Source organism: Pantoea sp. R13S299, assembly GCF_048515925.1.
Lineage (GTDB): Bacteria > Pseudomonadota > Gammaproteobacteria > Enterobacterales > Enterobacteriaceae > Pantoea.
Genome location: NZ_JBLYEF010000007.1, coordinates 1 through 57,671, shown reverse-complemented (window position 1 = coordinate 57,671; position 57,671 = coordinate 1). Strand labels below are relative to the sequence as shown.

Annotated in this window: 54 protein-coding genes and 1 rRNA gene (1 of these 55 running past the window's edge); 33 read left to right on the top strand and 22 right to left on the bottom strand. The window is 54.1% G+C overall.

All coding sequences use genetic code 11. The features are described 5' to 3' along the window. Positions 1–463: the 5' end (the start) of a glycine C-acetyltransferase gene (locus ACN1CO_RS21895; RefSeq protein ID WP_419140701.1), read on the bottom strand. It extends 734 nt beyond the left edge of the window; 463 of the gene's 1,197 nt are visible here — the first part of the coding sequence; its start codon is at positions 461–463; the stop codon falls past the left edge of the window. 230 nt (positions 464–693) lie between these two features. Between ACN1CO_RS21895 and rfaD the strand changes: the two genes are divergently transcribed. The 11 genes from rfaD (at position 694) to coaD (ending at position 11,961) form a co-directional block, all read left to right on the top strand. Further along, positions 694–1,626 (top strand): ADP-glyceromanno-heptose 6-epimerase, encoded by a 933-nt coding sequence (gene rfaD, locus ACN1CO_RS21890; protein ID WP_419140664.1) that lies wholly within the window; start codon positions 694–696, stop codon positions 1,624–1,626. A 17-nt stretch (positions 1,627–1,643) separates the two neighbouring features. Then, complete coding sequence (rfaF, locus tag ACN1CO_RS21885) at positions 1,644–2,699, top strand: ADP-heptose--LPS heptosyltransferase RfaF (RefSeq protein ID WP_419140663.1); 1,056 nt, start codon at positions 1,644–1,646, stop codon at positions 2,697–2,699. Continuing rightward, positions 2,687–3,664, top strand: coding sequence for a lipopolysaccharide heptosyltransferase RfaC (rfaC, locus tag ACN1CO_RS21880; RefSeq protein ID WP_419140662.1), 978 nt, complete (start codon positions 2,687–2,689; stop codon positions 3,662–3,664). The genes rfaF and rfaC overlap by 13 nt, the downstream gene beginning before the upstream one ends. Further along, positions 3,661–4,737 carry a glycosyltransferase family 9 protein gene (locus ACN1CO_RS21875; protein ID WP_419140661.1) on the top strand — a complete coding sequence of 359 codons (1,077 nt, stop codon included), beginning with the start codon at positions 3,661–3,663 and terminating at the stop codon, positions 4,735–4,737. The genes rfaC and ACN1CO_RS21875 overlap by 4 nt, the downstream gene beginning before the upstream one ends. A 9-nt stretch (positions 4,738–4,746) precedes the next feature. Further along, positions 4,747–5,751 carry a glycosyltransferase family 8 protein gene (locus ACN1CO_RS21870; RefSeq protein ID WP_419140660.1) on the top strand — a complete coding sequence of 335 codons (1,005 nt, stop codon included), beginning with the start codon at positions 4,747–4,749 and terminating at the stop codon, positions 5,749–5,751. Positions 5,752–6,079: 328 nt separating this feature from the next. Further along, on the top strand, positions 6,080–7,066 hold the full coding sequence (locus ACN1CO_RS21865) for a glycosyltransferase (protein ID WP_419140659.1): 987 nt from the start codon (positions 6,080–6,082) through the stop codon (positions 7,064–7,066). A gap of 73 nt (positions 7,067–7,139) precedes the next feature. Continuing rightward, on the top strand, positions 7,140–8,216 hold the full coding sequence (gene rfaQ, locus ACN1CO_RS21860; protein WP_419140658.1) for a putative lipopolysaccharide heptosyltransferase III: 1,077 nt from the start codon (positions 7,140–7,142) through the stop codon (positions 8,214–8,216). Continuing rightward, positions 8,209–9,342: a glycosyltransferase family 4 protein gene (locus ACN1CO_RS21855; protein WP_419140657.1), complete on the top strand. Its 1,134-nt coding sequence runs from the start codon at positions 8,209–8,211 to the stop codon at positions 9,340–9,342. Before rfaQ ends, ACN1CO_RS21855 begins: the two co-directional genes overlap by 8 nt. A 92-nt stretch (positions 9,343–9,434) precedes the next feature. Beyond that, positions 9,435–10,709: a lipid IV(A) 3-deoxy-D-manno-octulosonic acid transferase gene (waaA, locus tag ACN1CO_RS21850; RefSeq protein ID WP_419140656.1), complete on the top strand. Its 1,275-nt coding sequence runs from the start codon at positions 9,435–9,437 to the stop codon at positions 10,707–10,709. After that, entirely contained in the window at positions 10,709–11,485 is a 777-nt protein-coding gene (locus tag ACN1CO_RS21845; protein WP_419140655.1) for a glycosyltransferase family 2 protein, read from the top strand. The genes waaA and ACN1CO_RS21845 overlap by 1 nt, the downstream gene beginning before the upstream one ends. After that, on the top strand, positions 11,482–11,961 hold the full coding sequence (coaD, locus tag ACN1CO_RS21840) for a pantetheine-phosphate adenylyltransferase (protein WP_419140654.1): 480 nt from the start codon (positions 11,482–11,484) through the stop codon (positions 11,959–11,961). Before ACN1CO_RS21845 ends, coaD begins: the two co-directional genes overlap by 4 nt. On the opposite strand, the gene mutM is transcribed toward coaD, so the two are convergent. The 4 genes from mutM to radC form a co-directional block, all read right to left on the bottom strand. Further along, positions 11,958–12,767 (bottom strand): bifunctional DNA-formamidopyrimidine glycosylase/DNA-(apurinic or apyrimidinic site) lyase, encoded by an 810-nt coding sequence (gene mutM / locus ACN1CO_RS21835; protein WP_419140653.1) that lies wholly within the window; start codon positions 12,765–12,767, stop codon positions 11,958–11,960. The two genes, coaD and mutM, sit on opposite strands and share 4 nt — an antisense overlap. A gap of 69 nt (positions 12,768–12,836) precedes the next feature. Further along, positions 12,837–13,004 carry a 50S ribosomal protein L33 gene (gene rpmG / locus ACN1CO_RS21830; protein ID WP_003024094.1) on the bottom strand — a complete coding sequence of 56 codons (168 nt, stop codon included), beginning with the start codon at positions 13,002–13,004 and terminating at the stop codon, positions 12,837–12,839. 19 nt (positions 13,005–13,023) lie between these two features. Further along, positions 13,024–13,260, bottom strand: coding sequence for a 50S ribosomal protein L28 (gene rpmB, locus ACN1CO_RS21825; protein ID WP_006121249.1), 237 nt, complete (start codon positions 13,258–13,260; stop codon positions 13,024–13,026). A gap of 241 nt (positions 13,261–13,501) precedes the next feature. Further along, positions 13,502–14,158, bottom strand: a complete 657-nt coding sequence (gene radC / locus ACN1CO_RS21820) for a RadC family protein (protein ID WP_419140652.1) — start codon at positions 14,156–14,158, stop codon at positions 13,502–13,504. A gap of 180 nt (positions 14,159–14,338) precedes the next feature. On the opposite strand from radC, the gene coaBC reads away from it, so the two are divergent. The 3 genes from coaBC (at position 14,339) to slmA (ending at position 16,710) form a co-directional block, all read left to right on the top strand. Next, on the top strand, positions 14,339–15,559 hold the full coding sequence (gene coaBC, locus ACN1CO_RS21815; RefSeq protein ID WP_419140651.1) for a bifunctional phosphopantothenoylcysteine decarboxylase/phosphopantothenate--cysteine ligase CoaBC: 1,221 nt from the start codon (positions 14,339–14,341) through the stop codon (positions 15,557–15,559). Beyond that, positions 15,537–15,995, top strand: coding sequence for a dUTP diphosphatase (gene dut / locus ACN1CO_RS21810; protein ID WP_419140650.1), 459 nt, complete (start codon positions 15,537–15,539; stop codon positions 15,993–15,995). Before coaBC ends, dut begins: the two co-directional genes overlap by 23 nt. Before the next feature lie 118 nt (positions 15,996–16,113). After that, positions 16,114–16,710, top strand: coding sequence for a nucleoid occlusion factor SlmA (slmA, locus tag ACN1CO_RS21805; protein WP_064703036.1), 597 nt, complete (start codon positions 16,114–16,116; stop codon positions 16,708–16,710). A gap of 35 nt (positions 16,711–16,745) precedes the next feature. Here slmA and pyrE read toward each other — a convergent pair whose 3' ends face one another. After that, positions 16,746–17,387 carry an orotate phosphoribosyltransferase gene (pyrE, locus tag ACN1CO_RS21800; RefSeq protein ID WP_419140649.1) on the bottom strand — a complete coding sequence of 214 codons (642 nt, stop codon included), beginning with the start codon at positions 17,385–17,387 and terminating at the stop codon, positions 16,746–16,748. A 49-nt stretch (positions 17,388–17,436) separates the two neighbouring features. Then, complete coding sequence (rph, locus tag ACN1CO_RS21795; protein ID WP_010258378.1) at positions 17,437–18,153, bottom strand: ribonuclease PH; 717 nt, start codon at positions 18,151–18,153, stop codon at positions 17,437–17,439. A 150-nt stretch (positions 18,154–18,303) separates the two neighbouring features. On the opposite strand from rph, the gene ACN1CO_RS21790 reads away from it, so the two are divergent. Beyond that, entirely contained in the window at positions 18,304–19,488 is a 1,185-nt protein-coding gene (locus tag ACN1CO_RS21790) for a NupC/NupG family nucleoside CNT transporter (RefSeq protein WP_419140648.1), read from the top strand. A gap of 38 nt (positions 19,489–19,526) precedes the next feature. Here the strand turns inward: ACN1CO_RS21790 and ACN1CO_RS21785 are convergent, their stop codons facing one another. After that, the gene (locus ACN1CO_RS21785) at positions 19,527–19,952 is read right to left on the bottom strand and encodes a DUF3574 domain-containing protein (protein ID WP_419140647.1); all 426 of its coding nucleotides are present in this window, start codon (positions 19,950–19,952) and stop codon (positions 19,527–19,529) included. A gap of 155 nt (positions 19,953–20,107) precedes the next feature. On the opposite strand from ACN1CO_RS21785, the gene ACN1CO_RS21780 reads away from it, so the two are divergent. The 6 genes from ACN1CO_RS21780 (at position 20,108) to ACN1CO_RS21755 (ending at position 26,548) form a co-directional block, all read left to right on the top strand. Continuing rightward, entirely contained in the window at positions 20,108–20,971 is an 864-nt protein-coding gene (locus ACN1CO_RS21780) for a YicC/YloC family endoribonuclease (RefSeq protein ID WP_010258384.1), read from the top strand. Between the two features lie 423 nt (positions 20,972–21,394). Next, positions 21,395–22,318, top strand: coding sequence for a kdo(2)-lipid IV(A) palmitoleoyltransferase (lpxP, locus tag ACN1CO_RS21775; protein WP_419140646.1), 924 nt, complete (start codon positions 21,395–21,397; stop codon positions 22,316–22,318). A gap of 216 nt (positions 22,319–22,534) precedes the next feature. Beyond that, positions 22,535–23,677 carry an alanine racemase gene (locus ACN1CO_RS21770; RefSeq protein ID WP_419140645.1) on the top strand — a complete coding sequence of 381 codons (1,143 nt, stop codon included), beginning with the start codon at positions 22,535–22,537 and terminating at the stop codon, positions 23,675–23,677. Positions 23,678–23,813: 136 nt separating this feature from the next. Next, positions 23,814–24,209 (top strand): polyketide cyclase, encoded by a 396-nt coding sequence (locus tag ACN1CO_RS21765; RefSeq protein ID WP_136196385.1) that lies wholly within the window; start codon positions 23,814–23,816, stop codon positions 24,207–24,209. Positions 24,210–24,990: 781 nt separating this feature from the next. Next, positions 24,991–25,635 (top strand): oligosaccharide flippase family protein, encoded by a 645-nt coding sequence (locus tag ACN1CO_RS21760; protein WP_283546724.1) that lies wholly within the window; start codon positions 24,991–24,993, stop codon positions 25,633–25,635. 295 nt (positions 25,636–25,930) lie between these two features. Further along, positions 25,931–26,548 (top strand): trimeric intracellular cation channel family protein, encoded by a 618-nt coding sequence (locus ACN1CO_RS21755; protein ID WP_283546723.1) that lies wholly within the window; start codon positions 25,931–25,933, stop codon positions 26,546–26,548. Here ACN1CO_RS21755 and ligB read toward each other — a convergent pair. Continuing rightward, positions 26,486–28,237 (bottom strand): NAD-dependent DNA ligase LigB, encoded by a 1,752-nt coding sequence (gene ligB, locus ACN1CO_RS21750; RefSeq protein WP_419140644.1) that lies wholly within the window; start codon positions 28,235–28,237, stop codon positions 26,486–26,488. The genes ACN1CO_RS21755 and ligB overlap by 63 nt on opposite strands. Positions 28,238–28,476: 239 nt before the next feature. On the opposite strand from ligB, the gene gmk reads away from it, so the two are divergent. From gmk to ACN1CO_RS21715, 7 genes are all read left to right on the top strand, one after another. Then, complete coding sequence (gene gmk, locus ACN1CO_RS21745) at positions 28,477–29,100, top strand: guanylate kinase (protein ID WP_033743562.1); 624 nt, start codon at positions 28,477–28,479, stop codon at positions 29,098–29,100. Positions 29,101–29,154: 54 nt separating this feature from the next. Then, the gene (gene rpoZ / locus ACN1CO_RS21740; RefSeq protein ID WP_090967229.1) at positions 29,155–29,430 is read left to right on the top strand and encodes a DNA-directed RNA polymerase subunit omega; all 276 of its coding nucleotides are present in this window, start codon (positions 29,155–29,157) and stop codon (positions 29,428–29,430) included. Positions 29,431–29,450: 20 nt separating this feature from the next. Continuing rightward, complete coding sequence (gene spoT, locus ACN1CO_RS21735; protein ID WP_089415153.1) at positions 29,451–31,559, top strand: bifunctional GTP diphosphokinase/guanosine-3',5'-bis pyrophosphate 3'-pyrophosphohydrolase; 2,109 nt, start codon at positions 29,451–29,453, stop codon at positions 31,557–31,559. A gap of 2 nt (positions 31,560–31,561) precedes the next feature. After that, positions 31,562–32,260, top strand: a complete 699-nt coding sequence (trmH, locus tag ACN1CO_RS21730) for a tRNA (guanosine(18)-2'-O)-methyltransferase TrmH (RefSeq protein ID WP_419140643.1) — start codon at positions 31,562–31,564, stop codon at positions 32,258–32,260. Then, positions 32,257–34,335: an ATP-dependent DNA helicase RecG gene (gene recG, locus ACN1CO_RS21725; protein WP_419140642.1), complete on the top strand. Its 2,079-nt coding sequence runs from the start codon at positions 32,257–32,259 to the stop codon at positions 34,333–34,335. Before trmH ends, recG begins: the two co-directional genes overlap by 4 nt. 105 nt (positions 34,336–34,440) lie before the next feature. Then, entirely contained in the window at positions 34,441–35,814 is a 1,374-nt protein-coding gene (locus ACN1CO_RS21720) for a nucleobase:cation symporter-2 family protein (RefSeq protein WP_419140641.1), read from the top strand. Positions 35,815–35,932: 118 nt separating this feature from the next. Beyond that, the gene (locus tag ACN1CO_RS21715) at positions 35,933–37,612 is read left to right on the top strand and encodes an AsmA family protein (protein ID WP_419140640.1); all 1,680 of its coding nucleotides are present in this window, start codon (positions 35,933–35,935) and stop codon (positions 37,610–37,612) included. Positions 37,613–37,645: 33 nt separating this feature from the next. Here ACN1CO_RS21715 and fabY read toward each other — a convergent pair whose 3' ends face one another. From fabY to typA, 5 genes are all read right to left on the bottom strand, one after another. After that, the gene (gene fabY, locus ACN1CO_RS21710) at positions 37,646–38,593 is read right to left on the bottom strand and encodes a fatty acid biosynthesis protein FabY (RefSeq protein WP_090967234.1); all 948 of its coding nucleotides are present in this window, start codon (positions 38,591–38,593) and stop codon (positions 37,646–37,648) included. 56 nt (positions 38,594–38,649) lie between these two features. After that, entirely contained in the window at positions 38,650–39,087 is a 438-nt protein-coding gene (gene dtd, locus ACN1CO_RS21705) for a D-aminoacyl-tRNA deacylase (protein ID WP_419140639.1), read from the bottom strand. After that, entirely contained in the window at positions 39,084–39,953 is an 870-nt protein-coding gene (locus tag ACN1CO_RS21700) for a virulence factor BrkB family protein (protein WP_419140638.1), read from the bottom strand. The genes dtd and ACN1CO_RS21700 overlap by 4 nt, the downstream gene beginning before the upstream one ends. Before the next feature lie 3 nt (positions 39,954–39,956). After that, complete coding sequence (yihX, locus tag ACN1CO_RS21695; protein ID WP_419140637.1) at positions 39,957–40,553, bottom strand: glucose-1-phosphatase; 597 nt, start codon at positions 40,551–40,553, stop codon at positions 39,957–39,959. Between the two features lie 209 nt (positions 40,554–40,762). Next, entirely contained in the window at positions 40,763–42,586 is a 1,824-nt protein-coding gene (typA, locus tag ACN1CO_RS21690; protein WP_419140636.1) for a ribosome-dependent GTPase TypA, read from the bottom strand. A 438-nt stretch (positions 42,587–43,024) separates the two neighbouring features. On the opposite strand from typA, the gene glnA reads away from it, so the two are divergent. From glnA to glnG, 3 genes are all read left to right on the top strand, one after another. After that, positions 43,025–44,434: a glutamate--ammonia ligase gene (gene glnA, locus ACN1CO_RS21685; RefSeq protein WP_013359533.1), complete on the top strand. Its 1,410-nt coding sequence runs from the start codon at positions 43,025–43,027 to the stop codon at positions 44,432–44,434. 138 nt (positions 44,435–44,572) lie between these two features. After that, positions 44,573–45,622 (top strand): nitrogen regulation protein NR(II), encoded by a 1,050-nt coding sequence (gene glnL / locus ACN1CO_RS21680; RefSeq protein ID WP_008926971.1) that lies wholly within the window; start codon positions 44,573–44,575, stop codon positions 45,620–45,622. A 7-nt stretch (positions 45,623–45,629) separates the two neighbouring features. Next, positions 45,630–47,039, top strand: coding sequence for a nitrogen regulation protein NR(I) (gene glnG, locus ACN1CO_RS21675; protein ID WP_010258440.1), 1,410 nt, complete (start codon positions 45,630–45,632; stop codon positions 47,037–47,039). A 41-nt stretch (positions 47,040–47,080) separates the two neighbouring features. Here the strand turns inward: glnG and hemN are convergent, their stop codons facing one another. Continuing rightward, the gene (gene hemN / locus ACN1CO_RS21670) at positions 47,081–48,454 is read right to left on the bottom strand and encodes an oxygen-independent coproporphyrinogen III oxidase (RefSeq protein WP_419140635.1); all 1,374 of its coding nucleotides are present in this window, start codon (positions 48,452–48,454) and stop codon (positions 47,081–47,083) included. Positions 48,455–48,687: 233 nt separating this feature from the next. After that, positions 48,688–49,212, bottom strand: a complete 525-nt coding sequence (yihI, locus tag ACN1CO_RS21665; protein WP_419140634.1) for a Der GTPase-activating protein YihI — start codon at positions 49,210–49,212, stop codon at positions 48,688–48,690. Between the two features lie 553 nt (positions 49,213–49,765). Here yihI and yihA point away from each other — a divergent pair. Beyond that, positions 49,766–50,401 (top strand): ribosome biogenesis GTP-binding protein YihA/YsxC, encoded by a 636-nt coding sequence (gene yihA / locus ACN1CO_RS21660; protein WP_090967241.1) that lies wholly within the window; start codon positions 49,766–49,768, stop codon positions 50,399–50,401. A 417-nt stretch (positions 50,402–50,818) separates the two neighbouring features. On the opposite strand, the gene polA is transcribed toward yihA, so the two are convergent. The 4 genes from polA to ACN1CO_RS21640 all read right to left on the bottom strand — a co-directional run bounded on the left by polA (position 50,819) and on the right by ACN1CO_RS21640 (position 55,946). Further along, positions 50,819–53,605, bottom strand: coding sequence for a DNA polymerase I (gene polA, locus ACN1CO_RS21655; protein WP_419140633.1), 2,787 nt, complete (start codon positions 53,603–53,605; stop codon positions 50,819–50,821). A 377-nt stretch (positions 53,606–53,982) separates the two neighbouring features. Beyond that, positions 53,983–54,612: a thiol:disulfide interchange protein DsbA gene (gene dsbA / locus ACN1CO_RS21650; RefSeq protein ID WP_003850731.1), complete on the bottom strand. Its 630-nt coding sequence runs from the start codon at positions 54,610–54,612 to the stop codon at positions 53,983–53,985. 26 nt (positions 54,613–54,638) lie between these two features. After that, positions 54,639–55,625 (bottom strand): serine/threonine protein kinase, encoded by a 987-nt coding sequence (locus ACN1CO_RS21645; RefSeq protein WP_419140700.1) that lies wholly within the window; start codon positions 55,623–55,625, stop codon positions 54,639–54,641. 45 nt (positions 55,626–55,670) lie between these two features. Then, a complete protein-coding gene (locus tag ACN1CO_RS21640) occupies positions 55,671–55,946 on the bottom strand; it encodes a YihD family protein (RefSeq protein WP_419140632.1) in 276 nt (91 codons plus the stop codon). A gap of 47 nt (positions 55,947–55,993) precedes the next feature. On the opposite strand from ACN1CO_RS21640, the gene mobA reads away from it, so the two are divergent. After that, entirely contained in the window at positions 55,994–56,569 is a 576-nt protein-coding gene (gene mobA, locus ACN1CO_RS21635) for a molybdenum cofactor guanylyltransferase MobA (RefSeq protein WP_419140631.1), read from the top strand. A 247-nt stretch (positions 56,570–56,816) separates the two neighbouring features. Here mobA and ACN1CO_RS21630 read toward each other — a convergent pair whose 3' ends face one another. Both ACN1CO_RS21630 and rrf read right to left on the bottom strand, forming a co-directional pair. Further along, entirely contained in the window at positions 56,817–57,131 is a 315-nt protein-coding gene (locus tag ACN1CO_RS21630; RefSeq protein ID WP_419140630.1) for a hypothetical protein, read from the bottom strand. 420 nt (positions 57,132–57,551) lie between these two features. After that, positions 57,552–57,667, bottom strand: a 5S ribosomal RNA gene (rrf, locus tag ACN1CO_RS21625). Positions 57,668–57,671 lie beyond the last annotated feature (4 nt).

Sequence of the window (57,671 nt, the reverse complement as noted above, 5' to 3'; positions counted from 1 at the left end):
TGGCATAGCGATAACGCTGCGCTTTGCACAGCCGGACACCATCGATAATGGAGGCGTGGTTCAGCGCATCGGAAATTATGGCATCCTGCGCATCGAGCAGGGTTTCAAACAGGCCGCCGTTGGCGTCGAAACAGGAGGAATAGAGAATGGCATCCTCCATGCCAAGGAACTCTGCCAGCCGCTTTTCCAGCTGCTTATGGCTATCCTGCGTGCCGCAGATAAAGCGCACGGAAGCCATGCCAAAACCATGCGAATCCATCCCCTCTTTCGCCGCCTGAATCAGCGCCGGATGGTTCGCCAGACCTAAATAGTTATTGGCGCAGAAGTTAATCACTGCCGGATCGCTGCCAACCGCGATCTCCGTCTGCTGGGCAGAAGTGATGATTCGCTCCTGTTTAAACAGTCCTTCCTGACGTGCATCATCAAGTTGCTGACGAAGTTGTTGATAAAATTGCGCAGGCATCATTGCTCTCCTCAGATGGCAAAAATCTGGCATATCTTACTGAACAGGCCGCTTCTTCACGATAAATCGCCCAACAGAATGTCATTTTTGCAGCATAGTTCACGCCGCGAGGGTGTACACACAAAGCGTTACAGAGTCATCTGGCTGTCTGCACCCTGATGAAATGTTATGATGTGAGGTATTCGTGTGTGAAACCTCCTGTTTCACCCCACAACGTTGAAGGTAACAACATGATTATCGTAACTGGCGGCGCAGGAATGATTGGCAGCAACATCGTCAAAGCGCTGAACGATCGCGGTCACACCGACATTCTGGTGGTGGATAATCTGAAAGATGGCACCAAGTTCGCCAATTTAGTCGACCTGGATATCGTCGATTACATGGACAAAGAAGAGTTCCTGATGAGCGTGATGGCGGGCGATGATTTAGGCCCGATCGACGCGGTGTTCCATCAGGGCGCCTGCTCTTCCACCACCGAGTGGGATGGCAAGTACATGATGGAGAACAACTATCAGTACTCCAAAGAGCTGCTGCACTTCTGTCTTGAGCGCGAGATCCCGTTCCTCTACGCCTCTTCTGCCGCGACCTACGGTGGACGCAACGAGAACTTCATCGAAGAGCGCCAGTATGAGCAGCCGCTGAATGTCTATGGCTACTCCAAAATGCTGTTCGATCACTACGTCCGTCAGATGCTGCCAGAAGCAAACTCGCCAGTGTGCGGCTTCCGCTATTTCAACGTCTATGGACCGCGCGAAGGCCACAAAGGCAGCATGGCCAGCGTTGCCTTCCATCTGAACACGCAGATCAGCAACGATGAAAATCCCAAACTGTTTGAAGGCAGCGACGGCTTTAAGCGTGATTTCATCCACGTGGATGATGTGGCAGAAGTGAACCTGTGGTGCTGGGAAAACGGCGTCTCCGGGATTTACAACTGTGGCACAGGCCGTGCCGAATCCTTCCAGGAAGTCGCGGATGCGGTACTGAAATTTCATCAGAAAGGTCAGATCGAGTACATCCCGTTCCCGGAGAAACTCAAAGGACGCTATCAGGCTTATACCCAGGCCGATCTCACTAAACTGCGTGCCGCTGGCTACGACAAACCATTTAAAACGGTGGCGCAGGGTGTCGCTGAATATATGGTCTGGCTGAACCGCAACGCATAAAGGAAGCTGCTCCGGCGATGAAAATTCTGGTAATCGGCCCGTCGTGGGTCGGCGATATGATGATGTCGCAAAGTCTCTATCGCACACTCAAGGCCGAACATCCGGATGCAGTGATCGACGTGATGGCACCTGCCTGGTGCCGTCCGTTGCTGTCACGCATGCCGGAGGTCAATCAGGCGCTGGCGATGCCACTCGGGCATGGCGCGCTGGAAATTGGTGAGCGTCGCCGTCTGGGAAAAGTGCTGCGTGCCAGTCATTACGACCGTGCTTACGTGCTGCCTAACTCCTTTAAGTCGGCGCTGGTTCCCTTCTTCGCCGGAATAAAACGCCGCGTAGGCTGGCGTGGTGAAATGCGTTATGGCCTGCTGAACGATTTGCGGGTGCTGGATAAAGCCGCGTTTCCGCTGATGGTCGAGCGCTACGTTGCACTGGGCTACGACACCCCGGTTGCCTCGGCAGCGCAGCTGCCACAGCCGCTGTTGTGGCCAAAGCTGCAGGTTGAAGAGCAGGAAAAGATTGAAACGGCCGCACAGTTTCAGCTCGCGGCAACCCGTCCGATCATCGGTTTTTGTCCGGGCGCTGAATTTGGTCCGGCCAAACGCTGGCCGCACTATCACTACGCCGCGCTGGCCCGACAATTGATTGCTGACGGCTTCCAGATCGTGCTGTTTGGTTCCGCCAAAGATCGCCCGACCGGCGAAGAGATTATCGCTGCGCTGCCCGAAGAGGCGCGTGGCCACTGCCGTAATCTGGCCGGTGAAACCCAGCTTGAACAGGCAGTGATTCTGCTGGCGCAATGCCGCGCCGTGGTCAGCAACGACTCTGGTCTGATGCATATCGCTGCAGCGCTGGATCGTCCTTTGGTAGCGCTCTATGGACCGAGCAGCCCTGATTTTACGCCGCCGCTCGCGCGTCAGGCGCGCATTATTCGCCTGATTACCGGCTATCACAAAGTTCGCAAAGGCGATGCCGAACAGGGTTATCACCAGAGCCTGATCGATATCCAGCCTGAACGCGTACATCAGACACTGAACGAACTGCTTGCGCCACAGGAGGTGCCATGCACGTCCTGATTGTTAAAACCTCTTCAATGGGCGATGTGCTGCATTCGCTCCCGGCACTGACCGATGCGATGCATGCCATTCCCGGCATCCGTTTCGACTGGGTGGTGGAAGAGAATTTTGCGCAGATCCCTGGCTGGCATCCCGCCGTCGACAAAGTGTTACCGGTTGCCATTCGCCGCTGGCGTAAACACTGGTTTGGCAGTCAGCAGCGTGAAGAGCGCGTGCTGTTTAAGCGCGAGTTACAGTCACGTGAGTACGATATCGTGATTGATGCGCAGGGGCTGATCAAAAGTGCCGCGCTGGTCACCCGTTTATCGAAAGGGGTGAAGCATGGACAGGACAGCCGCAGCGCGCGTGAGCCGTTTGCCAGCTGGTGGTATGACGTCCGCCATGAGGTCAGCAAGCGACAACACGCAGTTGAGCGAACGCGCGAACTGTTCGCCAAAAGCCTGGGCTATGAAAAGCCGCAAAACCAGGGTGACTACGCGATTGCCGGACACTTCCTGCATCATCTGCCCGCTGACGCACAGCATTACCTGGTCTTTCTGCATGCCACGACCCGTGACAACAAGCACTGGCCGGAGTCGCACTGGCGACAGCTGATTGAGCAGATGCAGCCCAGCGGTCTGCGGGTGAAATTGCCCTGGGGTGCTGAACATGAGCATCAACGCGCATTGCGCCTTGCTGAAGGCTTTGAGCATGTCGATGTGCTGCCTAAGCTGACGCTGGAAGCGATAGCGCAGCAGCTGGCGGGCGCGCGGGCGGTGGTCTCGGTAGATACCGGATTAAGCCATCTGACGGCGGCGCTGGATCGTCCCAACCTCACGCTGTATGGCCCGACCGATCCCGGCCTGATTGGCGGGTACGGGCAGAACCAACAGGCACTGAGCGCCCCGAATCATAATCTGGCGGAGCTGACTGCTGACACGGTGGCAGAAAAACTGCGGGCCGTAATTACGGAAAACACGCCATGAACTATGTGCTGATCTACCTGCTACTGCTGCCTTTCCGGGCGATAATGCGGCTGTTTTACCGGCCAACCGGACGCAGCTTAATCATCCAGACGGCGAAGATCGGTGATTTTATCAATATCACCCCGATGCTGCGCGCGCTGGGTCAGTCTGAACTGTTGATCAGCAAAGCGGTGGAGCCGCTGGCGCGTCATGATGACACGATCAGCCGCTATTTTCTGATTGAAGACGCAAAGCGCAGCTTTTTTGCCAAACTGAAGCTCGCGTTTACCCTGATGAACCGTTATGACAACGTCTATCTGGTGCAGCCAAATAGCGTAAACCTGTTTTTTGCCGCGCTATGCAACGCACCGAACAAGCAGTTTCTGCGCACTTATGTGCGTAAGTCCTACCATAAGACCTTCTATCGCAGCGCCAGCGGCATTGTCGACCACGCTAAGACAGATTTGACGCTCGACAGTTACCTGAAGCTGATTAACCGCGACTATCGCTACACCGATTTCCCTAAACACGCGACCTCGCCGCTCTGGCAGCCGCCCGTGCCGCCCGCCGCGCTACAGCATCCGTGCAGTGGCATTAAAATAGGCATCAGCATTTCTGCCGGTAATAAGGCCAAGACGATTCCTGCCAGCATCTGGCAGCAGCTGATGACATCGCTGGATGATATGCCCTGCACCTTTTATGTGTTTGGCCCACCCGCTGAGCAGCAGTATCTGGATGAGTTACTGAGCCTGACCGGCCCGAAAGAGAATATTGTCAGTCTGATTGGTGAGCTGAAACTGGAAGAGGTTCCTTGGGCCATTTCGCAGATGGATTTCTATATCGCCTCTGACTCTGGCAATGCCTATATTGCGGATGCGCAGCAGATCCCGGTGATCATGCTTTACGGGCCGTGTGAAGTCAGAGAACAGCGCCCGGTCAATAACGTGTTGTTCATCGGACCGGATAATATTGACGCATCAACGTTCGTTTTTGCCACCCGTTTTAAGTTTGATCAGCCTGCTGAAAAATTATTCGGGCTGGATCACGATAAACTGACTAGAATACAAACGTTTATTACTCATAATCTGGAATAGTGAAGCGTAATGGCAATTACCCCTCTTGCTGATGCCGTTCAGCAAAGTCAGCTGCTGGTTAACACGCTTGCTGACACGGATGACAATCCGGTTCACGTTGCGTTTGGCATCAACCACGCCTACGCGCGTGGCCTGGGCATTACGTTGTTTTCACTTCTCAGCCATCATCCCGATACGGCGTTCCACGCCCATATTTTCTCAGACTCGCTACGCGATGAGGATGTGGAAAAACTGCGTTCGCTGGCCTCAGGCCATCGTCTGGCTATCACGCTGCATATCTTTAACAGTGACTGGGTTGATCAGTTGCCTGCGGTCGGACGCTACCCTAAAAGCATCCACTACCGCTTCCTGATTCCCGGAACTGTGGCGAGCTATAGCGATCGGGTGATCTATATTGATGCGGATACCCTGGTCGTGGGCGATTACTCTCCCCTGTTTACCCTGGATATCACGGATTACACGCTGGCGGCCTGTAATGACACGCCGCGTGCGCGCCAGAATCAGTGCGCGAAGCTCGGGCTCAAGCATGATCACTATTTCAACTCCGGCTTTATGCTGATCAATATTCCCCTTTGGCTCGAAAGGCAGACCACCGCGCGCATTACCGACGTGCTGGTAACGCGGGGCGCAGAGTTTGGTTTTCCCGATCAGGATGCGCTGAATATCGTGCTGGAGGATGAGATCCTGATCCTGCCGGACCGCTATAACCAGATTTACGACATCATCGCCAATAAAGTCTGGGATCATACTGCCGTGCCAGCGGACACCGTAATGATTCACTACACCGGTAAATGCAAACCCTGGCATGCCTGGGCTGGCAGCGATCTTGCCCAGCTCTACTACAGTTATTACCAGCGCTCACCCTGGGCTTCACAACCGCTTGATGTACCAAAGCATTATAAAGAGATGAAGCGATTCTCCCGCATTAAGTGGCATCATAAACAGTATGCTGAAAGCATGAGCTGGATGATGAAGTATGTCAGTCTCAAGTTTTTTAAGCAGAGCGAGCAATAGCGTACTCAGGTTTATCAGATTGATGCGGGCGCGGTTATTTCAGCGCCTGACTTTCCCGTCATTTATCCCGCCTGCTGTTTACCACGATCTCTTATAAAAAAGACGCTGAATGAACACCGACATAATAATCTGTTTACCTGTAAAGCGACTTTGCGTAAAAAAAGCGCATGTAGCGCATTATTATTGTCGGGCGTGGTTTTTAGTAAAGCAGAGAAGCCACACCGTTTTATAATCATGAACTCCCTGATTTCATTCTGCTGATTTGGAAATGATTTATGACGAGGCAACGCCTTTTCGCAGTGAATTTAACGCTGGTGCAGATATTGTCATGAGTACTTCTCCTCTGCTGAGTATCATTACCCCGATGTACAATGCGGGCAGCATGTTTGATGAGTTCATGCAGTCACTGCTGGCGCAGACGCTGACTCTGCTTGAGATCATTATTGTCGATGATGGTTCCACCGACGGCTCTGGCGAGCGTGCCGACCAGTATGCACAGCAGCATTCGCATATTCGTGTGATTCATCAGGAAAATGGCGGCGTGTCGCGCGCCCGCAACGCCGGTCTGGCGATAGCCCGCGGGAAATATGTCACCTTCCCTGATGCGGATGACACCATGCAGCCTGAGATGTATCAGACTCTGGTGACACTGGCTGAAGCGGACAATCTGGATGCAGCACAATGCAACGCCGAGTGGTTTTTTAAACACAGCCAGCGGGTAAAACCGCTGATTCCGCTGGATCGTTTGCGCAGTACGCCGGTGCTGAGCGGAGCCGACTGGCTTAATACCGCGCTAAAAACCCATCGTTATATGCATGTGGTCTGGCTGGGGATCTATCGCCGGGAACTGATCGAGCAGCATCAGTTGCAGTTTGAACCAGGCCTGCATCATCAGGATATTCCCTGGACCACCGAGTTTATGCTGCTGGCAAAACGTGTGCGTTATACCGAAGCGGTGCTCTATCGCTACTATATGCACGACGCTTCCATCAGCAATCGCAAACGGACCGGCGAGCGCAACGTTGAATATCAGCGTCACTACCTGAAGATTGCGCGGCTGCTGGAAGAGCTTAACAACCGCTATCGTGACCGCGTGAAGATTTACCCGTCGTTTCACTATCAGGTAACGCATGAAGCGCTCAGCGTTTGCCACAGTGTGAGACGTGAGCCTGATGCCCGCGCACGCCAGGCAATCATTGCCGATCTGTTCGCAACCCGGACACATCTGCGCATGTTACGTAATGCCCGGGGAATTAAGCAGTGGTACCAGTTGCTGTTGTGGCTTGCCCGGCTCTATCGGTGGCGTGATAAATAACCTTTGAGGCTGGCTTTATCCTAAAAAGGGTTTGCCCTACAATCGGTTCACTGAATTCTGAGAACTCTTGTTTATGGCCAGCCTGATTCCAGCAAACTTCTCTCCAAAAAACATATTACTGATTAAGCTGCGCCATCATGGTGACATGCTGCTCACAACGCCCGCCATCAATGCGCTTCATGAGCGTTATCCGCAGGCCAGCATCGACGTTTTGCTCTACAAGGAGACGCGTCCGATGCTGGAAGCGCATCCGGCTATCCGCCATTTGCACGTCATCGATCGCAAATGGAAACAGGAGGGCACCTGGCGCAAGCTGGGCCATGAGCGTGCATTAATTCGCGCCGTGCGTGACGCACATTATGATCTGGTGATTAATCTGGCCGATCAATGGCGTGCGGCCCAGATTACCCGGCTCTCTGCGGCACCCGTTCGCATCGGTTTTGCTTATAAAAAACGCGATAACGTGCTGTGGCGATGGTGTCACAACGGCCTGGTCCCCACACACAATCACAGCAAACTGCATACCGTTGAGCAGAATATGTCGGCGCTGGCGCCCCTCGGCATCAGCAGCGACGGCGCTCGCGTTTCAATGCACTACAGCGACGCTGACCAGCAAACTGTGCAGGCAAGACTGGCGGAGCATCATGTCACTGCGCCCTATATTGTGGTACAGCCGACCTCACGATGGGGCTTCAAATGCTGGGAAGAGGAGAGCGTTGCCGCCACGCTCGATCAGCTGGCGCAGCCGGGCCGCAAAGTGGTGCTGACCTCCGGGCCGGACAAGCAGGAGCTGGCGATGATTAACCGTATTCGCGCGCTCTGTGAGTCGCCGGATGTGGTTTCGCTGGCGGGTCAGTTCACTCTGCCGCAGCTGGCGGCGCTGATCGATCACGCCCGGCTGTTTATTGGTGTCGACTCTGCGCCGATGCACATGGCTGCCGCGCTTGAAACACCCTGCATTGCGCTGTTTGGCCCGACCAAGCTGCAGCACTGGCGGCCATGGGGCGACAACAATCAGGTCATCTGGGCGGGCGATTATGGCCCGCTGCCCTCACCCGATTCCATCGACACCAAAACTGACCAGCGTTATCTGTCGGCCATTCCGGTGAAGGATGTGGTCGCGGCAGCGAGGAGCTTCCTGAATGAGTAAGTTACGGCTGGCAATTGTCCGGCAGAAATATCGTCCGGATGGCGGTGCCGAGCGTTTTATCTCACGCGCACTGGAAGCACTGGGTAGCGAACAGCTCGATCTCAATATCATTACCCGCAGCTGGCAAGGCACGCCCAATCCGGACTGGCATCTGCATATCTGCAACCCTGCAAAGCTGGGCCGGGTCTCCCGTGAGCGCGGTTTTGCCCGCGCCGCCCGCGCCTGCTGGGAGCGTGAAAAGTTCGATATTGTGCAAAGCCATGAGCGCATCGCGGGCTGTGACATTTTCCGCGCGGGTGATGGCGTGCATCGCGTCTGGCTGGAACAGCGCGCCCGTATCGTCTCATCGTGGCAAAGGCTGAGCGCGACGCTCAGTCCTTACCATCGCTATGTTCTGCAGGCGGAAGCGGAGATGTTTAACTCTCCGACGCTGAAAGCGGTGATCTGTAATTCAGAGATGGTTAAGCGCGATATCCTGCGCTGTTTCTCGCTCGACGCCGGGAAAATCCACGTTATCCATAACGCTATCGACGCCAGCCGTTTCCAGCCTGCTACAGAGGCAGCACGTCGCGCCACTCGTCAGCAGCTGGCCCTTCCCGAGGCCGCTACCGTGCTGATTTATGTCGGCTCAGGCTTTGAGCGCAAGGGGCTGAAAGCGGCAATCCAGGCGCTGGCCGCCAGCGATCGCTATCTGATTGTGGTGGGACAGGATAAGCAGCTGCAGCGTTATCAGCAGCTGGCAAACCAGCTTAACTGCCTGGACCGCCTGCGCTTTGTCGGCGTACAGCAGGATGTGCAGCCGTACTATCACGCGGCGGATGGCCTGCTGCTGCCCACGCTCTACGATCCTTTTCCAAATGTGGTGCTGGAGGCGATGGCCTGCGGCTTACCGGTGATTACCAGCACTGGCTGCGGTGGCGCAGAATTTATTACCGCTGGTCAGGAAGGCTTCGTCTGTGATGCATTGGATATCAATGGGTTAAATCAGGCTGTTAACGCAATACCGGCACTTTCCCTGGATTCACGAATGGGTGAGGCGGCACGGCGCAAAATTGAACCTTACGGCCCACAACGACTGGCGCAGGCGCTGACTTCGCTTTATCAGCAGGTACTGAGTAGCAACTGACAATGTGGGATGAGTGCATGCGGGGTTTCTGATAACATGCCGTCATCTGATTTTAATCTGTTTTTAGACGCGAACCTGCTGTAACGGTAACTATGACGACCATTTACACCGCATTGCTCTACTTAATTCAGCCACTGATTTGGCTGCGCCTGTGGCTGCGCGGTCGTAAAGCGCCTGCCTATCGCAAACGCTGGGCAGAACGTTATGGCTATTGTGTCGGTAAAGTGAAGCCCGACGGCATTGTGCTGCACTCGGTCTCTGTGGGTGAAACCCTGGCCGCGATTCCGCTGGTGCGCGCGCTGCGTCATCGTTACCCGACCCTGCCGATTACCGTTACAACCATGACGCCGACCGGCTCTGAACGCGCGCAGTCTGCTTTTGGCAAAGATGTGCATCATGTCTATCTGCCTTATGACCTGCCGGGTTCGATTAATCGTTTTCTGGATACGGTCAACCCACGGCTGGTGATCATCATGGAAACCGAGCTGTGGCCGAACATTATCCGCATTCTGCACCAGCGTAAGATTCCGCTGGTGATCGCCAATGCCCGCCTTTCTGCCCGCTCCGCTAAAGGCTACCGCAAGCTGGGTAAATTCATGCGCCAGCTGCTGCAGAGCATCACCCTGATCGCGGCGCAGAACGCAGAAGATGGCGACCGCTTCCTGAGCCTGGGCCTGAAACGTTCACAACTGACGATAACCGGCAGCCTGAAATTTGATATTTCCGTGACGCCAGAACTGGCCGCCAGAGCGGTGACGCTGCGTCGCCAGTGGGCGCCGCGTCGTCCGGTGTGGATCGCTACCAGTACGCATGAAGGCGAAGAGGCCATTGTGCTGGATGCCCATCGCCGCCTGCTGCAGACCTTCCCGGATCTGCTGCTGATTCTGGTGCCCCGCCATCCCGAGCGCTTCAACGATGCCCGTGAACTGACGCAGGCACGTGGTTTCAGTTTTATCCTGCGCAGCAGCGGTGAGATCCCTTCTGGCTCAACACAGGTGGTCATCGGTGATTCGATGGGTGAACTGATGCTGCTTTACGGCATTGCCGATCTGGCGTTTGTTGGCGGCAGCCTGGTTGAACGGGGTGGACATAACCCGCTCGAACCGGCCGCCCATGCTCTTCCGGTTCTGATGGGACCTCATATCTGGAACTTCAAAGATATCTGCAGCAAGTTGCAGGAAGGTCAGGGGCTGATCACCGTCACCGACGTGATTTCGCTGGAAAAAGAGGTCACTAACCTGTTGCAGGATGATGATTACCGCCGTTATTACGGACGCCATGCGGTGGACGTGCTGCACCAGAACCAGGGTGCGCTACAGCGTCTGCTACAGTTACTCGAACCGCATCTGCCACCCCGGACCCACTAATGTCAGTACGCCAACGTCTTTCCGTGGTGATGATCGCCAAAAATGAAGCGGAACTCCTGCCTGATTGCCTGGCCTCGGTCAGCTGGGCCGATGAAATTATCATGCTGGATTCTGGCAGCAGTGACGACAGTGTCGAAATCGCCACGCAGGCCGGGGCGCAGGTCTACCGCAATGATGACTGGCAGGGTTATGGCATTCAGCGCCAGCGCGCGCAGGACTATGCCACCGGCGACATGATTCTGATGATCGATGCGGATGAGCGCGTTTCACCCGAACTGCGTGCCGCGATTGAGCAGGTGCTGATCGCCCCACCCAGCCGCACGGTTTATAGTCTGGGCCGTAGTAACCTGTTTCTCGGCCGCTTTATGCGCCACAGTGGCTGGTATCCCGACCGCGTGATGCGCCTCTATCCCCGCACCTTCCGCTACAATGACCATCTGGTGCATGAGTCACTGCAGAGTGACGGCGCGCCAGTGGTGGCGTTGCCTGGCGATCTGGAACATCTGACCTGCCGCGATTTAGTCGCCTTTCAGCGTAAGCAACTGGCCTACGCTGAAGCCTGGGCTACGGAACGCCATCAGCGCGGTAAGCGTTGCAGCCTGTTTTCTGTGTTCAGCCATACGCTGGGCGCGTTTGTGAAAACGCTGCTGCTACGTGCCGGTTTTCTCGACGGCAGGCAGGGCTGGATTCTGGCGGTGGTCAACGCGCAATATACCTTCAATAAATATTCAGCCCTCTGGGCGCTGAATCATGCTTCGGCAAAAGGGCGAGTATGACCACGAAAGCCATTTATCCCGGTACGTTTGATCCTGTGACGCTTGGCCATCTCGACATTGTGACGCGGGCAGCACAGATGTTTGATAAGGTCATTCTGGCCGTTGCCGCCAGCCCCAGTAAAAAACCGATGTTCAGCCTGGATGAGCGTGTGGCGCTGGCCGGTGAAGTCATAGCCCATCTGCCCAACGTTGAGGTCGTCGGCTTCAGCGATCTGATGGCGAATTTCGCCCGTGATCAGCAGGCGAATGTGCTGGTCCGTGGCTTGCGTGCAGTGTCAGATTTTGAATATGAAATGCAGCTGGCGCAGATGAATCGTCATCTGCTACCGACGCTGGAGAGTGTCTTCCTGATGCCCTCTGAAGGCTTTTCGTTTATCTCTTCTTCACTGGTCAAAGAGGTGGCGCGTCACGGCGGCGATGTCAGCGCCTTCCTGCCCGCGCCGGTGCATCAGGCACTGCTGGCTAAACTGGCTTAATGCTGGCAGTTCGGGCACCAGTAGGTGCTGCGCTGCCCATGCCTGCCGCTAACTATCGGCGTACCGCATGCCCGGCAGGGTTCACCTGCCCGGCCATAAACCTGCAACTGCTGTGCAAAATAGCCCGGCTTACCGTCGGTCTGCAGGAAGTCACGCAATGTCGTCCCGCCCTGCTCAATCGAGCGTAACAGCACCGCTTTAATGGTGTTGACCAGCAGCTCCGCTTCAGCCTGCGACAAACTGCCGGCAGCACGATCGGGAAGGATCCCGGCGGTAAAAAGTGACTCGCTGGCGTAAATATTGCCCACGCCCACCACCACTTTGTTATCCATCAGCCACTGCTTGATGAGCGTCCGCTTGCCGCGTGACTTATCGAGCAGGTAAGCCCCGTCAAACGCCTCACTGAGCGGCTCCGGCCCAAGATGAGCCAGCACGCTGCTGCCCGCCAGATCGCTGCTCCAGAGCCAGGCACCAAATCGGCGCGGGTCGGTGTAGCGCAGCACTTTGCCGTTGCTCATCACTAAATCAACATGATCATGCTTCGCTGCTGGCAGCTCTTCTGACAGCACGCGCAGGCTGCCCGACATGCCAAGATGGATAATGATCCAGCCATGCGGTAGCTCCAGCAGCAGATATTTCGCCCGGCGTTGCACGCTGAGAACCGGCTGATCGCTCAGCGCCAGGATCTCCTGCGAAACAGGCCAGCGCAGACGTGAATTACGCACCACGGCGTGAAGAATGGTTTCACCAACCAAATGCGGTTCGATACCGCGGCGGCTGGTTTCAACCTCTGGCAACTCTGGCATACCCTCTCCTCAGCGTTTTACACAAACAAAAAACCCGGCCGGAGCCGGGTTTTTAGCAGAACACTAAAATTACTTAATTTTAGCTTCTTTGTAGAGCACATGCTGACGTACGACCGGATCGAACTTTTTCAGTTCCAGCTTCTCTGGTTTAGTACGTTTGTTCTTCGTGGTGGTATAGAAGTGACCTGTACCAGCAGAGGAAACCAGCTTGATCTTCTCACGAATACCTTTAGCCATGATTCAGTTCCTTAGTACCTTAGTACTTCTCACCACGGGCACGCATATCGGCTAACACCGTATCAATGCCCTTTTTATCAATAATACGCATACCTTTAACAGATACACGCAGAGTAACGAAGCGCTTCTCGCTCTCAACCCAAAAACGGTGTGAGTGCAGGTTCGGAAGGAAACGGCGTTTCGTCGCGTTCATTGCGTGGGAACGGTTGTTACCCGTCACCGGACGCTTTCCAGTTACCTGGCAGACTCGTGACATGTCAATATCTCCAAAAATCAAATCAGCTCGAGCTTTAAAAATTAGGTTTGGGCCGCCTCGTCAGGCTTGCAGCCCGCCAGGCGAATTCCATGGAACCCGCTAGACTGGCCTAACCGCCAAACCCGAGATTCTCAAAGGTGGCGTAGTATACGCCGCTCAGCCCAAGTGCTCAAGTCCCGAACAGATAAAGATCCCGAATGATCGGGCAAAAAGACGCCACCTGGCGTGAAATTTCCCCGTATCAGAGCCATCCCCGCTCGGCAAAGGAGACATATTCGCCATGACCAATCACCAGATGATCGAGCAAGCGAATGTCGAGCAGCTGACAGGCTTCGCTCACTTTATGGGTCACTTCACGGTCTGCCCGGCTCGGCTCGGCCATGCCCGATGGGTGATTATGCGCCAGTATCAGAGCGGCTGCGTTGAGCTTCAGCGCTTCCCGGACGATCTCGCGGGGGTGAACCTCCACGCTGTTAATGGAACCCGAGAACATATTTTGTGCCCGCAGCACCCGATGCTGGTTATCCAGAAACAGGGCCATAAAGATCTCACGCTCCTGATGGGCTAACAGACTTTGCAGATACTGGCGCGTGATTTGCGGATTCTCCATTGCGCTTTCGCGGGCCAGCTTACTGGCGAAAAAGCGCTTCGCCAGTTCCGCAATGGCGTGAAGTTGCGCCAGCTTGGCATCGCCGACGCCTTTGATTTTAGCGAATGCCGCTTTGTCTGACGTCATGAGCTGATAAAGCGAGCCAAAACCCTCCAGCATCTGCCCGGCCAGCTCAAGGACGTTATGCCCGGGCGATCCGGTGCGGAGAAAAATGGCCAGCAGCTCGATGTCGCTGAGGGAATGCGCACCCAGCTTCTGAAGTTTCTCCCGTGGTCCCTTAATTTTCATGTTTGCTCTCCCTGAGATGAGCCTCAGCATGGCCCATCCTGGAGAGCGCGGCTATCAGTGGAGCGGCAATCTACGAGACGGCTCGCAAACGCAGTCGCTGAAAAGGCGCATTCGCGCTTTTGTGATAAAGTCCGTGCATTCGCCGCCGCGAGCGGCAGAGAGCTTAGTGAGGCCAACATCATGATGGGATTAGCCGGCAAAAAAATTCTTCTTGGCGTGAGCGGCGGTATCGCTGCTTATAAAGCACCTGAGCTGGTGCGCCGCCTGCGCGATCGCGGCGCTGATGTGCGCGTAATGATGACAGAGGGCGCTAAAGCGTTTATTACGCCGCTCAGCCTGCAGGCCGTCTCCGGCTATCCGGTGTTTGACGATCTGCTTGATCCGGCGGCGGAAGCGGCGATGGGTCATATTGAACTGGCAAAATGGGCTGACCTGATTGTGCTGGCACCGGCCACTGCCGACCTGATTGCCCGTATCACTGCCGGTATGGCAAACGACCTGGTGACGACCGCTGTGTTAGCGACGGCTTCACCCGTCGCGGTGGTGCCCGCCATGAATCAGCAGATGTATCGCGCAGCGGTGACCCAGCAAAACCTGCAGGCGCTTCACGATCGTGGCGTGCTGATTTGGGGACCGGACAGCGGCAGCCAGGCCTGTGGCGACGTCGGGCCGGGTCGGATGCTTGACCCGCTGGCGATTGTTGACCATGCCGTGCAATGGGCCGCGCCCGTCAACGATCTGCAACATCTCAACATTATGATTACCGCCGGTCCGACCCGAGAGGCACTGGATCCGGTGCGTTACATCACAAATCACAGCTCCGGCAAAATGGGCTTTGCGATTGCGGCTGCGGCTGTCAGGCGCGGCGCGCAGGTGACGCTGGTCAGCGGCCCGGTGACCCTGGCTGCACCTGCGGGAGTGCGACGCATTGATGTTACCAGCGCGCTGGAGATGCAGGCTGCTGTGATGAGTGAGATAGATAAACAACATATTTTCATTGCAAGCGCAGCCGTGGCAGACTACCGGGCAGCCGATATTGCGGCCGATAAAATCAAGAAACAGGGCGGCGATGATAACGTCACGCTGAACCTGGTAAAGAATCCCGATATTGTTGCCGGCGTCGCTGCACTTCAGAAAAACCGGCCATTCGTTGTTGGATTTGCTGCTGAAACACAGAATGTGGAAGAATACGCCCGGCAAAAACGGGTGCGCAAGAATCTGGATCTGATCTGCGCTAACGACGTCGCTAAAGCCGGACAGGGGTTTAATAGCGACACCAATGCTCTTCACCTTTTTTGGCAGGATGGAGAAAAACGCTTACCGCTCAGCGATAAGTCTCTCCTTGGCCAACAATTAATAGACGAGATTGTCAGCCGTTATGATGAAAAAAATAGACGTTAAAATCCTGGATGCGCGTGTCGGCAAAGAATTTCCACTGCCGACCTACGCCACTTCAGGTTCCGCTGGGTTAGATTTACGCGCCTGCATTGATGATGTTCTCGACATTGCACCAGGCACCACGACGCTGGTTCCGACTGGCCTGGCGATTCATATCGCTGACCCCGATCTGGCCGCTGTGATCCTGCCGCGCTCAGGCCTTGGCCACAAACATGGCATCGTGCTGGGCAACCTGGTGGGTCTGATTGACTCAGACTATCAGGGACAGCTGATGGTATCGGTCTGGAATCGCAGTCAGGAAAGCTTCTCACTGCAGCCCGGCGATCGCATGGCACAACTGGTGTTTGTACCGGTGGTGCAGGCGGAATTTAACCTGGTCGAAGATTTCGACGCCAGCCAGCGCGGCGAAGGCGGCTTCGGCCACTCCGGTCGCCAGTAACCCGCATTACCGACTTTCACTTACGCCCGTTATTTTTCCTCATCGCCGCAGGACGCGTTCCTGTGGCAGATGCGTAGGTGTTGCCTGTTTTAGGTGAATTTCAGGGGTCTTTAAGGTCATGGCAGAAAAAAAAGTCGCGAAGCGGAATCGTCGCGAAGAGATTTTGCAGGCGCTGGCGCAGATGCTGGAGTCGGGTGATGGCAGTCAGCGTATTACCACAGCCAAACTGGCAGCCACGGTGGGCGTTTCCGAAGCGGCGCTGTATCGTCACTTCCCCAGCAAGACACGGATGTTCGATAGCCTGATTGAGTTTATCGAAGACAGTCTGATTACCCGCATCAATCTGATCCTCAAGGATGAAAAAGAGACCATGACGCGTCTGCGTCTGATCGTGCAATTGATTCTGGGATTTGGTGAGCGTAATCCGGGACTGACGCGCATTCTGACCGGCCATGCTCTGATGTTTGAGCAGGACCGACTGCAGGGACGTATCAATCAGCTGTTTGAGCGGATTGAAGTGCAACTGCGCCAGGTGATGCGTGAACGGAAAATGCGTGAGGGCGAAGCCTTTCAGGCTGATGAAGCGTTACTGGCAAGTCAGCTGCTGGCGTTCTGTGAAGGGTTACTGTCACGGTATGTCCGTTCCGAGTTTCGTTTCAGTCCTACCGCCGACTTTGAGGCTCGCTGGCCGCTGATAGCTGCCCAGCTGACGTAAAGAGTCAAAGATGGCGGGCATTGCGCCCGCCTCTGTTAAATTCCGTACGCTTTCTGATAAGCACGGACCTGGGCCAGATGATCGGCCATCTCTGGTTTCTCTTCCAGCCAGGCAATCAGGTCTGCCAGTGTGATAATCGCGGTCACTTTACAGCCGTAATCACGTTCCACTTCCTGAATCGCCGACATCTCTCCACGTCCACGCTCCTGACGATCAAGCGAAACCAGCACACCTGCCAGGGTAGCGTTATGCGCGCCGATAATATCCATCGACTCACGAATCGCCGTGCCGGCGGTGATCACATCGTCCACCAGCATCACTTTGCCCTGCAGCAGGCTGCCCACCAGCAGGCCACCTTCACCATGATCTTTAGCTTCTTTACGGTTGAAGCAGTAAGGCACATCGCGGTCATGATGATCTGCCAGCGCTACTGCGGTAGTGGTGGCAATCGGAATGCCTTTATAAGCCGGGCCGAACAGCAGATCGAAATCGACAGCGCCATCCACCAGCGCCTGCGCGTAGAAGCGTCCCAGCAGCGCTAAATCCCGTCCGCTGTTGAACAGACCGGCATTAAAGAAATAGGGGCTTTTACGTCCGGACTTCAAAGTGAACTCACCGAACTTCAGCACCTGCTTGTTCAGGGCGAATTCAATAAACTGACGCTGCCAGGCTTTCATTTCTCACTCCTCAAATAAAGAAAAGGCGACTCTGAGGTCGCCTGTTACATCAATTTTCCAGCGCTGCTTTCTGCGCCTGAATTAATTCCTCAATTCCGCCGCGTGCCAGCGCCAGTAGCGTCAGCAACTCTTCATGGCTGAAGGGTTCGCCCTCGGCAGTGCCCTGCACCTCGATCATGCGGCCATCTTCCAGCATCACGACGTTCATGTCGGTTTCTGCCGCTGAGTCTTCAACGTACTCCAGATCGCACAGCGCTTCGCCCTTGACGATGCCTACTGAAATCGCTGCGACCATGCCCTTCATCGGGTTGGCTTTCAGCTTGCCGCTGGCGACCAGCTTGTTCAGCGCATCAGCCAGCGCCACACAGGCACCGGTGATTGAGGCGGTACGGGTGCCGCCATCGGCCTGGATCACGTCACAGTCGAGCGTGATGGTAAATTCACCCAGGGCTTTAAGATCAACCGCGGCGCGCAGTGAACGGGCGATCAGACGCTGAATCTCCAGCGTACGGCCACCCTGCTTACCTTTTGCGGCTTCACGCGCCATACGGCTGTGAGTTGAACGCGGCAGCATGCCATATTCGGCGGTGACCCAACCCTGGCCCTGACCTTTAAGGAAACGCGGAACCCCTTCGTCTACGGAGGCAGTGCAAAGCACTTTCGTTTCGCCGAATTCCACCAGAACGGAACCCTCTGCGTGTTTGGTGTAATTGCGGGTCAATGTGACTGGACGCACCTGTTGTGCGCTACGGCCTGCTGGACGCATGGGTATTCTCCGGCTTGCTAATGATTGGCTGCGCATTATACGGACTTCCTTGCCCGCTGTCTCTTACACCGGTCCGGCGCAGGCATCAGATGAAATTCCCTGCCAGCTGTGGCTAAATGCGCTTTCCTTTCTCTCTGATAAAAAAGACATATGGCCGCCATTCTTCATTTCCTGCTGGCGCTGGTGGTGATTTTCGCCCTTGCGCTGCTGGTCAGTCATGACCGCAAACAGATTCGTCTGCGCTTTATTGTTCAACTGATTGTGGTGGAAGCCGCGCTGGGTTGGTTCTTCCTTCACTCTGCCGGAGGTCTGGCGCTGGTCGGCTCGTTCGCCGGTTTCTTTGAGACGCTGCTGGGCTTTGCCGCACAGGGCACGGAGTTCGTGTTTGGCGGCATGAGCAAACAGGGGCTGGCATTTATCTTCCTTGGCGTACTCTGCCCGATTGTCTTTATTTCCGCGCTAATCGGCATATTGCAGCACTGGCGCATCCTGCCGCTGCTGATCCGTATTTTTGGGACGCTGCTGTCGAAGATTAATGGCATGGGCAAGCTGGAGTCGTTTAACGCCGTCAGCACACTGATTCTCGGTCAGTCGGAAAACTTCATCGCCTATAAAGGGATTCTGGGTGATATCCCGCCGCGTCGTCTCTACACCATGGCGGCGACCGCGATGTCCACCGTTTCGCTATCGATTGTCGGTGCTTATATGTCGATGATTGAACCGAAGTATGTGGTTGCGGCACTGCTGCTTAACATGTTCAGCACCTTTATTATCCTGTCGATCATCAACCCGATGAAAAGCCAGGATGAACAGCCTATCGCGCTGGAGAAACTGCATGAAGAGCAGAGCTTCTTTGAGATGCTGGGTGAGTACATCCTGGCTGGTTTCAAAGTTGCGATGATCATTCTGGCGATGCTGATTGGCTTTATTGCCCTGATTGCTGCCGTGAATGCGATGTTTGCGGCGGTCTTTGGCTACAGCTTCCAGCAGCTGCTCGGCTACCTGTTCTATCCTCTGGCCTGGCTGATTGGCATTCCCAAAGCCGATGCCCTGCAGGCGGCCAGCATCATGGCGACCAAGCTGGTGGCGAATGAATTTGTGGCGATGATTGAGCTGCAGAAAGTCGCGGCGGGCATGAGTGCGCGCGGGCTGGGTATTCTGTCGGTGTTCCTGGTCTCCTTTGCTAACTTTGCCTCGATCGGCATTGTAGCAGGTGCCATTAAAGGCCTGAACGAGAAACAGGGGAATGTGGTTTCCCGGTTTGGCTGGAAGCTGGTCTATGGCTCCACGCTGGTCAGCCTGCTCTCTGCGGCCTTTGCCGGCTTGTTTATCTGATAATTTAACGGGCGGCAGCTCTGCTGCCCGCTTTCGCCCTAGAATCCGACACAGACCGGCGCATCTACGCGCATCACCGACTCCTGATCGAACCGTTTCTTGTAGAGATTACGCAACGCCTCAATATCCTGATTAGTGGCGGGATCGATACCGTGGATCAGCATCAACGCTTTACTGTTCTCACGTGCCAGCTTGCCGTTCTCACCCATCCACTGACCTCTGGCGTCATAGACCGACAGTCCCGCTTTAAAGCGTGGCGTGACCTCATTATCCACGAAGTTCATCCAGTCGAGTGAACTCACCCTGCCGCCATCTGGTTTGCTCATTCCAAACCACAACGTGGTCTGCATCATCATATCGCCACCCGCACAGATAGGTTGCGGTTTAGTCGGCGGCGCGTGGCGCGGCTGGCAACCCGCCAGCAGCAGAGCCATCACAACAGGAAGGGCAATAACGCGAGACATAGATCAGTCATCCTCACAAGGGGTCAGTGGTCATCATAAGTGTCTGTCGTTAAAAGCGGAAATGGTTCGTTATTTTCCTGTGAGACGCTTATGCCTGTTATGCCGTGGCTCGCCTCGCTATACTTCACCCATCTTTCCGCAAATGAGTACCGCTTATGATCCGCAGTATGACCGCTTATGCCCGCAGCGAAGCCAAAGGCGAATGGGGCAGCGCCGCCTGGGAGCTGCGTTCCGTTAACCAGCGTTATCTGGAAACTTACATCCGTCTGCCGGAGCAGTTTCGTGGGCTGGAGCCGGTTATCCGCGAGCGCATTCGCCAGCGTCTGACGCGCGGTAAAATTGAGTGCAACCTGCGTTATGATGCCGATCCCAGCGCGCAGGGCGAGCTGATGCTCAACGAAACGCTGGCGAAACAGCTGGTGCAGGCTGCCAACTGGGTGAAAATGCAGAGCGATGAAGGTGCGATTAATCCGCTGGATATTCTGCGCTGGCCGGGTGTGATGTCTGCGCAGGAGCAGGATCTGGATGCCATCAACACGCAGTTATTACAGGCACTGGATGGTGCACTGGATGATTTTATTGCGGCACGTGAAAGCGAAGGCACCGCACTGAAAGCGATGATTGAGCAGCGTCTGGAAGGCGTTTCGCAGGAAGTCAGTAAAGTGCGCGCGCAGATGCCTGAAGTGATCAAATGGCAGCGTGAGCGTCTGGTCGCCAAACTGGAAGATGCTGAAGTCCAGCTGGAAAACAATCGCCTTGAGCAGGAACTGGTGATGATGGCGCAGCGTGTCGACGTTTCTGAAGAGCTGGATCGTCTGGATGCGCACGTCAAAGAGACCTATAACATCCTGAAAAAGAAAGAAGCGGTTGGCCGTCGTCTCGATTTCATGATGCAGGAGTTCAATCGTGAGTCGAACACGCTGGCATCGAAGTCGATCAACGCAGAAATCACCACTTCAGCGATCGAACTGAAAGTGCTGATTGAACAGATGCGCGAGCAGATTCAGAATATCGAATAACATCTGCCCGGCAGGTGAGTGATAAAGCGTCAGTGATGGCGCTTTGTTCATTTTCGGGTACTGGGTTTTACCATTCATCAGTGAAAATGGTGTCTGACTCGCGTATCTGGTCTCGTTATCACGTAAAGATAGATAAATAATCATTTCCAGAGCCGTTCTGAACACCCGTTTTTCACGCTCAGCACTTCAGACATCCTGTGCTTAATCTATTGAATATAAGATAATTTTTATGCCGTTAATGCTTTTTTGGCCTCATGAGCGCTGGCACCATGAAACAGGTCAAACCTGTGGATTCCGGAGTTTCCCTTTCATTGAAGGCACTTTTTGATAAAATGTTGGTCGAAATCAGTACAGCTGTACCGCCTTAAGACTCAGGGAAGTGCTCTTTGTGCGATACATCCATCTATCCCATGAAGGTTGTTAATGAAAAACACCGGAAAATTTAGCAGGGCGCTGCTACATCCGCGTTATTGGTTTACCTGGTTTGGCCTGGGCGTGCTCTGGCTGCTGGTCCAGCTTCCCTACCCTGTTCTTATGCGTCTCGGTGCTGGTGCGGGCAAAATTTCCCGTCATTTCCTGCAGCGCCGCGAACGAATCACCCGTCGTAACATTGAACTCTGCTTTCCTGGCATCAGTGAAGAAAAAACAGAACACATGATCGCCGGAAATTTTGCATCGCTGGGTATGGCGCTGGCTGAAACCGGTATTGCCTGGTTCTGGTCTGACCGTGCAGTCAGGCGTCTGTTTAAAGTGTCAGGGCTGGATAATCTGCATGCTGCGCAGAACGAAAAGCGTGGCGTGATGCTGATTGGCGTGCATTTCATGTCACTGGAGCTGGGCGGCCGCATCAGCGGACTTTGCCAGCCGATGATGGCGATGTATCGTCCGCACAATAACCAGGCGATGGAGTATGTGCAGACCAAAGGTCGCATGCGCTCGAACAAAGCGATGATCGACCGCCGTGATCTGCGCGGTATGGTTAATGCCCTGAAACAGGGCGAATCGGTGTGGTTTGCGCCTGACCAGGATTACGGCCCTAAAGGCAGCACCTTTGCGCCGCTGTTTGCAGTCGAGAAAGCCGCCACCACCAACGGAACCTTTGTTCTGTCGCGTCTGGCGAAGCCAGCGATGGTGCCGATTATGCTGATCCGTAATCCAGGTAATGATGGCTACCATTTGATTATCGAACCGATGCTGGAAAACTATCCTCATACGGATGAAGCTGCGGCGGCAGCTTATATGAACAAAGTGATCGAAAATCAGATTCTGCGCGCGCCCGAGCAATATCTCTGGCTGCATCGCCGATTCAAAACCCGTCCACCGGGTGAAAAATCACTCTACGTCTGAGTGATTTGACGTATGAGTTAACAGATAAAGCAGGCCAAGCGCCTGCTTTTTTGTTTTTATCTGCCGATCCCCTCTTGCGTGATGTTCGCTTCCTCTTGCCCGTTGTCTTTCTTACTGTTTATCGCTAACTCTGCTGTTCTGCGGCAAGCGGGCTGGCATCCGAGAGATAATTAAGGAATGATGAATTCTCTTACCTCGTCAATGCCGGATAATCTTATGGATATCAACGATACACAGCAGTGGCAGCGCCCGCTGATTGATGATCGCCTTACGCCTTATATCGAAGTGGATGCAGAGCGCCTGGAGCAGAACCTGCAGCATATGCAGTGCAAAGCCGATTCGGCTGGTGTTGCACTGCGTCCGCATATCAAAACGCATAAAAGCGTCTGGATTGCACAGCGCCAGATCGCGTCCGGCGCACAGGGCGTCACCGTCTCTAAACCCAGCGAAGGCATCAGTTTCATTCAGGGTGGCGTTCGTGATCTGCTGTTAGCCTATCCGGTTGTACAACCGCAAAGCGTGGCTGAATTGCTGCGCCTCGCCGTGCAGCATCAGGTCAGACTCACCCTGATTGCGGACAGTCTGCAGGGTGTAGCGGCGATTGCTGAAGCCTGTGAGCAGCAACCGGAATGCGAACTGGCGGTGGCGATTAAAGTGGATGTCGGATTACATCGGATTGGCGTTAATCCGGATACAGATGAAGCAGTGCTGATTGCGCAGGCGCTAAAGGATAAAGGTTTACGCTTTGCCGGATTAGTGTCGCATGCCGGTCACGCTTATGGTGCCGGTAATGCCGCAGCCATTATTGATGTCGCCCGGCAGGAAACTGCACTGATGCAGCGGGTACAGGCAAAACTGCAGGCTGCGGGATTTACTGACTGCCCTCTCTCTGTGGGTTCGACCCCTACCGCTCTGGCAGCAGAGATTGCGCCATGCATTAATGAAATCCGACCCGGCAACTATGCACTGCTGGATCTTACTGCCTGCCGCCTTGGGTTGAGTCACGTTGATCAACTGGCAATGAGCGTCATTACCCGCGTGGTGGCGGTAAACGACCATTTCGCGATTGTGGATGCTGGCTCGAAAATGCTGAGTTCGGATAAAGGACCACATGGCACTAATGCCAGCGGCTTCGGTGTTGCAGCTGACGAAGCGGGCCACACGTATGAAGTGACAAAGTTATCTGAGGAGCACGGTTTTCTGCTTTATCAGGATCGCCGCCCGGAAGTTGGCACGTTGCTGCGTATCTTCCCGAATCACAGTTGCGCAGTAATGGCGCAGTCGGATGGCTTTGTTCTGCGTCACGCCAGTGGCCATAGCGAAGATCATGCGGTTTCTGCACGCGGTAATTTCATCTGAATCAGCGGCAGACAGCCTCATTCGCTGTCTGCCGTTTGTACGAAACCCTGTCAACACCACACTTCTGCTGTAACAACGTTTTAACAAGCATGGCCCCATGCTTTAATGCCTTTTTAGCTTATCTATCGGAGGTTACATGCTCTCCTCGCGCACTCTGAGCCTGACGATTCCGCGTCAGTGGTTAGATCTTTATGAAACCATCTGGAAGCCGGAATTTTTCCCAAAGTGGGCTTCCGGGCTGACGCAAAGCGCATTAGAACCCGATGGCAACCGCTGGCGTGCTAAAGGCCCCCAGGGCAATGTGAAGATCCGGTTCTCACCACATAATCCGTTTGGCGTAATGGATCACTGGATTGATAGTGGGTCAGGAAAGGAGATCTATGTTCCGATGCGCGTGATTGCGAACGAACAGGGCGCTGAGGTGATGGTGACGGTTTATCGCCAGCCATTTACTTCAGATGAACGATTTAAGCAGGATATTGAATGGGTTAGCAACGATCTGGAGAAACTCAACCAGCTCCTGACACAATAAATCAATGACTTAGCTCGTTTTTTTCTCTGTACTTATCGCTGGTCGTTTATGAAAAAAAATAGAAAAACTTCCAATGATAAAGCATAAAGCCCTTATCTGATTACCCACCCCCATTACGTATTTACCACCACCCCTGCTTAAGCATTGCTGCCAGGAAAATTCCTGGCAAAATCTCCCGACAGGCAGGCGATCTCCGCTGATTTCAGGCATCTCCGTCTCGCGCGTAGACACTTTCACTCTGACGCATACATTAATCATCAACAATTGTTTATTACTGCCCTGCTGGGGATTTAATATTTATCATGCATAGAGTGAAACCATTTATTTCTGCGGTCGCGTAATCAGACTTTTCTTATGGTGTTAAATTAAATAAAACAATGTATAAATCATTCCACACACAGCAATACCCATAATGATAAAGCAGTAAAAAGGTCATGGACCGCTCAACGGTTTCTTAGTTATCAGAAAAAGAATGCGTTGAGATTGCCGCAAGGATGCTGGCAGGAGAATATAAAACTACAACAGGATTTATTCGTGATCTGGCGGAATTCTTATTAGCTGCAGGGAATTCCGCCATGACACGAAACAGTGACTTTACCAGGGATATCTATTTTTATCCGGGCATCATTTGATTGAATCCATAATAACAGGGCAAGCCTGAAAGGGTTTTCAGGACTTCGGCCGGAAAAATTGCACTTACTAACGGTGTCACAGCAACCTCTTCTTGCCGTTACACAACACTTTAATTCTCACAGAGTCGATGGACTCTAACGAGTATATTATGGCAATACGTGAAAGCAGTCTTAATAGCGCAAAATGGTCTCTGCTCTCTTCAATCAAAATTATTGGCATCGGCGTACTGCAGCTCTCATTGCTGGCGCAGATTCTGCAGGCGAATGAACTGAACCTGCTGGCGATTGCCGTGATTGCTTTACTGGCTATCGATACTCTGGCCGATCGCGGCTTCTCCAATACGCTGATCCGCCGCTGCATGCTCTCTATCAACGACCTCTCAACAATCTACTGGGGTAATATGTTGATGGGTGTCGCAGTGTTTGGTCTGTTATTTACGGCCAGTCACCTGCTGAACAGCCTGTTTGATCAACCTCAACTGGCATTAATGCTACAGATGGTCTCAGTGGTGTTTATTATTATCCCACAGGGCCAGCATTACCGTGCGATATTACAGCGCGAAAAACAATATACCCGAATCGCTTTTGCTGAGACCTCCTCGGTATTAGCCGGACTCGCCGTCACCTTATTTACCGTCTGGCTGACCCCTTCAGTATTATGTGCAATTTGGGGTTACCTTGCGATGGCATCCATTCGCATGCTGATTTACTGCTACTATGGTCGTTCATGGTTCCAGCCAGAATACCATTTTAGCCTGAATGCATTTGCTAAAGTTCGTGCAAGAAACAAATAATAAAATAAGTCTGTATGGTGGGCTCTGAGCATCCGAAACGATGCGTTGGCGTGCTGTTAATCAGCACGCCTTTTCTTTTTATTAAATCTGTTGTTTTACTTCCCTAATCAATTCCCTTCTTTATCCGCTGTACATTCTTTCCCCTCAGCTGTCTGCGGCAGGTCTTCTCCAGAAAAGTCTTTCTATGCTGACGCCGGGGCTGGCTGGTATAAACTGCGCTAATCCCGGACGCCGATCGCCAGAAAATCTCAGTCGCCGTCTCCTGATCAATGCCGTCGCCTTACTGGAGTCTGCTATGTTACTGACCGTTCTCTATATTATTGGTATTACTGCTGAAGCGATGACAGGTGCGCTGGCGGCGGGCCGCCGCAAAATGGATCTGTTCGGTGTCATTATTATCGCGTCAGTGACCGCCATTGGTGGCGGCTCCGTGCGCGACATCCTGCTGGGTCACTATCCGCTGGGCTGGGTAAAAAATCCCGAGTACATCATGATTGTGGCCGCAGCGGCGGTCATTACCACTTTCCTGGCGCCCCTGATGACGCACCTGCGCAAAGTGTTCCTGGTGCTGGATGCGCTGGGACTGGTGGTCTTCTCTATTATTGGTGCGCAGGTTGCGCTCGATTCCGGACATGCCATGATTATTGCCGCGATAAGTGCGGTGATTACCGGCGTCTTTGGTGGCGTACTGCGTGATATGTTCTGTAATCGCATTCCACTGGTGTTTCAGAAGGAACTCTACGCCGGGATCGCTTTCGCCTCTGGCTGGATGTATATCCTGCTGCTGAAAACTACGCTGGCGCATGAGGCGGTGATTATCATTACTCTGTTGTTCGGATTCTTTGCCCGTTTACTGGCGCTGCGCTTCCGCCTCGGTTTGCCGATTTTCAACTATCCCCATCCCGAACATTGAGGAGGCAGGAATACCCTGCTGTTGCAGGAACGCGATTAGCGTCTGCACGCGGTCATCATGAAACTGCGCAACCAGCCGCTTTGCCAGCGCCGCGCCGACGCCCGGTAAAGCTTGCCAGCCCATTACATCCCGCTGCGTTAAGCTTTCCCACTGCTGATCGGGTAGTGACTTCAGGGCCTTTCGCGGCAATGAAACCCCCAGGGCATCCACCCAGCGACGAAACGGCTGCTGACGGGTGAGATTAAAACGGTGCCAGAGCTGACCTGCACGTTCCAGAGAGAGGCCCGTTGCGGCGGCGATCTGTTCTGGTGTTAACGTCAGCCAGCCGAACAGATGCGTCACACTGCCGCTTTCCAGTAAGCGCAGCCAGGTACCGCGCTCTACGCCCGGAATATTCAGCACCGTTTTCTGGCTGAGCCAGCGTAATTTTGCGAGTAGCTGCTTCTGGCACACAGCGCTGAAGGTGTAGCAGCTCAGCGGCGTGTAATGCGACGCGTCCGGAGGCTGAGGATAGTGCCGCTCTGCCACGCGCCAGATCACCCGCTCCAGCCGGGGAATCCCCTGACCCGCCAGACTCAGCGTGATCACATCGCCCGCCACGATATTGCTCTCCTGCCAGCGGCGCAGCGATCCGACATTGACCCGCCTGACCGTCTTATCATCCAACTGCACCGGCTGCAGGTTAAGTACTGCCGCTATTTTCCCGGTTCGGCCAACAGGAAAATCAACGGAGAGCACTTCAGCGCTGACTTCAGGAGGCTGATATTTCCAGGCGACGGCCCAGGTTCCCTCACCCGGCAGCCAGTTTTTGCCCGCAGGTCGCAGGCTCTGATGAACCACCACACCATCCGTGACAAAGGGCAGCGCAGCATGAAACCAGCGCTCCCGCCAGTCTGCGATTTCCTCTTCATCTTTAACGCTGTGGCTCCATTTTGCCGCAACACCCAGTCCCCAGCGGCTGAGTTGCTCAAGGCGTTCCGTCATTGTTGCGGGGCCATCTGGCCAGGCCCAGATGAAAACATCGAGCGAATCCAGCAGGGGAACCCGCTGCTTACTCATCATGGCTCCGGCAACCTGCGAGCGCGCATTTTTACCGCCATCCACGGCCTGTTGATGACCGGTCATCGTCAGGAATAGCTCACCCTGCAGCACAACCTCGTCGAGACGGGTCTCGATATTCAGCGGAATCGCCGGGATCCAGGCGGCTTTAGCCAGCCACTCTTCACCGCGCAATCCATCGCCACGACTTAACAGCGAGACCAGCCTGCCGTGGCGATACACCAGTGAAACGGCGATGCCATCGACTTTTGGCTGCACCCAGAGATCGCGTCGCCCCTGCATCCAGTAAGCCAGTGCCAGTTTGTCACGCATCTTTTTTACGCCAGTATGGGCCACCGGGTGCAGGTGCTCACCCTTGCCCGGCAGCTGCGGGGAATAAGTGGGCTGAGAAGCGCTAAAGCAGTGCTGCCAATCAATTAGTCGCTGCTGCAGCGCATCATAATCCGCGTCAGCCACCGAATTTTGCCCCTGGCGATAGTAAGCGTCATCCCAGTGTTGCAATTGCTGCTGCAAACGGCGCATCTCTTCCGTCGCCCGGGTCGGTGTCCAGACCGGACAAACGGCGCTTTGTGCAGGCCATAGGGCGAACCACAGAAAAGCCGCAAAAAGCGACCAGCCGAATCCTTTCATACTCTTTCCTCTGTTGTTTTGCGGCATTCAACATCAATGCGTTAACGTCAGCCAGAGGCGATGTTCGGTTGTGGAAGGGATGCCGTGGCAATAAGGGGTTAATTACAGTGGTCTAACAGACATTCGCGTGAAGATGCGCAAAAGTTGGGGGTTGCCGCTGCGCAAACGCTGCGTGGCAACGGGAAGCTGTGTATACTGTGCAGGAAATCGACTCCGCTTTTAATCAATTCAAGAAAACCATGGCTCAAGGCACGCTCTATATTGTTTCTGCTCCCAGCGGTGCAGGGAAATCCAGCCTGATTCAGGCTCTGTTAAAGACCCAGCCGTTGTATGACACGCAGGTCTCTGTTTCGCACACGACGCGCGGTATGCGTCCGGGTGAAACCCATGGCGAACATTACTTTTTCGTTGAGAAACATGAATTTGAGCAGATGATCGCGGAAGACGCGTTCCTCGAACATGCCCGAGTTTTCGACAACTACTACGGTACGTCACGCCATGCTATTGAGCAGGTGCTGGCAACCGGCGTTGACGTGTTTCTCGACATCGACTGGCAGGGTGCGCAGCAAATCCGCGCTAAAATGCCTGGCGCTCGCAGCATCTTTGTTTTGCCGCCTTCGAAAGAAGAGCTCGATCGCCGTTTACGCGGTCGTGGCCAGGATAGCGAAGAGGTCATAACGCGTCGCATGGCTCAGGCAGTAGCGGAAATGAGCCACTACGCCGAGTATGATTATTTAATTGTGAATGATGATTTTGATCTGGCGCTGTCCGATCTGAAAACCATTATTCGCGCAGAACGTCTGCGTATGGCGCGTCAGAAGGCGCGTCACGATGCTTTAATCAGCAAACTGTTGGCAGTCTGAATACAGTTTCAGTATGATGCGCAGTCATTTCTTCATCTGTGGAGTAGCACACCTATGGCACGCGTAACCGTTCAGGACGCAGTAGAAAAAGTTGGTAATCGTTTTGACCTGGTGTTGGTCGCTGCACGTCGTGCACGTCAGATGCAGGTTGGCGGCAAAGATCCGCTGGTTCCGGAAGAGAACGATAAACCTACCGTTATCGCACTGCGCGAAATCGAAGAAGGTTTGATCACCAATCAGATTTTAGATGTGCGTGATCGCCAGGAACAGCATGAGCAGGAAGCCGCTGAGTTACAGGCCGTTACCGCTATCGCTGAAGGTCGTCGTTAACAGCCACCTGCAGGTCGCCCTTGTATCTGTTTGAAAGTCTCAATCAACTGATTGAAAAATACTTGCCAGAGGAGCAGATCAAGCGCCTCCAGCAAGCCTACCTTGTCGCACGTGATGCCCACGAGGGACAGACACGCTCCAGCGGTGAGCCCTATATCACCCATCCGGTTGCCGTGGCCTGTATTCTGGCGGAAATGAAGCTCGACCATGAAACCCTCATGGCCGCGCTGCTGCATGACGTGATCGAAGATACGCCAGCCACTTATCAGGACATGGAACAGCTGTTCGGAAAAAGTGTGGCGGAGCTGGTCGAAGGCGTTTCCAAGCTGGATAAGCTGAAATTCCGCGACAAGAAAGAAGCGCAGGCAGAAAACTTCCGCAAGATGATTATGGCGATGGTGCAGGATATCCGCGTCATTCTCATCAAGCTGGCTGACCGCACCCACAATATGCGCACCCTCGGGTCGTTACGCCCGGACAAACGTCGCCGCATCGCGCTGGAAACGTTAGAGATTTACAGTCCGCTGGCGCACCGCCTGGGTATTCATCATCTTAAAACAGAGCTGGAAGAGCTTGGTTTTGAGGCTCTTTACCCGAATCGTTATCGGGTGATTAAAGAGGTGGTGAAAGCTGCGCGCGGTAATCGTAAAGAGATGATCCAGAAGATTCTTTCTGAGATCGATGGCCGTTTGCAGGAAGCGGGCATTCCCTGCCGCGTTAGCGGTCGTGAAAAGCATCTTTACTCGATCTACCGCAAAATGACGCTGAAAGAGCAGCGTTTTCACTCGATCATGGATATCTATGCCTTTCGCGTCATCGTGAAAGATCTGGATACCTGCTATCGCGTTCTGGGCCAGATGCACAGCTTGTATAAGCCGCGTCCGGGCCGGGTTAAAGATTACATCGCCATCCCCAAAGCCAACGGCTATCAATCCCTCCATACCTCCATGATCGGTCCGCACGGCGTGCCGGTTGAAGTGCAGATTCGCACCGAGGATATGGATCAGATGGCGGAAATGGGGGTCGCTGCGCACTGGGCTTATAAACAGGCGGGCGAAAGTGGCACCACCGCACAGATTCGCGCTCAGCGCTGGCTGCAAAGCCTGCTGGAGCTGCAGCAGAGTGCGGGCAGTTCATTTGAATTTATTGAAAGCGTGAAGTCCGATCTCTTCCCGGATGAGATCTATGTCTTTACGCCTGAAGGCCGCATTGTTGAGCTGCCAACCGGCGCGACACCGGTAGACTTCGCCTATGCGGTTCACACCGATATCGGCCATGCCTGCGTCGGCGCACGCGTTGACCGCCAGCCTTATCCGCTGTCGCAAACTCTGACCAGCGGCCAGACGATTGAGATCATCACCGCGCCAGGCGCCCGTCCTAACGCCGCCTGGCTCAACTTTGTCGTCAGCTCCAAAGCCCGCGCCAAAATTCGCCAGCTGCTGAAAAACCTCAAGCGCGAAGACTCCGTTAATCTGGGTCGCCGCCTGCTCAGCCATGCGCTGGGCGGCAGCCGTAAACTGGCTGAGATCCCGCCTGAAAATATCAGGCAGGAACTGGATCGTATGAAGCTGACCTCGCTTGACGATCTGCTGGCGGAAATCGGTCTGGGCAATGCGATGAGCGTGGTCGTGGCGAAGAACCTGCTGCAGGCTGACAGCAACGCCATCAGCAGTAACAGCAAGCGCGGTAAACTGCCAATTAAAGGCGCAGATGGCGTGCTGATTACCTTCGCCAAATGCTGCCGACCGATTCCTGGTGACCCGATTGTTGCCCATGTCAGTCCCGGCAAAGGGCTGGTGGTGCATCATGAATCCTGTCGGAATATTCGCGGCTACCAGAAAGAGCCGGAAAAGTTCATGCCGGTCGAGTGGGATAAAGTCACCGAGCAGGAGTTCGTGGCGGAAATCAAAGTCGACATGTTTAATCATCAGGGCGCGCTGGCTAACCTGACGGCAGCAATCAACACGGCCGGTTCCAATATTCAGAGCCTGAATACCGAAGAGCGTGATGGCCGCGTCTACAGCGCCTTTATCCGCCTGACCGCACGTGATCGCGTCCATCTGGCGAATATCATGCGTAAAATTCGCGTGATGCCGGATGTGATCAAAGTCCACCGTAACCGTAATTAGGCATGAACGATCAACGTTTTGCCCGGATTCAGGAGATGCTGGCACTGCGCCAGCACGACCTGACGGTCTGCATGGAGCAGGTACACAAACCGCACAATGTTTCAGCGGTGATCCGAACGGCCGACGCCGTTGGCATCCACGAAGTGCATGCCGTCTGGCCGAGCCAGCGGATGCGCACTCAGGCTTCTGCATCTGCCGGAAGCAATAGCTGGGTGAAAGTGGTCACCCATCCCACCATCGGCGATGCCGTAAAACAGCTTAAACAGCAGAAGATGCAGGTTTTAGCGACCCATCTCTCCGCCGATGCGGTGGATTTCCGCGAGATCGATTATACCCTTCCGACCTGCATCCTGATGGGGCAGGAAAAAACCGGCATTACCGAAGAAGCCCTGGCGCTGGCCGATCGGCAGATCGTGATTCCCATGGTGGGTATGGTGCAGTCGCTGAATGTCTCGGTCGCCTGCGCGCTAATCCTTTATGAAGCCCAGCGGCAGAGGCAGAACGCCGGTCTTTACCTGCGCGATTACAGTCTGCTGGATGAAGATGCACAGCAACGCCTGCTGTTCGAAGGTGGATTCCCGGTGCTGGCGCGGGTCGCAAAGCAGAAAGGTCTGCCCTATCCGCGCATCAATGCGCAGGGTGAAGTCGACGCCGATCCCAGCTGGTGGGCAACCATGCAGTCGACCGGTAAAAGAAGATGAAAGGCCGTCTGCTGGATGCCATCCCGCTCAGTACACTGACCGGCGTCGGTGCCAGCCAGGCAGCTAAACTGGCCAAAATCGACCTGCATACCATTCAGGATCTCCTGCTCCATCTCCCGCTTCGCTACGAAGATCGCACCCAACTCTACGCCATTGACGATCTGCTGCCCGGTATCTGGGCCACAGTAGAAGGCGAAGTGCTGCATACTGATATCACCTTTGGTCGCCGCCGGATGATGGTGTGCCAGATCAGCGATGGCAGTGGCGTACTGACGATGCGCTTCTTTAATTTCAATGCCGGGATGAAGAACAACCTGTCGCCGGGACGTCGCGTCACCGCCTATGGTGAGATCAAGCGCGGTCAGCGTGGCGCTGAGATTATTCATCCCGAATACCGCATCCAGGGCGAACAGAGCAATGTGACGCTGGAAGAGACCTTAACGCCGGTTTATCCCACCACTGAAGGCATCCGACAGGCCACGCTGCGTAATCTCACTGACCAGGCGCTGACGCTGCTGGAGAGCTGCCCGATTGCCGAGCTGCTGCCGAAGGAACTGAGTGGGGGCTTAATCAGCCTGCCTGACGCGCTGCGCACACTGCATCGTCCACCGCCCGATCTCCGCCTCAGCGAACTGGAAAGTGGCCGTCATCCGGCACAACGCAGATTGATTCTGGAAGAGCTGCTGGCGCATAACCTCAGCATGCTGGCGGTGCGCGCTGGTGCGCAGCGCTATTACGCGTTGCCGATGCCGCCCCAACACAATCTCAGTGATCAGCTTCTCGCCGCCCTGCCTTTCTCTCCAACCAATGCGCAGAAACGCGTAGTGGCGGAGATAGAGAAAGATCTGGCCAACGATTTCCCGATGATGCGGCTGGTGCAGGGCGATGTCGGCTCGGGCAAGACGCTGGTTGCTGCGCTTTCTGCGCTGAACGTTATCGCCCATGGTAAGCAGGTTGCGCTGATGGCGCCGACCGAACTGCTGGCTGAACAGCATGCCAGTAACTTCCGCCAGTGGTTTGCGCCGCTGGGCATTGAAGTGGGCTGGCTGGCCGGAAAACAGAAAGGCAAAGCCCGCCAGGCACAACAGGAAGCGATAGCCAGCGGTCAGGTGGCAATGGTCGTGGGCACACACGCTCTGTTTCAGGAGCAGGTGCAGTTCAATGGTCTGGCGCTGGTCATTATTGATGAGCAGCACCGCTTCGGCGTCCACCAGCGGCTGGCCTTATGGGAAAAAGGCGAAGAGCAGGGTTTCCATCCGCATCAGCTGATCATGACCGCCACACCGATTCCGCGCACCCTGGCGATGACCGCGTATGCCGATCTCGATACCTCAACCATCGATGAGCTGCCGCCGGGACGTACACCGGTGACTACCGTCGCCATCCCCGATACGCGACGCGAGGAAATTGTGGCGCGGGTTGAGCATGCCTGCCGCGAAGGTCGTCAGGCCTACTGGGTCTGCACGCTGATTGAAGAGTCAGAACTGCTGGAAGCCCAGGCGGCAGAAGCCAGCTGGGAATCCCTGAAAACTGCGCTGCCCGATTTAAATATCGGACTGGTGCATGGCCGCATGAAGCCTGCGGAAAAACAGGCGGTGATGCAGGCGTTTAAAGCGAATGAACTGCAGCTGCTGGTGGCGACGACCGTGATTGAGGTCGGCGTGGACGTGCCGAATGCCAGCCTGATGATTATCGAAAACCCGGAGCGATTAGGACTGGCGCAGCTGCATCAGTTGCGGGGCCGTGTAGGTCGTGGTGCCATAGCATCGCACTGTGTGCTGCTTTACAAAGCGCCGCTAAGCAAGACGGCGCAGAAGCGTTTGCAGGTGCTGCGCGACAGCAATGACGGCTTTGTGATTGCCCAGTTCGATCTGGAGATTCGCGGGCCGGGTGAACTGCTGGGCACGCGTCAGACCGGTAACGCCGAATTTAAAGTGGCCGACCTGCTGCGCGATGCAGCGATGGTGCCGGAAGTTCAGCGTGTGGCACGGCACATCCACCAGCACTATCCCGAGCAGGCCAGCGCCCTGATTGAACGCTGGCTGCCAGAGAATACCCGTTTCACCAACGTCTGATTGATCTCCATCTGAGTCGGCTTTTTTTATCCTCGCCGGGCAAACGATTGCTTTTGCCCGGCGGATGATTACAATCGCCACATTATTTTTTGGGAAGAACAGAAGATGTCCACCAATCCTCAGCCAGACCAGCCTTCCGCCACGCAAAGCGAACTCATTTATCGTCTTGAAGATCGTCCCCCTCTGCCGCAAACGCTGTTTGCCGCCGGTCAGCATCTGCTGGCGATGTTTGTCGCGGTCATCACGCCAGCCATTCTGATCTGTCAGGCGCTGGGCCTGCCCGCAGAAGATACCCGCCACATTATCAGCATGTCGCTGTTTGCTTCGGGCGTGGCATCACTGCTGCAAATCAAAACCTGGGGACCGGTGGGCTCGGGTCTGCTGTCGATTCAGGGCACCAGCTTCAACTTCGTTACGCCTCTGATTATGGGCGGCATGGCGCTGAAAAATGGCGGTGCTGACGTGCCCACCATGATGGCGGCGCTGTTTGGCACGCTGATGGTGGCTTCCTGTACCGAAATGGTGCTGTCACGCGTATTACACCTGGCCCGCCGGATCATCACGCCGCTGGTTTCCGGTATTGTGGTGATGATCATCGGCCTGTCGCTGATTCAGGTGGGTCTGACCTCGATTGGCGGCGGTTTCAGCGCGATGAACGACCATACTTTTGGCGCGCCGAAAAATCTGATGCTGGCTGGTGCCGTGCTGCTGGTGATCGTGCTGCTTAACCGCCAGAAGAACGCTTACCTGCGCGTCGCCTCTCTGGTGATTGCCATGGCCGTGGGCTATCTGCTGGCCTGGGCGATGGGGATGCTGCCTGCAGCAGGTATCCCCGCTAACCAGCCGCTGATCGTGATCCCGACCCCGCTCTACTACGGACTGGGCTTCGACTGGAATCTGCTCATCCCGCTAATGCTGGTGTTTATGGTGACCTCCCTGGAGACCATCGGCGATATCACCGCCACTTCAGATGTGTCGGAACAGCCGGTCAGCGGACCGCTCTACATGAAACGCCTGAAAGGCGGCGTGCTGGCGAATGGCCTCAACTCCTTTGTCTCCGCGCTGTTTAATACCTTCCCTAACTCCTGCTTCGGTCAGAACAATGGCGTAATTCAGTTAACCGGCGTTGCCAGCCGATACGTGGGCTTTGTTGTGGCGCTGATGCTGATTGTGCTGGGGCTGTTTCCGGCCGTCAGCGGTCTGGTGCAGATGATCCCTGAACCGGTGCTCGGCGGCGCAACGATTGTGATGTTTGGCACCATCGCCGCCTCGGGCGTTCGCATCGTCTCACGCGAGCCGCTTAACCGTCGCGCCATCATGATTATCGCGCTGTCGCTGGCGGTGGGCCTGGGCGTTTCCCAGCAGCCGCTGATCCTGCAGTTTGCGCCTGACTGGCTGAAAACCCTGCTCTCTTCCGGCATTGCAGCGGGCGGCATTACCGCAATCGTGCTCAACCTGATTTTCCCGCAAGAGAAGTAAGGCCACAGGCAGGCTTCGGCCTGCCTGCTAATTATTCGGATTTACATCCAGGCTGTTGAGCTGTAACGGTAATTCAGGCATAACAACCTCTCACCGGATTTAACTCGGGAAGGATGCTATGAAATTTCTTGGAAAGTTTTTCCTCACCTTACTTTTGCTGCTGCTTTTCACCCTGGTCGTGATCTATGTACTGCTGCAGACACAGTGGGGTGCAGGCTGGTTTAGCCGTTGGGTGAGCGACAAAACCGAATGGCACCTCTCCCTGAGTAAAATTGAACACAATTTCTCCTCTCCCTCTCATATCATTCTGGATGACTTCAGCTTTGGTCACGATGGGCAGCCTGCGGTTCTGGTGGCGAAACGGGTCGATCTCGGTCTGGCACTGATTCAGTTCAGCGATCCGCTGCATTTCAGCAGCCTGGAGCTACGCGACGGGGAAGTGAATCTGGCTAATCTGACGCCAGACAGTGCGCTACCAATTCAGGCCGATCGCCTGCAGCTCAACAATATGCGTATCGACAGCCCTAACAGCCCATTACCGCTGTTTGCTCAGCAGGTTAATGGTGGCATTCTGCCGTGGAAACCCACTGCCCTGGATATGCTGGGTCGCGATGCCCGCTTCCAGATGAGCGCAGGCAGCATGACGCTGAACAAGGTGCCGGGTGAAAATGTCCTGATTCAGGGCAGTGTTTCTCAGGGTCGGATGCGCTTTGACAATATTGGTGCCGACCTGGCGCGCGGCTCCATGACCGGTAACGGTGAGCGTGATGCCCAGGGCAACTGGAAAATCAATCAGCTGCGACTGAACGACATTCGTCTGCAGACCACCAGCAGCCTGAAAGATTTCCTGCATAGCCTGCAGGCTGTCCCCTCAATTGCTATTACCCGACTCGACATGACTGATGCGCGCCTGCAGGGGCCTGACTGGGCGGTGACGGATCTGGATCTGACACTAAGAAACGTTAACTGGCAGGGCGATGACTGGCAGAGTAACGATGGTTCACTGGCGCTGAATGCCAGTAATTTTATCAACGGTGGATTCGAGCTTAATGATCCCATTGTTAATCTGGATTTCTCACCGCAGGGCCTGGCGCTGACGCAATTCAGTTCACGCTGGGCGAACGGGGTGATTCGGGCTGACGGTGACTGGTCACGCAGCAATAAACGCCTGACGCTGAAAAATCTGGCCGTTGCCGGACTGGAATATACCCTGCCGCAGGACTGGCGCGACCGCTGGCAGGCGACACTGCCTGAGTGGCTGGATAGCGTAGAGGTGACGCGTTTCACCTCTAACCGTAATCTGATTATCGACATTAATCCGGCGTTTCCCTTCCAGCTGACCTCACTTGATGGCGCCGGCGAGAATCTGCTGCTGGCTCAGAAGCATCAGTGGGGGATCTGGTCAGGGAAGCTCAGCCTGAACGCGGCAGAGTCGACCTTTAACCGCACCGATCTGCGTCATCCGTCGATTGCGCTGAGTGCTGACCCGCAGCAGATTCAGGTTACCGAGCTGAGTGCGTTCAGTAACAAGGGGCTGCTGGAAGGGACGGCGACCGTAGGCCAGCAGCCAGCGCGTCCGCTGACGCTGCAACTGACCGGTCGTGCGGTGCCGGTGAATGTGTTGCAGAACTGGGGATGGCCCACATTGCCGTTAACCGGTGACAGCAATATGCAGTTGCAACTGAGCGGTGCATTAGCCGCAGGCCAGCCACTGCGCCCGACGGTAAATGGCACTCTGTCGGTGACCACGGATAGTCAGCAGGTACAGCAGACTATGCAGGCGGGCCAGGTACATTGATAACATTAAGGGCCGCAGATGCGGCCCTTATGATTAATTGATACGAGCGCCGGAACCGCCCTCTTCCAGCGGCCCATCCGGATCGGCGGGCAAGACGATATAGACCCCTTCAAACACCGCGCCACACTCATCATTGCCAAAAAGCTCCACTTCAAGCTGCACACGCGCTTTGCGTCCGCGCGCCAGACGATCGAGATCGCCGCTTAGTGAGCCGAGGTCGGCAATCGCGCCAGGTCGTCCACTGATGGGATGGCTGTAGCGAATGTGCGCATCCGCCAGAATAATGGTGCCGCCAAGATGACGCTCACGCAGCAGCAGCCAGATCAATCCCCAGCCGGTCAGCGTTGCCAGCGAGAACAGGCTGCCAGCGAACAGCGTCTGGTGTGGATTCTGGTTGCCCGCTTCAGGCATGGTGGTGATGAATTTCTGGCCGGTAAACTGCAGAATACGGACACCCATCTTCTCGCTGAGCGGGATGTGATCATACCAGGCCTGTTGCAGCTGGCCGCACCAGTCGGCACGATGCAGGATATCATCGAGCGTAACCACTGGCTTGATCATCAAAAAGTGGCGTACCGGCGTCGTCTGCGGCGCGGTAATCTCGCCCTGATTGATGTAACCGAGCTTAGCGAAGAACGCGACGGCATCTTCGCGGGCGCTACAGGTCACCCGCTTAGCCCCTTCCTGACGCGCCACGGACTCCAGGGTCATCGCCATCAGCGTACCCAGCCCTTTCCCCTGCACCGAAGGATGAACAGCCATGAAGCGGATAGCGGCCTCATTGTCGGCATTGATATAGAGACGGCCAATGGCGACCGGATCTCCCTGCTCATCAACCACCATCTGGTGATGCGCCAGGGCATCCCAGGCGTCACGTTCCGATCCCTGCGGCTGACGCAGGGGTTTACGCAACATCTCCCAGCGGAACTGATAATAGATATCCAGCTCTTCCGCCGTCTGTGGCACGCGAAGGTGGTACATGTAATGTTTCTCCCGCTCGGATAGGTGGCCTGTTCCCTGCCGCTCAGCTGACGATCTCACACCTGCAACCAGAACGTCACAGGCCCATCATTCACCAGCGAGACCTGCATATCTGCAGCAAAACGGCCGTTCGCCGTGGTAATCCCCTGCTGGCGACAGTAGTCGCTGAAATAATCATACAGACGTTCGGCTTCAGCAGGCTCAGCGCCTCCCGAAAAGGAGGGGCGCATCCCTTTTTGTGTATCTGCGGCCAGCGTAAACTGCGACACCACCAGCACACTTCCGCCCGCCTGGCGGACACTCAGGTTCATTTTGCCCTGCTCATCACTAAAGATGCGATAGCCCAGTACGCGTTCTGCGAGACGTTCCGCACGCGCGTTGTCATCGCCCTTTTCCACGCCCAGCAAAACCAGTAAGCCGGCGCCGATTTCGCCGATCACGCCCTGATCGACGCTGACGCTGGCGCGCTGCACGCGTTGAATCAATGCAATCATTTTTCCTCGCGTTGCTCTTCTTTGTATTGCTGTTTTAACTGCCGATAGTCGGCTAACGCTACGGTTATTTCCGCGCCTAACAACACAATACACCAGGTCCAGTAGACCCAGAGAAACAGAATGGGGATCACGGCCAGTACGCCGTAGATCAGCTGATAGGAAGGGAACATAGTAACATAGAGCGCAAAGCCCTTTTTACCCAGCTCAAACAGCGCACCGGCGACCAGCGCACCAATCAGCGCATCGCGTGGCGGCACGCGCTGGGTGGGAACGATGCTGTAGAGCAACCAGAAGGCGAGCCACGACAGCAGAAGCGGGAAAATGCGCAGCATCTGATCGACCAGGCTGGTGACGCCGGTCGCGTTAATCCAGCGCAGCGACAGCAGATAGGAGCTGATCGCCAGGCTGGCACCGGCCAGCAGCGGGCCGAGCGTCAGGATCATCCAGTAGACCGCAAAGGAGTAAACCATCGGCCGCTTCTTGTTGCTGCGCCAGATGGTATTCAACGCGGTATCGACCGAATGCATCAGCAGTAAGGCGGTTACGATCAGGCCGACTGCGCCGACCGCCGTCATCCGGTTTACGTTAGCAACAAACTGCTCAAGATAGCGTTGCAGCGTGTTACCAGCAGCAGGCATCAGATTGTTAAAGACAAACTGCTTCAACTGCACGCTGATATCAGAGAAGACCGGAAACGCCGCAAACAGGGCAAACACAACCGCAATGAGTGGTACCAGCGCCAGCAAGGAGACATAAGCCAGATTACCGGCCTGGGTCGTCATGCCATCCTCATCAATACGTTTCCACAACAGTTTGAGCCACAACCAGAACGCGTGCAGCCCGGGACGAAATTTACGTGACATCATGAGTTACTGTAGACCTGCAAACCAGTTGGGTACCGTTTTACTGTCAGTAACCAGTACACTTTCAATACCCAGGGCGCGGGCCGCCTCAATGTTCTGTGGGTTATCATCAAAGAACACCGCCTGATCGGCAGTCATACCTTCTGCGTCCAGCACATGCTGATAAATCCGGGCTTCCGGTTTACGCATGCCCAGTTCCTGGGAGAGATAGATTTTATCTGCCGCCTGCTGCACATCCGGATACTGGGTCGGCCAGAAGTCGCAATGCAGTTTGTTGGTGTTCGAAAGAATCACCACCCGATGACCTTCCAGCCGCAGCCGGTTCATCAGCGCCAGGGTTTCCGGACGTACGTCGACAAAGACTGCCTGCCAGCCTGCCGCAAACTGCTCATAGCTCAGCGCGATTTCCAGCTTTTCACACAGCGCCAGCGCGAAATCTTCATCGCTGATCTCGCCACGCTCGTGTTGTTCAAATGCTTCATCCATCTGGAAATGGCCTTGCAGCGAGGCCAGCGGTACACGACTAAAGTCACTCCAGACACCCAGCACGCGGTTAAAGTCGATATCGATAATCACATTGCCCAAATCAAAGATATACAGCATGGTGTCTCTCCTTCTGTTCCCTGGAGTATTCACTCTAGCGGCAAAAGTGCAGGCTGAACAGGCACGCGCGGAGAGAAAAGCGTAAACGCCAGAAGGTGGCTAAAGTGCGCAGCAACTCACACAAATATTCGCTGGCCCGGCTGGAGAATCCCGAATTGCAGGCAAAAAAAAGCCCCGCAAGCGGGGCTCTTTATCATTTAAAGGCGCAGTTATGCGTCTTTAGGACCACGTGAAGCACGTTTACGGTCGTTTTCAGTCAGGTGACGTTTACGGATACGCACTGACAGTGGAGTCACTTCGACCAGTTCGTCATCATCGATGAACTCGATCGCCTGTTCCAGCGTCATTTTCTGCGGTGGAACCAGGGTCGTTGCTTCATCAGTACCTGAAGCACGCATGTTGGTCAGTTTCTTACCGGTCAGACAGTTAACTGTCAGATCGTTAGAACGGCTGTGAATACCGATGATCTGGCCTTCATACACTTCTGCACCATGGCCCAGGAACAGCTTACCGCGATCCTGCAGACCGAACAGTGCGAACGCGACCGCTTTGCCCTGACCGTTAGAGATCAGTACGCCATTCTGGCGCTGGCCTACTTCGCCCGGACGGATATCGTCGTAATGGCTGAAAGTAGAGTAGAGCAGACCGGTACCGGAAGTCATGGTCATGAATTCGTTACGGAAGCCAATCAGGCCACGGCTTGGGATCACGTAGTCGAGACGTACGCGGCCTTTGCCATCCGGATCCATGTTTTTAAGATCGCCTTTACGCTCGCCCATGGCTTGCATAACGGAACCCTGATGCGTTTCTTCGATATCCAGCGTGACGTTTTCGAATGGCTCCTGTTTACGGCCATCGATTTCGCGGAAGATAACTTTCGGACGGGATACCGCCAGCTCGAAACCTTCACGACGCATATTTTCGATCAGAACTGACAGGTGAAGTTCACCGCGACCTGATACGCGGAACGCGTCAGAGTCTTCAGTTTCTTCAACACGCAGTGCCACGTTGTGAACCAGTTCTTTGTTCAGACGCTCAAGGATCTGACGTGAAGTCACGTACTTACCTTCTTTACCGCAGAACGGTGAGGTGTTGACGTTAAAGAACATGGTTACAGTTGGCTCATCGACGCTCAGTGCTGGCAGCGCCTGCACGTTCTGTGGATCACAGATAGTGTCAGAGATGTTCAGCTCGCCCAGACCGGTGATAGCAATGATATCGCCCGCTTCTGCCAGATCGCTGTCGATACGCTCAAGACCCAGGTGAGTCAGGACTTTACCGACTTTACCGTTACGGGTTTTGCCTTCGCTATCGATGATAGTGACTTGCTGGTTAGGCTTAACTTTACCGCGCTTGATACGGCCGATGCCGATCACGCCCAGGTAGTTGTTGTAGTCCAGCTGAGAAATTTGCATCTGCAGCGGGGCATCAGACTCAACCTGCGGAGGTGCAACGTGGTCAACGATTGCCTGGTACAGCGGGGTCATATCGTCAGCCATGTCGGTGTGCTCAAGACCTGCAATACCATTCAGCGCAGAGGCGAAAATGATAGGGAAGTCGAGCTGTTCGTCAGTGGCATCCAGGTTTACGAACAGGTCAAATACCTGATCAACAACCCAATCCGGACGCGCACCAGGGCGGTCTACTTTGTTGATAACCACAATCGGCTTCAGACCATGCGCGAACGCTTTTTTGGTCACGAAGCGGGTTTGCGGCATAGGGCCATCCATCGCATCTACAACCAGCAGCACCGAGTCCACCATGGACATGACGCGCTCAACTTCACCACCGAAGTCGGCGTGTCCCGGGGTATCAACGATGTTGATACGGTAGTCATTCCACTTAATGGCGGTGTTTTTTGCGAGGATGGTAATCCCACGCTCTTTCTCCAAATCATTGGAGTCCATCACGCGCTCTGTTGCTTCGGTACGGGCATCAAAAGTACCGGATTGTTGCAGCAGTTTGTCAACCAGGGTGGTCTTTCCATGGTCAACGTGCGCGATGATGGCGATGTTACGCAAATTTTCGATCACAGCTTTGCCTCAGGCATTAGAAATAGCGCGTTATTGTACACTGATTAAGCGGAAGACTGAACACCATCACACTTTTCACTGAAAGTTTATTAGATAGACGCAAATTTGCCCTGTTCCCGGTGCAGAAAATGCACTAAGTTGGTCTTATGCACCAAAATAGTGCCAGAAGATCACCATAAAGCACCTTAATGGTGCAACAAAACCACCGTGGTGCAGCCGCTTTATGACAAAAAGGTGCAGCACAAGGCGATTTAAGCAACATCGGGAAAGTTGGCACAGAATTCGCTTTATCTAAATCAAGCGTAAACGCCAGTCAGATGTCGGTTGAAGAGCGTGCCGGAAGAGGTTGGTCAGGGAGTGGTTTTCCCGCAACGGATTCCGGAAACGACGTTTCCTCGCCATGTAGATAATGAAAGACCATTTCCAGGAGAGTTGAGTATGTCCGCTGAACACGTTCTCTCGATGATGAACGAGCATGAAGTTAAGTTTGTTGACCTGCGTTTTACCGATACTAAAGGTAAAGAACAGCACGTTACGATCCCTGCTCACCAGGTAAACGCTGACTTCTTTGAAGAAGGCAAAATGTTCGATGGTTCGTCTATTGGCGGCTGGAAAGGCATTAACGAATCAGACATGGTGCTGATGCCTGACGCCACCACGGCAGTCATGGATCCTTTCTTCGAAGATTCTACGCTGATCATCCGTTGTGACATTCTTGAGCCAGGCACTATGCAGGGCTACGACCGCGATCCACGTTCTATCGCTAAGCGCGCTGAAGATTACCTGCGCTCTTCCGGCATCGCGGATACCGTGCTGTTTGGACCAGAACCAGAATTCTTCCTGTTTGATGACATCCGTTTCGGTTCATCGACTTCCGGTTCACATGTGGCTATCGACGATATCGAAGCGGCATGGAACACCGGTAAAGAGTACGAAGGCGGTAACAAAGGTCACCGTCCAGGTCTGAAAGGCGGCTACTTCCCGGTTCCACCAGTAGACTCATCACAGGACATCCGTTCTGCCATGTGTCTGACAATGGAGCAGATGGGCCTGGTTGTTGAAGCGCATCACCACGAAGTGGCGACTGCAGGTCAGAACGAAGTGGCAACCCGCTTCAATACCATGACCAAAAAAGCCGACGAAATTCAGATCTACAAATATGTCGTGCATAACGTTGCCCACGCTTACGGCAAAACGGCGACCTTTATGCCGAAGCCAATGTTTGGCGACAACGGTTCAGGCATGCACTGCCACATGTCACTCTCTAAAGGTGGCCAGAACCTGTTTGCCGGCGATAAGTACGGCGGCCTGTCTGAAATGGCACTGTTCTACATCGGCGGTATCATTAAGCACGCTAAAGCGATCAACGCCCTGGCGAACCCGACGACCAACTCTTACAAGCGTCTGGTCCCGGGTTACGAAGCACCGGTTATGCTGGCTTACTCTGCCCGTAACCGTTCAGCCTCAATCCGTATCCCGGTTGTTGCCAGCCCGAAAGCTCGTCGTATCGAAGCGCGCTTCCCGGATCCAGCGGCTAACCCATACCTGGCGTTCACCGCGCTGCTGATGGCTGGCCTGGATGGCATCATCAACAAAATCCATCCTGGCGACGCGATGGATAAGAACCTGTATGACCTGCCACCGGAAGAAGAAGCTGAGATTCCAAAAGTTGCAGGCTCTCTGGAAGAAGCGCTGAACGCACTGAACGAAGACCGCGAGTTCCTGACCCGTGGCGGTGTATTCACTGACGAATCGATCGATGCTTACATCGAACTGCGTAAAGCAGAGATGGATCGCGTTCGCATGACGCCACACCCGGTTGAGTTCGAGCTTTACTACAGCGTCTAACTGGTCAAACGATTTTGTTGCCGTGGAAACTTTTAGCCCATCTCCGGATGGGCTTTTTTCTCCGCGAATTCACCGTTCATTCGCCCTCTTTTCGGCTTTAAGACTAAAATGCACCTAATTAGTGCAGAGGAACGTTGTATGGCAACTGGCTCTCTGCCCGATGCAGGGCAGATTCTCAACGCTTTAATCAACAGTATTTTGTTGGTGGATAACGATCTGGTTATTCATTACGCCAACCCGGCGGCGCAGCAATTACTGGCGCAAAGCTCACGCAAACTGTTCGGCACGCCGTTACCGGAATTAACTGGCTACTTTTCGCTGAATATCGAGGTGATGCGCGAGAGTCTTGAGGCTGGCCAGGGATTTACTGACAGTGAGGTCACGCTGGTGGTAGATGGTCGCGCGCACATTATGTCGCTGACCGCCCAGCGGTTACCCGATGGCTTAATTCTGATGGAGATGGCGCCGATGGATAATCAGCGTCGCCTCAGTCAGGAGCAGTTACAGCACGCCCAGCAGGTGGCCGCTCGCGATCTGGTTCGCGGCCTGGCCCATGAGATTAAAAATCCGCTGGGCGGATTGCGCGGCGCGGCACAGCTTTTATCCCGCGCCCTGCCCGATCCCTCGCTGAACGAATACACCAAAGTGATTATTGAACAGGCAGACCGGTTGCGGAATCTCGTTGATCGTCTGTTAGGGCCGCAGCAGCCGGGCATGCACATCACGCAGAGCATTCATCAGGTGGCCGAACGGGTGGTCAATCTGGTGTCGATGGAGCTGCCGGAGAACGTCTCGCTGGTGCGGGATTATGATCCCAGCCTGCCGGAACTGCCGCACGACCCCGACCAGATCGAACAGGTGCTGCTTAACGTGGTACGCAATGCGCTTCAGGCGCTGGGCGACGACGGTGGCACCATTATTATCCGCACCCGCACGGCTTTTCAGCTGACGCTGCACGGCACGCGTTATCGCCTGGTCGCACGAATTGATATTGAAGATGATGGCCCCGGCATTCCGGCCCAGCTGCAGGATACGCTTTTTTATCCGATGGTCAGCGGACGTGAAGGCGGAACCGGTTTAGGCCTCTCCATCGCCCGTAGCCTGATTGATCAACATTCAGGAAAAATAGAATTTAACAGTTGGCCGGGACACACCGAATTTTCGGTTTACCTGCCTATTCGCCAGTGAGGTTTCTATGCAACGAGGGATAGTCTGGATCGTCGATGACGATAGCTCCATCCGCTGGGTGCTTGAACGCGCGCTCACTGGAGCCGGTTTGAGCTGCGCGACTTTTGACAGCGCAAGCGAGGTGCTGGATGCCCTCTCAACCAAGACCCCGGACGTTTTACTGTCAGACATTCGCATGCCCGGTATGGATGGTCTGGCGCTGCTGAAACAGATTAAACAGCGTCATCCGATGCTTCCGGTCATCATAATGACAGCGCATTCGGATCTGGATGCCGCCGTCAGCGCTTATCAGCAGGGTGCCTTTGATTACCTGCCTAAACCGTTTGATATCGATGAAGCCGTTGCGCTGGTTGAACGTGCTATCAGTCACTATCAGGAGCAGCAGCAGCCGCGTAATCAGCCGGTCAGCGGACCGACCACCGATATCATTGGTGAAGCTCCCGCGATGCAGGATGTGTTCCGCATCATCGGACGGTTATCGCGCTCTTCGATCAGCGTGCTGATCAACGGCGAGTCAGGTACCGGTAAAGAGCTGGTGGCGCATGCGTTACATCGCCATAGCCCGCGCACCAAAGCGCCGTTTATCGCGCTGAACATGGCGGCGATCCCCAAAGATTTGATTGAGTCAGAACTGTTTGGTCACGAGAAAGGTGCCTTTACCGGAGCGAACCAGATTCGTCAGGGCCGTTTTGAGCAGGCGGATGGCGGCACGCTGTTTCTGGATGAGATCGGTGATATGCCGCTGGATGTGCAGACCCGTCTGCTGCGCGTGCTGGCCGATGGTCAGTTCTATCGCGTCGGTGGCTATGCGCCGGTGAAAGTGGATGTGCGTATTATCGCGGCGACCCACCAGAACCTGGAATTACGCGTACAGGAAGGCAAGTTCCGTGAGGATCTGTTCCACCGCCTGAATGTTATTCGCGTGCACCTGCCGCCTCTGCGTGAGCGTCGTGAGGATATCCCGCGTCTGGCGCGTTATTTCCTGCAGGTAGCGGCCCGTGAGCTGGGCGTGGAAGCGAAGATTCTGCATCCGGAAACCGAAACAGCCTTAACCCGGCTGCACTGGTCCGGTAACGTGCGTCAACTGGAGAACACCTGTCGCTGGCTGACGGTGATGGCTGCGGGTCAGGAAGTGCTGATTCAGGATCTGCCCGGCGAACTGTTTGAATCCAGCACCCCGGAAAATCCGGTGCAGTCGTTGCCTGACAGCTGGGCAACGCTGCTGGCACAGTGGGCCGATCGTGCCCTGCGTTCCGGTCATCAAAATCTGCTGTCGGAGGCACAGCCAGAGATGGAGCGTACGCTGCTCACCACTGCGCTGCGTCATACGCAAGGCCATAAGCAGGAAGCGGCACGTTTGCTGGGCTGGGGACGAAACACGCTGACGCGCAAGCTGAAAGAGCTGGGCATGGAATAAGCGGTTTGGTACGGGCTGGCGTCATCTGCCAGCCCGTTTCTTCAGATAACGCGAGAGAACTGCTGCTGACGCGCTTTCTGGCGCAGATAGCGATCAAAGCACATGCAGATATTGCGGATCAGTAACCGGCCAATCCCCGTCACCTCCAGTCCGCCAGCCGTTTGTACCACCAGCCCGTCAGCGATTAACGGTTTCAGCAGCGCCAGGTCCTCAGCAAAATAGTCACTGAAGCAAATTCCCCATTGTGTTTCCGTCGCGGCGAAATCCAGCGAGAAGTTACAAATCAGCGTTTTAATCACGTCACGCCGCAGGCAATCATCATCGGTTAAGGCGATACCGCGCCACAGACCATTTCCCTGTTGTTCCACACAACTGTACCAGGTATTCAGGTCTTTCTGGTTCTGCGCATAACTGTCGCCAATCATGCTGATAGCAGAGACGCCAAGCCCCAGTAAGTCACTGTCGCCCTGCGTCGTGTATCCCTGGAAATTGCGATGTAACTGCCCTTCACGCTGCGCGATGGCCAGCTCATCCTGCGGCTTCGCAAAGTGATCCATTCCGATAAACTGGTAGCCCTGCTGAGTCAGCGTCGCAATGGTCTGCTGCAGGATATCCAGCTTTTGCTGAGCGGTAGGCAGTTCATCCTCTTTGATTTTACGCTGTGCCGCGAACATCGCCGGCAGATGCGCATAGTTAAACACGCTAAGGCGATCCGGGTTCAGCGCCAGGACCCGCTCCAGTGTCCAGGCAAAGCTGGCGGGCGTCTGCAGGGGCAAACCATAGATCAGGTCGATGCTGGTTGAACTGAAGCCCTGTTCACGGGCGCGCGCCATCAGACCGAAAATGACCTCTTCGTCCTGCATCCGGTTAACCCGTTCCTGCACCGATTTATTGAAATCCTGCACACCCATACTCAGACGATTGAACCCCAGCGATCGCAGGTGATCAATCACATCAAGCTCAATTTCCCGGGGATCAACCTCGATCGACATTTCGGCATCATCGGCCACGCTGAAGTGTTGCTTCAGCAAACCGACCAGGCGCGAGATCTGCGCATTGTCGAGAAAGGTTGGCGTGCCGCCACCCCAGTGAAGCTGCGTGACCTGACGCTGACGAAACAGCGGCGCACGCTGAATAATCTCCTGCTCAAGCACATCCAGATAGCGGTCCGCTTTGTGGCGCTGACGCGTCACGATCTTATTGCAGCCGCAGAAGTAGCAGAGACGATGGCAGAAGGGAATATGGACATAAAGCGACAGCGGACGGTCGGGATAACGCGCTACAGCACGCTGGAAATCAGTTTCCGCATACTGCGCGCTGAACTCCAGCGCGGTGGGATAAGAGGTGTAACGCGGGCCAGCGTAATTGTATTTTTCAATTAACGCCTGATCCCACTCAATCTGCTGCGATGGCATGCTCACTCCTTCCGGTGACGTCGTCTGAGAGAAGGTCGCGAAGAAGAGGAGATGAAAGGTGAGCGGGTTGAGACCCGACGTAAACGTTGCTTCAGCCGCGACAGGCGTCGTAGTTTAAACAATAACCACAGCAGATAACATGTCGCCAGCAGCGCGAAAATTGATCCAGGCCAAAACATTGTTGTTTACCTGATAAGCGCGGCATGCGGAAACCGCATGCCGATCAAATTTGCTTAGTTGCCCTTCAGCAGACGGTACATATCTTCTTCTGCCTGCTCATCTTCGGCATCATCCATCACAATGCCTAACTGCTCCATCAGTTCGTCGATACGGTCCAGCGAGGCATCCAGCCAGCCCTGATCTTCAGCCGACAGCGTTTCGCCATTTTCCAGCCGATCCAGCAGCGCATCCAGACGCTCGTCATTTTCCAGCTTCGCCAGCTCTTCTTCGGGCGTCAGGCGCACTTTCTTCTGAGCTGCTGGTTTTTCCGCGCTTTTCTTTGGCTTAACGGCTGCGGTTTTCCCCTCAGCAATCAGGGCAACCGGCTTTTTACTGCCGATGCGTGGATCTTTCACGTTGTTCGCCTGACTTCCGCCATTGCTTTCGGACGCCGCCGGATTAGCACGGCTGCCAGATGCATGTCCGCGATGCTTTTTATCACGTTTACGATCGCGTGCTTCATGGTTGATATCGTCACGCGATTTGCGTTTGGCTTTAACGGCAGGTTTGCCGTGAGCAGCTCGTGCAGGTTGCTTCATAGTATTCGGTCCCGGCTTTTTTTATTCAGTATAGAATTGCGGCGAAATCTAGCAGAAAGTAGACAAAGAAAAAAGGCGACAGCTCAAGCTGTCGCCTTATTTCATACCTTCATAGGAAGGAATCATATTTTAAGTCCTTTTCGGCTCGTAACATCCCGGTCAATCCCGCGCCTGCTCAACTCCTGAGCTTTTCCTTATCCCTGTCTGGTCCGCAATCCCTGACCCATTTCCATTCCACCGCTCAAAACCCTCCTGGTATCCCTGAGCGCATCATCCTGATGGGTGCTGCCGTGCACTGCACACTAATGTAGACCAACTGGTAAAAGCCTCAAGCCAGCGCCGCAAATAGTTCGTTCGAAAAAAGAACGATTTATTTTAATAACTTGAATTGTATGAATTTTTATTTTTAGTAAGTAAAGTAAAAAGCGAGATAACCCGCAGCCTCAATGGCAAATCTCTTACAAAGCTGACCGATAAGACGCGGTTGAGCACTTTAGCGCCATAACGCGTATAATCGCCCGCATTGCCTTAATGCGTTTTCTGGAGTGTCACCTTGTCTGAATTGAATTATCACGTTACCCACTTTGTCATGAGCGCGCCGGATATCCGCCATCTGCCTGCCGATACCGGAATTGAAGTGGCTTTCGCTGGCCGCTCGAACGCGGGAAAATCGAGTGCGCTGAATACGTTAACCAATCAGAAAGGTCTGGCGCGTACCAGTAAAACGCCGGGACGTACGCAGCTGATAAACTTGTTTGAAGTAAAAGAAGGTAAACGTCTGGTCGATCTGCCGGGTTACGGTTATGCCGAAGTGCCAGAAGAGATGAAGCTGAAGTGGCAGCGCGCGCTAGGTGAATACCTGCAAAAACGTCAGGCGCTGAAAGGCCTGGTGATCCTGATGGATATCCGTCATCCGCTGAAAGATCTCGACCGTCAGATGATCCAGTGGTCGGTTGAAAGCGGCATTCCGGTGCTGTTGCTCCTGACTAAAGCAGACAAACTGGCCTCCGGTGCCCGTAAAGCGCAGCTCACTGTCGTGCGTGAAGCCGCACTCGAATTTGTTGGTGATGTGCAGGTAGAACTCTTCTCATCGCTGAAGAAAATCGGCGTGGACAAGGTTCGTCAGAAGCTGGACAGCTGGTTTAATACGCTTGAACCGGCCGTTGAGGATCAGGACGCGGAAGAGTAAGTAACCACCCTTTGCCGCTGAAGCTGGCGGTACCAAAAGCCCAATAAAAAACGCCCCAGTCACAGAATGACTGGGGCGGCTAAATTCAGCCAAATCCGATTACGTGAAGTAAAAGGTCTGAAAGATAGAACATCTTACCTCTGTACCCTACGCGACGAACTTTACCTGATTTTCTGTACGTGACAAAGGCTTTTTTGTTGCTTACTTACATCAAACAGGACTTTTTTTACCATGCACGTCACAAAAATAGCGTTGTGATGTAGTTTAATGACGAAAAAAGTGTTTAGACGATAAGTAGTTAGAAAATCGCGTCCTCTCAGTGCCAGTTTTCACCACGCTAAACCGATTAACTAAACGATTTTCTTATACCTGATGACTGGCCGATCCCGCTCTGCGGAACCGACCTCAGGCCGTGAATCAGTGGGCTTCATCCCAGTTGTTACCGACCCCGACTTCGACCAGTAAAGGGACATCGAGCTGGACGCTGCCTTCCATCAGCGCACGGATTTTCTGGCTGGCCTCTTCAACCGCCTCCGCTTTCACTTCGAATACCAGCTCATCGTGAACCTGCATGATCATTCTGACGTCATTATCCTTTTGCTGTTCCAGCCACGCATCCACAGCAATCATCGCGCGCTTGATAATATCCGCCGCCGTTCCCTGCATTGGTGCATTGATCGCGGCACGTTCTGCGGCTTTCCGGCGAATGGCGTTGCTGGATTTAATATCTGGCAGCCACAGTCGACGGCCTTCCAGCGTTTCGACATAGCCATTACTTGCTGCCAGCTGGCGGGTGTTCTCCATATAGCGCAGCACACCCGGATAACGTTCAAAGTAGAGGTCCATATACTTTTTCGCTTCGCCCGCACCGATATTCAGCTGACGCGACAGGCCAAATGCACTCATGCCATAAATCAGACCAAAGTTGATCGCTTTGGCGCTGCGACGCTGTTCGCCGCTGACCTTATCCAGCGCCACATCAAACACTTCAGATGCCGTGGCGCGGTGAATGTCTTCGCCCTGAGCAAACGCGTCCAGCAATCCTTTGTCCTGAGAGAGGTGCGCCATGATACGTAGTTCGATTTGTGAATAGTCAGCCGCCACAATGCGATGGCCTTTAGCCGCCACGAAGGCCTGACGGATCCGGCGTCCTTCGTCATTACGCACCGGGATGTTTTGCAGATTCGGATCGGCAGAAGATAAGCGTCCGGTAGCAGTAACAGCCTGATGGTAAGAGGTATGCACACGCCCGCTTATCGGATTAATCATCAGCGGTAATTTATCCGTATAGGTCGACTTAAGTTTGGATAAACCGCGATGCTCCAGAATCACCTTGGGCAGCGGATAGTCGAGTGCCAGCTCAGCTAACACCTCTTCGCTGGTTGATGGCGCACCGCCCGGCGTTTTCTTCGTGGGTTTGATACCCTGTTTCTCAAACAGGATCACCTGAAGCTGCTTGGTCGATGAGAGGTTAAAGGGTTCCCCTGCCAGCTCATGTGCTTTTAACTCAAGCTCTGCCAGTCGGGCAGTCAGCTCTTTCGAGTGTTGCGCCAGAATGGATTGATCGATCAACACGCCATTGCGCTCAATCCGGGAAATCACCGTCAGCAGCGGCATCTCAATCTGCTCGAAGACTTTTTTCGGGCCCGCTTCTTTCTCCAGCTCTGGCCACATCTTAAGATGTAACTGCAGGGTCACATCGGCATCTTCGGCCGCATAATGGGAGGCCTGCTCTAACGCGATTTGATTGAACGTCAGCTGATTTTTGCCTTTACCGGCGATCTCCTGGAAGGTGACCGTTTTATGGTTAAGCCAGCGAGCGGCCAGGCTATCCATGTCATGTTTCCCCACCACGCTGTTGAGAATATAAGACTCAAGCATGGTGTCGAATTTGATACCGGCCAGTTCAATGTCGTAGTTCTTCAGCACGCCACGATCATATTTCAGGTTCTGGCCCACTTTCCAGGCGTTTTCATCTTCCAGTAGAGGCTTGAGCTGTGCCAGCACGGCTGCACGATCCAGCTGATCAGGCGCATCGAGATAATCATGGGCAACCGGCAGATAGGCGGCTTCACCAGGCGCCACCGCGAAGCTGATACCCACGATGTTAGCGCTCAGGGTATCCAGCGCGTCGGTCTCAAGATCAAAAGCAAACACTTCGCTGTTTTTCAGCTTCTCCAGCCAGCTATCAAAGTGTTCCTGATCCAGGATCGTGACATAACCCTCAGTCGGTAACACGCTGCTGGTTTCAACGACAGCGACTGGTTCATCGGACAGCGCTGTTTGCGCCTGAGTATGACTCTTTTTGCCCTGCAGCCATTTACCGTCCTGCAGGTCGCTCAGCCAGCGTTTGAACTCATAACGGCTGAACAGGGTCTGCAGCGCCTCGACATTGGGTTCAGTGACCGTGAGCTCTTCACAAGGCAGCGCCAGCTCGACGTCCGTCTTGATGGTCGCCAGCTGGTAAGAGAGAAACGCCACATCACGATTCTGCTCAAGTTTGGTCGCCATGGTTTTCGCGCCACGAAACCCGAGATCCGCTACCTTGTCCAGATTGTCATAGATCGTCTGCATGCTGCCCAGGCCCTGCAGCAGAGCCTGTGCGGTTTTCTCACCCACCCCCGGCACGCCAGGGATGTTATCTGAGCTGTCGCCCATCATGGCCAGAAAATCGATGATCAAAGCGGGCGGCACACCATATTTCTGCTCAACCTCTTCAGGTCCCAGAATGGTATTGCTCATGGTGTTAATCAGCGTGATCGCTGGGGTGACCAGCTGCGCCATATCTTTGTCGCCGGTGCTGATTAGTACTGAGAGCCCCTTTTTCTCCGCTGCCAGCGCCAGCGTACCGATGACATCATCGGCTTCAACGCCGCTTACAGCCAGCAACGGCAGCCCCATCGCCCGCACCATCTCATGCAGCGGCTCGATCTGCGCCCGCAGATCGTCTGGCATCGGCGGACGGTGAGATTTGTAATGCTCGAACAGCTCATCCCTGAAGGTTTTGCCTTTGGCATCGAACACCACAGCAACGTGACTTGGATTGTATTGCGCCAGCAGGCTTTTCAGCATGTTGAGCACGCCGTACATGGCGCCAGTAGGTTCACCTGCACTATTAGTCAGCGGCGGAAACGCGTGATACGCGCGATAAAGATAGGATGAGCCATCAACCAGAATGAGGGGATTTTCTGCTATTTGCGCCATAAGTCTGTGTTGTCTTCGTTGCTATGGGTTGGTCTATAAGGATGCCACAAGCTGGCGGAAATGGTGAACTAAGGCGTAGGATATGTGGCGTTTTTGACGGTTATGGAGGGAAGATCGCAACGATCATTCTGTGGATAACTTTGTGCGTAAAAATTATAACGCGCTGTATTTCAGGATATTAAATGTTTTAACCCTCAATAAAATTTATATTTTTCATATGGTTATTTAATTTCCGTGACCCGATCGGCAATTTTAATTACGCGATCCCTTGTGTGGATATTAAATTTATGCCCTGGAGATGGACAAAATTTTCGTCTCTGTTCAATGGCATAAAAAAACGCCAGCAGAGCTGGCGTTAAATAAGGTGGTAAGGCAGATTACTTCTGGCTTACCAGGAATTTAACCACGTTTGCGTAATCAGCAACGAAATTGTCCATAGAGCTGGTATCGAGGCCGCCGTTGTTCACCATATATTTGCCATTCACGAACATCGCTGGCACACCGCGCAGATCAACATCCGCAGCGGCTTTCTGTTGTTGTGCAACAAGCGCTTTTACAGCAAAGCTGTTCCAGGCAGCATCGTAGTCAGCAGCGGAGATACCGGCCGCTTTGACAAAAGTCTCTTTCAGACTGGCAGGATCGGTGATGGTCTGCGTTTTCTGGATGCCATCAAAGATCGGTACTGTCACCTTATCTTCAACGCCCAGCGCCATCGCAACCGCCCAGGCCTGAGTCACAACCGGTCCCAGATCACCACCAAGGAAATCGACGTGGTATTTCACCAGTTTGGTATCAGCAGGCAGATTCTTTTTCACCGCGTCATTGACGTGATAAATACGTTCAAACTGATAGCAGTGCGGGCAGAAGAAGGAGAAGAACTCCATCACCTGAGGTTCGCCGGCCACGGGTTTCGGCAGACTTACATATTGTTTACCTTCAGTGAACTGGGCAGCAGACGCGCTGAATGCCAGCACTAAACCCATCAGTGCAAACCAAATTTTTTTCATCGTGAAAAATTCTCCTGACTACGTCATTAATATTGCGGTGTCAGCTGCAGAGGAGGTTCCTGCAACAGCTTCTCCTGCTCGGTAAAGAGTGAAATTTGCCTGCGCCAGAAATCTTCATCTGTCATCCAGGGGAAAGCGCGGGGAAAAGCGGGATCCTGCCAGCGTCGGACAACCCAGGCCAGATAATAAACCATGCGCATAGCGCGTAAAGGTTCAATCAGTGACAATTCATTAATATCAAAATCACTGAATTCACTGTAAGCCTCCAGCAGAATATCCCACTGAATACGCTGTTCCTGTTTGTCGCCGCTGATCAGCATCCACAGATCCTGTACCGCCGGGCCATTACGGGCATCATCCAGATCGACAAACAGCGGTCCATCACGCCACAGGATATTACCCGGATGGCAGTCGCCATGTAATCGTAGCGGCTCCCACGTGGTGTGCCACTGTTGCTGCAGCGTGTTACCCAGCTTATCGATCGCCTGTAACAGCGCAGCCTTAAGCGATGCAGGCACTAATAGTGATTGCTCCAGCACCTGCCGGGGTTCATGCAGGTACTCATCCAGACCCATTGTCGGCCGCTGGCTAAACAGCGCTTTACGCCCGGTCTGATGAATACGGCCCAGGAATCGGCCTACCCATTCCATTTGATCTTCGTTGTCTGTCTCATATTGCCGTCCACCCAGACTGGGAAATACAGCAAAGAAGAAGCCAGCATGGCTGTGCAGCGTCTCGCCCTTTAATCGCAATGGTGCAGCGATGGGCACCTCGTCAGCCAGCAGATCGAGCGCATACTGATGCTCCTCAGCAATCTGTTCAGCACGCCAGCGCTGTGGGCGATAAAACTTCGCGACATAGCGACGTTTTTCATCATCGCTGAATTGGTAAACCCGGTTCTCATAGCTGTTCAGGGCTGTCAGACCTGATTCGACGCGAATTCCTGTATCCCAGAGCGCATCAAGTAATACGTCGGGATTCAATGTCTGGAAGTTAAAAGCAGCGTCGCTCATCATGTTACCTGTAGTTGCCCTTGCATTTAGCTGCCAAGGATAACACTACTCGTCCTGTTTAATGACCCCCCGTGCGCGGAGCAGAGCTGTTTTGAAATCAACTTCATAGTCTTTTTTCAGGCCAGGGATCTCATCATCGCTGGCTGAGTCACGCATTTTGAGATGGTAAATTAATACATCATCGGTTAATTCACTTAACGGGCCACGGAATCCAGATTCCTGAGCCAGTTTCTGCAAAAATGTGATCAGATTCAGGTCAGGCTCTTTTTGCCAGGCGGGTTGCAGCAACTCGATCAACTCGTTTAAACGATGGCATTTCATTCAGGTTTCTCCCGTATTCACAGTGCATCATAAGCGAGGGCACAGTCATGACAATATTAACCGGCATCATTCTGGCCGGTGGTCAGGGTCGCCGTATGGGCGGTCAGGACAAAGGATTAGTGCAACTGGATGGCAGGCCGCTTTATCAGCATGTCCTCGAACGGCTCAGGCCACAAGTCGACATTGTCATGATTAATGCCAATCGCAATATTGATCGCTATCAGTTAAGCGGGTGTCGGGTTGTGCAGGATGTTTTTGATGACTATCCGGGGCCGCTGGCTGGTATCTACAGTGCGCTTCTCGCCATCGACGGTGAATGGGCCGCTTTTTGCTCCTGTGATACGCCTGCAGTGCCTCTTAACTTCGTTGAAAGGCTGGCCGAACAACGTGGAGAGGCACCGGCAGTCTGGGTACGCTCACAGTCGCGCGATCATCCGACGCTGGCCCTTATTCACCGTGATATGGCTGCGCCACTCTATGACTATCTTCAGGCTGGTGAACGACGTCTGATGCACTTCCTGCGCGATCATGGCGGCCATGCTGTTCAGCTGGATGATGATGAGGGCGCTTTCCGCAATATCAATACGCCCGATGATCTGAATCATACTTCATCAGCTAACTGAATCGGGAATAGTATCGACTAAATTCAAAAGAGTGAAAAACAGGTAACAATGTGTATTTTTTAATAAAAATAAAGGAATTCTTTTTTATCATGAATGCAAAGATAAATTGCTCTTATTTTTAAAATCACAATTACATCTTAGTTTGATTTTTTTCTAAAATAAATAAACTTGTTAATGGGAAGGAAGTCAGTAACTTAAATTAAATGGGCAATAATAATGATTATTGCCCAAGCTCTTCAGGGAGCTATCAACCAGCGGCGAGGATATTCGTCCACACTGAATCCGCGCGGGCCACTGAGTCAGCAGTACCCTCAGCAGCACCGACTACCAGGCCAAAAACAGCGCCCCAAATGCCGCCAAACAGTCCGCCAATAACACCCTGAGCTGGAGCCAGAATACCGCTGGTTACGCCATCGGTATTCGCAGAGATGTTATATCCAGCCCACGCAACGCCCATTGCGCCAGCAATCATTCCGACGAATGCACCACCCACGCTATCTAAAAATCCAGTGGAGGCGGCACCTGATACTAATTCTGTTTCAGCGATAGTAAGTTCTTTCATTCTAATCATCCTTAAAATTTATTAATAAAAATTGAAATATATCGAAGACAATTATTCTAATTAATTGTCTGGCGTAGTTTCGGCTAATGACCAATGGATGTAAATAGAATAAAATCCATTCATTCTGAAGGCATGCATTTTATCTGTTATCAGATTGGTTATTATTTTCATCCTAAATATCCGCAACTTATTAAGTCATATAATATTAAAAAAAATCAAACTGATATTTATTCTAGCTTTTATCTGTTGATTGTCATAATAGTCGATATAAAGGAGGTCACTAACTATTCAGAAGGAAGAAATGGTGGAACTAAGGATTACAGAAAGTGAACTTACAGGTTAATACTACTGCTAAATACAGCAAAATTCAGACGTAAAAAAGCCCCGCACAACTGTGCGGGGCTTCTTCACTTATTTAATGCCTGGCAGTTCCCTACTCTCGCATGGGGAGACCCCACACTACCATCGGCGCTACGGCGTTTCACTTCTGAGTTCGGCATGGGGTCAGGTGGGACCACCGCGCTAAAGCCGCCAGGCAAA

Bases quoted from the DNA above. Each gene is read 5' to 3' on its own strand.
- rfaD (WP_419140664.1), top strand. From the start codon at position 694: ATGATTATCGTAACTGGCGGCGCAGGAATGATTGGCAGCAACATCGTC.
- rfaF (WP_419140663.1), top strand. From the start codon at position 1,644: ATGAAAATTCTGGTAATCGGCCCGTCGTGGGTCGGCGATATGATGATG.
- rfaC (WP_419140662.1), top strand. From the start codon at position 2,687: ATGCACGTCCTGATTGTTAAAACCTCTTCAATGGGCGATGTGCTGCAT.
- ACN1CO_RS21875 (WP_419140661.1), top strand. From the start codon at position 3,661: ATGAACTATGTGCTGATCTACCTGCTACTGCTGCCTTTCCGGGCGATA.
- ACN1CO_RS21870 (WP_419140660.1), top strand. From the start codon at position 4,747: ATGGCAATTACCCCTCTTGCTGATGCCGTTCAGCAAAGTCAGCTGCTG.
- ACN1CO_RS21865 (WP_419140659.1), top strand. From the start codon at position 6,080: ATGAGTACTTCTCCTCTGCTGAGTATCATTACCCCGATGTACAATGCG.
- rfaQ (WP_419140658.1), top strand. From the start codon at position 7,140: ATGGCCAGCCTGATTCCAGCAAACTTCTCTCCAAAAAACATATTACTG.
- ACN1CO_RS21855 (WP_419140657.1), top strand. From the start codon at position 8,209: ATGAGTAAGTTACGGCTGGCAATTGTCCGGCAGAAATATCGTCCGGAT.
- waaA (WP_419140656.1), top strand. From the start codon at position 9,435: ATGACGACCATTTACACCGCATTGCTCTACTTAATTCAGCCACTGATT.
- ACN1CO_RS21845 (WP_419140655.1), top strand. From the start codon at position 10,709: ATGTCAGTACGCCAACGTCTTTCCGTGGTGATGATCGCCAAAAATGAA.
- coaD (WP_419140654.1), top strand. From the start codon at position 11,482: ATGACCACGAAAGCCATTTATCCCGGTACGTTTGATCCTGTGACGCTT.
- mutM (WP_419140653.1), bottom strand. From the start codon at position 12,767: ATGCCAGAGTTGCCAGAGGTTGAAACCAGCCGCCGCGGTATCGAACCG.
- rpmG (WP_003024094.1), bottom strand. From the start codon at position 13,004: ATGGCTAAAGGTATTCGTGAGAAGATCAAGCTGGTTTCCTCTGCTGGT.
- rpmB (WP_006121249.1), bottom strand. From the start codon at position 13,260: ATGTCACGAGTCTGCCAGGTAACTGGAAAGCGTCCGGTGACGGGTAAC.
- radC (WP_419140652.1), bottom strand. From the start codon at position 14,158: ATGAAAATTAAGGGACCACGGGAGAAACTTCAGAAGCTGGGTGCGCAT.
- coaBC (WP_419140651.1), top strand. From the start codon at position 14,339: ATGATGGGATTAGCCGGCAAAAAAATTCTTCTTGGCGTGAGCGGCGGT.
- dut (WP_419140650.1), top strand. From the start codon at position 15,537: ATGATGAAAAAAATAGACGTTAAAATCCTGGATGCGCGTGTCGGCAAA.
- slmA (WP_064703036.1), top strand. From the start codon at position 16,114: ATGGCAGAAAAAAAAGTCGCGAAGCGGAATCGTCGCGAAGAGATTTTG.
- pyrE (WP_419140649.1), bottom strand. From the start codon at position 17,387: ATGAAAGCCTGGCAGCGTCAGTTTATTGAATTCGCCCTGAACAAGCAG.
- rph (WP_010258378.1), bottom strand. From the start codon at position 18,153: ATGCGTCCAGCAGGCCGTAGCGCACAACAGGTGCGTCCAGTCACATTG.
- ACN1CO_RS21790 (WP_419140648.1), top strand. From the start codon at position 18,304: ATGGCCGCCATTCTTCATTTCCTGCTGGCGCTGGTGGTGATTTTCGCC.
- ACN1CO_RS21785 (WP_419140647.1), bottom strand. From the start codon at position 19,952: ATGTCTCGCGTTATTGCCCTTCCTGTTGTGATGGCTCTGCTGCTGGCG.
- ACN1CO_RS21780 (WP_010258384.1), top strand. From the start codon at position 20,108: ATGATCCGCAGTATGACCGCTTATGCCCGCAGCGAAGCCAAAGGCGAA.
- lpxP (WP_419140646.1), top strand. From the start codon at position 21,395: ATGAAAAACACCGGAAAATTTAGCAGGGCGCTGCTACATCCGCGTTAT.
- ACN1CO_RS21770 (WP_419140645.1), top strand. From the start codon at position 22,535: ATGGATATCAACGATACACAGCAGTGGCAGCGCCCGCTGATTGATGAT.
- ACN1CO_RS21765 (WP_136196385.1), top strand. From the start codon at position 23,814: ATGCTCTCCTCGCGCACTCTGAGCCTGACGATTCCGCGTCAGTGGTTA.
- ACN1CO_RS21760 (WP_283546724.1), top strand. From the start codon at position 24,991: ATGGCAATACGTGAAAGCAGTCTTAATAGCGCAAAATGGTCTCTGCTC.
- ACN1CO_RS21755 (WP_283546723.1), top strand. From the start codon at position 25,931: ATGTTACTGACCGTTCTCTATATTATTGGTATTACTGCTGAAGCGATG.
- ligB (WP_419140644.1), bottom strand. From the start codon at position 28,237: ATGAAAGGATTCGGCTGGTCGCTTTTTGCGGCTTTTCTGTGGTTCGCC.
- gmk (WP_033743562.1), top strand. From the start codon at position 28,477: ATGGCTCAAGGCACGCTCTATATTGTTTCTGCTCCCAGCGGTGCAGGG.
- rpoZ (WP_090967229.1), top strand. From the start codon at position 29,155: ATGGCACGCGTAACCGTTCAGGACGCAGTAGAAAAAGTTGGTAATCGT.
- trmH (WP_419140643.1), top strand. From the start codon at position 31,562: ATGAACGATCAACGTTTTGCCCGGATTCAGGAGATGCTGGCACTGCGC.
- recG (WP_419140642.1), top strand. From the start codon at position 32,257: ATGAAAGGCCGTCTGCTGGATGCCATCCCGCTCAGTACACTGACCGGC.
- ACN1CO_RS21720 (WP_419140641.1), top strand. From the start codon at position 34,441: ATGTCCACCAATCCTCAGCCAGACCAGCCTTCCGCCACGCAAAGCGAA.
- ACN1CO_RS21715 (WP_419140640.1), top strand. From the start codon at position 35,933: ATGAAATTTCTTGGAAAGTTTTTCCTCACCTTACTTTTGCTGCTGCTT.
- fabY (WP_090967234.1), bottom strand. From the start codon at position 38,593: ATGTACCACCTTCGCGTGCCACAGACGGCGGAAGAGCTGGATATCTAT.
- dtd (WP_419140639.1), bottom strand. From the start codon at position 39,087: ATGATTGCATTGATTCAACGCGTGCAGCGCGCCAGCGTCAGCGTCGAT.
- ACN1CO_RS21700 (WP_419140638.1), bottom strand. From the start codon at position 39,953: ATGATGTCACGTAAATTTCGTCCCGGGCTGCACGCGTTCTGGTTGTGG.
- yihX (WP_419140637.1), bottom strand. From the start codon at position 40,553: ATGCTGTATATCTTTGATTTGGGCAATGTGATTATCGATATCGACTTT.
- glnA (WP_013359533.1), top strand. From the start codon at position 43,025: ATGTCCGCTGAACACGTTCTCTCGATGATGAACGAGCATGAAGTTAAG.
- glnL (WP_008926971.1), top strand. From the start codon at position 44,573: ATGGCAACTGGCTCTCTGCCCGATGCAGGGCAGATTCTCAACGCTTTA.
- glnG (WP_010258440.1), top strand. From the start codon at position 45,630: ATGCAACGAGGGATAGTCTGGATCGTCGATGACGATAGCTCCATCCGC.
- hemN (WP_419140635.1), bottom strand. From the start codon at position 48,454: ATGCCATCGCAGCAGATTGAGTGGGATCAGGCGTTAATTGAAAAATAC.
- yihI (WP_419140634.1), bottom strand. From the start codon at position 49,212: ATGAAGCAACCTGCACGAGCTGCTCACGGCAAACCTGCCGTTAAAGCC.
- polA (WP_419140633.1), bottom strand. From the start codon at position 53,605: ATGGCGCAAATAGCAGAAAATCCCCTCATTCTGGTTGATGGCTCATCC.
- dsbA (WP_003850731.1), bottom strand. From the start codon at position 54,612: ATGAAAAAAATTTGGTTTGCACTGATGGGTTTAGTGCTGGCATTCAGC.
- ACN1CO_RS21645 (WP_419140700.1), bottom strand. From the start codon at position 55,625: ATGAGCGACGCTGCTTTTAACTTCCAGACATTGAATCCCGACGTATTA.
- ACN1CO_RS21640 (WP_419140632.1), bottom strand. From the start codon at position 55,946: ATGAAATGCCATCGTTTAAACGAGTTGATCGAGTTGCTGCAACCCGCC.
- mobA (WP_419140631.1), top strand. From the start codon at position 55,994: ATGACAATATTAACCGGCATCATTCTGGCCGGTGGTCAGGGTCGCCGT.
- ACN1CO_RS21630 (WP_419140630.1), bottom strand. From the start codon at position 57,131: ATGAAAGAACTTACTATCGCTGAAACAGAATTAGTATCAGGTGCCGCC.